49 protein-coding genes (2 of these 49 only partly in view) are annotated in these 57,108 nt (G+C 67.2%); 30 read left to right on the plus strand and 19 right to left on the minus strand.

Annotation, left to right across the window (positions count from 1 at the left end):
• Positions 1 to 883, minus strand: the 5' portion of a protein-coding gene (locus tag A9973_RS26655; RefSeq protein WP_183016621.1) for a DHA2 family efflux MFS transporter permease subunit. It extends 572 nt beyond the left edge of the window; 883 of the gene's 1,455 nt are visible here — the first part of the coding sequence; the start codon lies at positions 881 to 883; its stop codon lies beyond the left edge, outside the window.
• Between the two features lie 98 nt (positions 884 to 981).
• On the opposite strand from A9973_RS26655, the gene A9973_RS26660 reads away from it, so the two are divergent.
• From A9973_RS26660 to A9973_RS26675, 4 genes are all read left to right on the plus strand, one after another.
• A complete protein-coding gene (locus A9973_RS26660) occupies positions 982 to 1,170 on the plus strand; it encodes a DUF3460 family protein (RefSeq protein WP_183016622.1) in 189 nt (62 codons plus the stop codon).
• A gap of 16 nt (positions 1,171 to 1,186) precedes the next feature.
• Positions 1,187 to 2,077, plus strand: coding sequence for a ScpA family protein (locus tag A9973_RS26665; RefSeq protein ID WP_183016623.1), 891 nt, complete (start codon positions 1,187 to 1,189; stop codon positions 2,075 to 2,077).
• A gap of 36 nt (positions 2,078 to 2,113) precedes the next feature.
• Complete coding sequence (gene panC, locus A9973_RS26670) at positions 2,114 to 2,968, plus strand: pantoate--beta-alanine ligase (protein ID WP_183016624.1); 855 nt, start codon at positions 2,114 to 2,116, stop codon at positions 2,966 to 2,968.
• A gap of 125 nt (positions 2,969 to 3,093) precedes the next feature.
• Positions 3,094 to 3,477, plus strand: coding sequence for a response regulator transcription factor (locus A9973_RS26675; RefSeq protein ID WP_183016625.1), 384 nt, complete (start codon positions 3,094 to 3,096; stop codon positions 3,475 to 3,477).
• Between the two features lie 250 nt (positions 3,478 to 3,727).
• Here the strand turns inward: A9973_RS26675 and A9973_RS26680 are convergent, their stop codons facing one another.
• On the minus strand, positions 3,728 to 4,492 hold the full coding sequence (locus A9973_RS26680) for a copper resistance protein NlpE N-terminal domain-containing protein (RefSeq protein WP_183016626.1): 765 nt from the start codon (positions 4,490 to 4,492) through the stop codon (positions 3,728 to 3,730).
• Between the two features lie 193 nt (positions 4,493 to 4,685).
• Between A9973_RS26680 and A9973_RS26685 the strand changes: the two genes are divergently transcribed.
• From A9973_RS26685 to A9973_RS26720, 8 genes are all read left to right on the plus strand, one after another.
• Positions 4,686 to 5,543 (plus strand): A24 family peptidase, encoded by an 858-nt coding sequence (locus tag A9973_RS26685; RefSeq protein ID WP_183016627.1) that lies wholly within the window; start codon positions 4,686 to 4,688, stop codon positions 5,541 to 5,543.
• A gap of 10 nt (positions 5,544 to 5,553) precedes the next feature.
• Positions 5,554 to 6,180, plus strand: coding sequence for a dephospho-CoA kinase (gene coaE, locus A9973_RS26690; protein WP_183016628.1), 627 nt, complete (start codon positions 5,554 to 5,556; stop codon positions 6,178 to 6,180).
• A gap of 71 nt (positions 6,181 to 6,251) precedes the next feature.
• Positions 6,252 to 7,004, plus strand: a complete 753-nt coding sequence (zapD, locus tag A9973_RS26695; RefSeq protein WP_370539539.1) for a cell division protein ZapD — start codon at positions 6,252 to 6,254, stop codon at positions 7,002 to 7,004.
• 133 nt (positions 7,005 to 7,137) lie between these two features.
• Positions 7,138 to 8,415, plus strand: coding sequence for an MdtA/MuxA family multidrug efflux RND transporter periplasmic adaptor subunit (locus tag A9973_RS26700; protein WP_183016630.1), 1,278 nt, complete (start codon positions 7,138 to 7,140; stop codon positions 8,413 to 8,415).
• A 12-nt stretch (positions 8,416 to 8,427) separates the two neighbouring features.
• The gene (locus A9973_RS26705) at positions 8,428 to 11,526 is read left to right on the plus strand and encodes an MdtB/MuxB family multidrug efflux RND transporter permease subunit (protein ID WP_183016631.1); all 3,099 of its coding nucleotides are present in this window, start codon (positions 8,428 to 8,430) and stop codon (positions 11,524 to 11,526) included.
• Positions 11,523 to 14,636 carry a multidrug efflux RND transporter permease subunit gene (locus tag A9973_RS26710; RefSeq protein ID WP_183016632.1) on the plus strand — a complete coding sequence of 1,038 codons (3,114 nt, stop codon included), beginning with the start codon at positions 11,523 to 11,525 and terminating at the stop codon, positions 14,634 to 14,636. The genes A9973_RS26705 and A9973_RS26710 overlap by 4 nt, the downstream gene beginning before the upstream one ends.
• A complete protein-coding gene (locus A9973_RS26715; RefSeq protein ID WP_183016633.1) occupies positions 14,633 to 16,093 on the plus strand; it encodes an efflux transporter outer membrane subunit in 1,461 nt (486 codons plus the stop codon). The genes A9973_RS26710 and A9973_RS26715 overlap by 4 nt, the downstream gene beginning before the upstream one ends.
• Before the next feature lie 153 nt (positions 16,094 to 16,246).
• Positions 16,247 to 17,251, plus strand: a complete 1,005-nt coding sequence (locus A9973_RS26720; protein ID WP_220805661.1) for a tripartite tricarboxylate transporter substrate binding protein — start codon at positions 16,247 to 16,249, stop codon at positions 17,249 to 17,251.
• Between the two features lie 26 nt (positions 17,252 to 17,277).
• On the opposite strand, the gene A9973_RS26725 is transcribed toward A9973_RS26720, so the two are convergent.
• The 10 genes from A9973_RS26725 to A9973_RS26770 form a co-directional block, all read right to left on the minus strand.
• The gene (locus A9973_RS26725) at positions 17,278 to 18,528 is read right to left on the minus strand and encodes a D-amino acid dehydrogenase (protein WP_183016634.1); all 1,251 of its coding nucleotides are present in this window, start codon (positions 18,526 to 18,528) and stop codon (positions 17,278 to 17,280) included.
• 84 nt (positions 18,529 to 18,612) lie between these two features.
• A complete protein-coding gene (locus A9973_RS26730; protein ID WP_183016635.1) occupies positions 18,613 to 20,112 on the minus strand; it encodes an amidohydrolase family protein in 1,500 nt (499 codons plus the stop codon).
• A gap of 13 nt (positions 20,113 to 20,125) precedes the next feature.
• Positions 20,126 to 20,788: a TetR/AcrR family transcriptional regulator gene (locus A9973_RS26735; protein WP_183016636.1), complete on the minus strand. Its 663-nt coding sequence runs from the start codon at positions 20,786 to 20,788 to the stop codon at positions 20,126 to 20,128.
• Between the two features lie 4 nt (positions 20,789 to 20,792).
• Complete coding sequence (locus tag A9973_RS26740) at positions 20,793 to 21,704, minus strand: hypothetical protein (RefSeq protein WP_183016637.1); 912 nt, start codon at positions 21,702 to 21,704, stop codon at positions 20,793 to 20,795.
• A gap of 28 nt (positions 21,705 to 21,732) precedes the next feature.
• Positions 21,733 to 22,632: a carbohydrate ABC transporter permease gene (locus A9973_RS26745; protein ID WP_183016638.1), complete on the minus strand. Its 900-nt coding sequence runs from the start codon at positions 22,630 to 22,632 to the stop codon at positions 21,733 to 21,735.
• Complete coding sequence (locus A9973_RS26750; protein WP_183016639.1) at positions 22,622 to 23,566, minus strand: carbohydrate ABC transporter permease; 945 nt, start codon at positions 23,564 to 23,566, stop codon at positions 22,622 to 22,624. The genes A9973_RS26745 and A9973_RS26750 overlap by 11 nt, the downstream gene beginning before the upstream one ends.
• Entirely contained in the window at positions 23,563 to 24,684 is a 1,122-nt protein-coding gene (locus A9973_RS26755; RefSeq protein ID WP_183016640.1) for an ABC transporter ATP-binding protein, read from the minus strand. Before A9973_RS26755 ends, A9973_RS26750 begins: the two co-directional genes overlap by 4 nt.
• Position 24,685: 1 nt before the next feature.
• Positions 24,686 to 26,107, minus strand: a complete 1,422-nt coding sequence (locus A9973_RS26760; protein WP_183016641.1) for an ABC transporter substrate-binding protein — start codon at positions 26,105 to 26,107, stop codon at positions 24,686 to 24,688.
• Positions 26,108 to 26,342: 235 nt separating this feature from the next.
• Complete coding sequence (locus A9973_RS26765) at positions 26,343 to 27,761, minus strand: amidase (protein WP_183016642.1); 1,419 nt, start codon at positions 27,759 to 27,761, stop codon at positions 26,343 to 26,345.
• 65 nt (positions 27,762 to 27,826) lie between these two features.
• On the minus strand, positions 27,827 to 29,059 hold the full coding sequence (locus A9973_RS26770; protein WP_183016643.1) for an amino acid ABC transporter substrate-binding protein: 1,233 nt from the start codon (positions 29,057 to 29,059) through the stop codon (positions 27,827 to 27,829).
• 161 nt (positions 29,060 to 29,220) lie between these two features.
• On the opposite strand from A9973_RS26770, the gene A9973_RS26775 reads away from it, so the two are divergent.
• The 5 genes from A9973_RS26775 to A9973_RS26795 all read left to right on the plus strand — a co-directional run bounded on the left by A9973_RS26775 (position 29,221) and on the right by A9973_RS26795 (position 33,561).
• Positions 29,221 to 30,117, plus strand: coding sequence for a LysR family transcriptional regulator (locus A9973_RS26775; RefSeq protein WP_183016704.1), 897 nt, complete (start codon positions 29,221 to 29,223; stop codon positions 30,115 to 30,117).
• A gap of 89 nt (positions 30,118 to 30,206) precedes the next feature.
• Positions 30,207 to 31,199, plus strand: coding sequence for a branched-chain amino acid ABC transporter permease (locus tag A9973_RS26780; RefSeq protein WP_183016644.1), 993 nt, complete (start codon positions 30,207 to 30,209; stop codon positions 31,197 to 31,199).
• Positions 31,200 to 31,208: 9 nt separating this feature from the next.
• Positions 31,209 to 32,090: a branched-chain amino acid ABC transporter permease gene (locus A9973_RS26785; RefSeq protein WP_183016645.1), complete on the plus strand. Its 882-nt coding sequence runs from the start codon at positions 31,209 to 31,211 to the stop codon at positions 32,088 to 32,090.
• Positions 32,091 to 32,111: 21 nt separating this feature from the next.
• Positions 32,112 to 32,819, plus strand: a complete 708-nt coding sequence (locus tag A9973_RS26790) for an ABC transporter ATP-binding protein (RefSeq protein ID WP_183016646.1) — start codon at positions 32,112 to 32,114, stop codon at positions 32,817 to 32,819.
• Position 32,820: 1 nt separating this feature from the next.
• Positions 32,821 to 33,561: an ABC transporter ATP-binding protein gene (locus tag A9973_RS26795; RefSeq protein ID WP_183016647.1), complete on the plus strand. Its 741-nt coding sequence runs from the start codon at positions 32,821 to 32,823 to the stop codon at positions 33,559 to 33,561.
• Positions 33,562 to 33,606: 45 nt separating this feature from the next.
• On the opposite strand, the gene A9973_RS26800 is transcribed toward A9973_RS26795, so the two are convergent.
• The 6 genes from A9973_RS26800 to A9973_RS26825 all read right to left on the minus strand — a co-directional run bounded on the left by A9973_RS26800 (position 33,607) and on the right by A9973_RS26825 (position 39,295).
• Positions 33,607 to 34,569 carry a Nudix family hydrolase gene (locus A9973_RS26800; RefSeq protein ID WP_183016648.1) on the minus strand — a complete coding sequence of 321 codons (963 nt, stop codon included), beginning with the start codon at positions 34,567 to 34,569 and terminating at the stop codon, positions 33,607 to 33,609.
• Positions 34,562 to 35,428: an ATP-binding protein gene (locus tag A9973_RS26805; protein ID WP_183016649.1), complete on the minus strand. Its 867-nt coding sequence runs from the start codon at positions 35,426 to 35,428 to the stop codon at positions 34,562 to 34,564. The genes A9973_RS26800 and A9973_RS26805 overlap by 8 nt, the downstream gene beginning before the upstream one ends.
• A gap of 6 nt (positions 35,429 to 35,434) precedes the next feature.
• Positions 35,435 to 36,661 (minus strand): bifunctional glutamate N-acetyltransferase/amino-acid acetyltransferase ArgJ, encoded by a 1,227-nt coding sequence (gene argJ / locus A9973_RS26810; RefSeq protein WP_183016650.1) that lies wholly within the window; start codon positions 36,659 to 36,661, stop codon positions 35,435 to 35,437.
• Between the two features lie 110 nt (positions 36,662 to 36,771).
• Entirely contained in the window at positions 36,772 to 37,812 is a 1,041-nt protein-coding gene (locus A9973_RS26815; RefSeq protein ID WP_183016651.1) for a hypothetical protein, read from the minus strand.
• Positions 37,813 to 37,887: 75 nt separating this feature from the next.
• Entirely contained in the window at positions 37,888 to 38,382 is a 495-nt protein-coding gene (locus tag A9973_RS26820) for a MarR family winged helix-turn-helix transcriptional regulator (RefSeq protein ID WP_183016652.1), read from the minus strand.
• A complete protein-coding gene (locus tag A9973_RS26825; protein WP_183016653.1) occupies positions 38,375 to 39,295 on the minus strand; it encodes an alpha/beta hydrolase in 921 nt (306 codons plus the stop codon). The genes A9973_RS26820 and A9973_RS26825 overlap by 8 nt, the downstream gene beginning before the upstream one ends.
• Before the next feature lie 304 nt (positions 39,296 to 39,599).
• Between A9973_RS26825 and A9973_RS26830 the strand changes: the two genes are divergently transcribed.
• The 10 genes from A9973_RS26830 to A9973_RS26875 all read left to right on the plus strand — a co-directional run bounded on the left by A9973_RS26830 (position 39,600) and on the right by A9973_RS26875 (position 50,954).
• Entirely contained in the window at positions 39,600 to 40,763 is a 1,164-nt protein-coding gene (locus A9973_RS26830; protein ID WP_183016654.1) for an ABC transporter substrate-binding protein, read from the plus strand.
• Positions 40,764 to 40,981: 218 nt separating this feature from the next.
• Complete coding sequence (locus A9973_RS26835; protein WP_105560344.1) at positions 40,982 to 41,902, plus strand: branched-chain amino acid ABC transporter permease; 921 nt, start codon at positions 40,982 to 40,984, stop codon at positions 41,900 to 41,902.
• A 2-nt stretch (positions 41,903 to 41,904) separates the two neighbouring features.
• Entirely contained in the window at positions 41,905 to 42,867 is a 963-nt protein-coding gene (locus A9973_RS26840) for a branched-chain amino acid ABC transporter permease (protein WP_183016655.1), read from the plus strand.
• Positions 42,864 to 43,640 carry an ABC transporter ATP-binding protein gene (locus A9973_RS26845; RefSeq protein WP_183016656.1) on the plus strand — a complete coding sequence of 259 codons (777 nt, stop codon included), beginning with the start codon at positions 42,864 to 42,866 and terminating at the stop codon, positions 43,638 to 43,640. The genes A9973_RS26840 and A9973_RS26845 overlap by 4 nt, the downstream gene beginning before the upstream one ends.
• Positions 43,640 to 44,344, plus strand: coding sequence for an ABC transporter ATP-binding protein (locus A9973_RS26850; protein ID WP_183016705.1), 705 nt, complete (start codon positions 43,640 to 43,642; stop codon positions 44,342 to 44,344). The genes A9973_RS26845 and A9973_RS26850 overlap by 1 nt, the downstream gene beginning before the upstream one ends.
• Before the next feature lie 230 nt (positions 44,345 to 44,574).
• Positions 44,575 to 46,563: a biofilm regulation protein phosphatase SiaA gene (siaA, locus tag A9973_RS26855; protein ID WP_220805662.1), complete on the plus strand. Its 1,989-nt coding sequence runs from the start codon at positions 44,575 to 44,577 to the stop codon at positions 46,561 to 46,563.
• A 23-nt stretch (positions 46,564 to 46,586) separates the two neighbouring features.
• Positions 46,587 to 47,126, plus strand: coding sequence for a biofilm regulation protein kinase SiaB (siaB, locus tag A9973_RS26860; RefSeq protein WP_183016657.1), 540 nt, complete (start codon positions 46,587 to 46,589; stop codon positions 47,124 to 47,126).
• A 40-nt stretch (positions 47,127 to 47,166) separates the two neighbouring features.
• The gene (gene siaC / locus A9973_RS26865; RefSeq protein ID WP_183016658.1) at positions 47,167 to 47,544 is read left to right on the plus strand and encodes a biofilm regulation phosphoprotein SiaC; all 378 of its coding nucleotides are present in this window, start codon (positions 47,167 to 47,169) and stop codon (positions 47,542 to 47,544) included.
• A complete protein-coding gene (gene siaD / locus A9973_RS26870; RefSeq protein WP_183016659.1) occupies positions 47,541 to 48,338 on the plus strand; it encodes a biofilm regulation diguanylate cyclase SiaD in 798 nt (265 codons plus the stop codon). The genes siaC and siaD overlap by 4 nt, the downstream gene beginning before the upstream one ends.
• Before the next feature lie 39 nt (positions 48,339 to 48,377).
• Entirely contained in the window at positions 48,378 to 50,954 is a 2,577-nt protein-coding gene (locus A9973_RS26875; RefSeq protein ID WP_183016660.1) for an EAL domain-containing protein, read from the plus strand.
• 446 nt (positions 50,955 to 51,400) lie between these two features.
• On the opposite strand, the gene A9973_RS26880 is transcribed toward A9973_RS26875, so the two are convergent.
• A complete protein-coding gene (locus A9973_RS26880; protein ID WP_183016661.1) occupies positions 51,401 to 52,651 on the minus strand; it encodes an IS256 family transposase in 1,251 nt (416 codons plus the stop codon).
• Between the two features lie 787 nt (positions 52,652 to 53,438).
• Between A9973_RS26880 and A9973_RS26885 the strand changes: the two genes are divergently transcribed.
• The 3 genes in view from A9973_RS26885 to A9973_RS26895 are tightly spaced (at most 43 nt apart) and all read left to right on the plus strand, a layout consistent with a single transcriptional unit that may run on beyond the window.
• The gene (locus A9973_RS26885; protein ID WP_183016662.1) at positions 53,439 to 55,790 is read left to right on the plus strand and encodes a bifunctional salicylyl-CoA 5-hydroxylase/oxidoreductase; all 2,352 of its coding nucleotides are present in this window, start codon (positions 53,439 to 53,441) and stop codon (positions 55,788 to 55,790) included.
• On the plus strand, positions 55,787 to 56,578 hold the full coding sequence (locus A9973_RS26890) for an SDR family NAD(P)-dependent oxidoreductase (protein ID WP_183016663.1): 792 nt from the start codon (positions 55,787 to 55,789) through the stop codon (positions 56,576 to 56,578). The genes A9973_RS26885 and A9973_RS26890 overlap by 4 nt, the downstream gene beginning before the upstream one ends.
• A 43-nt stretch (positions 56,579 to 56,621) precedes the next feature.
• Positions 56,622 to 57,108: the 5' portion of an enoyl-CoA hydratase family protein gene (locus tag A9973_RS26895; RefSeq protein WP_183016664.1), read on the plus strand. The gene runs 371 nt beyond the window's last position; 487 of the gene's 858 nt are visible here — the first part of the coding sequence; its start codon is at positions 56,622 to 56,624; the stop codon falls past the right edge of the window.

Here is a 57,108-nt window from a genome sequence, read left to right on the forward strand (position 1 = left end):
CGCCCACGGCGAACCGGCACAGGTTGCCGCCTAAGGTGGAAATGGCGAACGTGGGGATGCGCATCAGCGACAGGTCGATGATGGGGTGTTCGACGCGCCGGGCGTGCCAGGCGTACAGCAGGCCGCAGGCGGCGCCCACGGCGATCATGCCCAGCAGCATCGGCAGCGGCATGACGTCGCGGCCGATGGCCTCGAAGCCGCTGACCAGCGCGGCCAGGCAGACGGCGCTGAGCAGAAAGCCCAGCCAGTCCAGGCGCGGCGCCGTCTCTTCCTTGATTTCGGCCACATAGCGCAGCACCAGCGCGATCCCGAGGATGCCGATCGGGATGTTGATCAGGAAAATCCAGTGCCAGGACATGTAGGTGACCATGAAGCCGCCCAGCGGCGGGCCGATCACCGGCCCCAGCAGCGCGGGGATGGACAGGAAGGACATGGCCTTCAGCAAGTCCTGCTTGGGCACGGTGCGCAGCAGAATGATCCGGCCCACCGGCACCATCATCGCGCCCGCCATCCCCTGGATGATCCGGGCGACGACCAACTGGGGCAGGTCCTGCGAGAGTGCGCAGGCGACGGAACTGAGGGTGAACAGGCCGATGGCGGCCACGAACACCCGCCGGGCGCCGTAGCGGTCGGCCGCCCAGCCGCTGACGGGCACGAAGACGGCCACGGACAACAGGTAGGACGTGATGGCCACGTTCAGCCGTACGGGCGTGGATCCCAGGGCGCGGGCCATGGCCGGCAGGGCGGTGGCCACGACGGTGGCGTCCAGCATCTGCATGAACAGGGCACAGCCCACGATGAAGGGGATCATGCGCGCCGCCCGCAGCGCGTCCGGGGTGGAGGGCGGAGCGGGGTTGGCTGCTGCTGCGGATTCTGCTGACATGGCGGGAGGGGGCGTTGGGTGCCTGACGATTGTAACGCCGGGGGTTCGCCCGGCGTGAAGTAAACTCCGGGGATCCGAAACCCACTGAAATTGGTGTCATGGCGACCAACTACGAATCCGAGATCACCCTTTTCCTGAAAGACTTCAAGCAGTCGCACCCTGGCACCGAAGAACGCCAGCGCGAAGGCCGCTCGCGTCTTTGGGATAAACCGCAGGACTCGGAACTGCTGGAAGGCTTCCGCGCGGCCCGCGTGCCGCAAAAACCCTACGTGTATTCGGCAGACTGATCCCGTTGCGGCAGACATGTCCCAAAACCCTTCCGTCCCGGGCGAGGCACTGGCCAAGCTAGTGGCGCCTTCCGTGGACAGCACGCCCGATACCGTCGATAGCGTCGCGTTCGCGCGCCTGTACGGCGAGCCGCTGTTCCAGATGCCGACGGACCTGTACATTCCGCCGGACGCGCTGGAAGTGTTCCTGGAGGCGTTTGAAGGGCCGCTGGACCTGCTGCTGTACCTGATCCGCAAGCAGAACTTCAATGTGCTGGACATCCCGATGGCGGATGTCACGCGGCAGTACCTGTCGTATGTGGACCAGATCCGCATCACCAATCTGGAGCTGGCCGCCGAATATCTGTTGATGGCGGCCATGCTGATCGAGATCAAGTCGCGCATGCTGCTGCCGGTCAGGAAGACCGACACCGGCGAAGAGCCCGAAGATCCGCGCGCCGAACTGGTCCGCCGCCTGCTCGAGTACGAACAGATGAAGCTGGCCGCCCAGAAGCTGGACAAGCTGCCGCAGCTGGGCCGCGACTTCGTCAGCAGCCAGGCCGTGGCCGACCTCAGCGTCGAACGCATGATGCCCGAAGTCAGCGTGGACGACCTGCGCCAGGCGTGGGCCGACATCATGAAGCGGGCCAAGCTGAATCAGCATCACCACATCACGCGCGAACAGCTGTCCGTGCGCGATCACATGACGCACATCCTGCGGCGCCTGAACGATGTGCGCTTCATGGAATTCGGCGACCTCTTCATGGAGCGCGTCCGCGAAGGCGCGCCCGCGGCGGTGGTCGTCGTGCATTTCATCGCCATGCTGGAGCTGGCCCGCGAATCCCTGCTGGAGATCACGCAGGCGGAGCCCTATGCTCCCATTTACGTGCGTCTGGCTTACACCAGCGTGGCGGCGGTCGCGGCCTGATCCTGACCGGGCTGCCCCCAACCCCGGAGAGTCCCCTTGAAAGTCGTACATACCATCCAGGAACTGCGCGATCACCTGCGCGGCCAGAATCGCGTGTCGTTCGTGCCCACGATGGGCAACCTGCACGAAGGCCACCTGTCCCTGATGAAGCTGGCGCGCCAGCACGGCGACCCCGTGGTGGCCAGCATCTTCGTGAACCGCCTGCAATTCGGCCCCAATGAAGACTTCGACCAGTATCCGCGCACCTTGGCGGCCGACATCGAAAAGCTGGAGCAGGCGCGCGACGTCTACGTGCTGTTCGCGCCGAACGAGCGCGAGATGTATCCCGAACCGCAGAACTACCGCGTGCAGCCGCCCGACGACCTGGGCGACATCCTGGAAGGCGAGTTCCGGCCCGGCTTCTTCGAGGGCGTCAGCACGGTTGTCCTGAAACTGCTCTCCTGCGTGCAGCCGCGCGTGGCCGTGTTCGGCAAGAAGGACTATCAGCAGCTGATGGTGGTGCGCAACATGTGCCGCCAGTTCCAGTTGCCGGTGGACGTGCTGGCGCACGAGACGGTGCGCGCCGATGACGGCCTGGCGCTGTCGTCGCGCAACCGCTACCTGACCGACGGCGAACGCGCCGAGGCGCCGGCGCTGTATGCCGAACTGCAACGCATCGGCCAGCGGCTGGCCCAGGGCGAGCGCGACGCGCTGGCGCTGGAGCGCGATGCCGCCGACCGCCTTTCCCAGCGCGGCTGGAAGGTGGACTACGTGGCCCTGCGCCGCCAGCAAGACCTGAAGCGCCCCGAGGCCGCCGACCTGGTGGCGGGCGTTCCCGTGGTGGTGCTGGCCGCGGCCAAGCTGGGCGCCACCCGCTTGATCGACAATCTGGAACTGGCCTACAAGGCCTGAGTTTTCCACACAGGCAGGGGCGCGCGGATACGCGCCGCCCCGACCCCTGACAGATTTGCCAGCTTTCGCCGCCTTCGGTGGCCGGGCAGACTTGATGTAATCCTACATTGCAAAAAGAGTCGCCCATGCAAGCTCCCCGTCCCGATCTAGAAGCGGTGCTTTCGGCGCTGACGCCCCGCGAACGGCAGATCGTCGGCTATGTGGCGGCGGGCCGCCCCAACAAGGTCATCGCCATTGACCTGGGCATTTCGCTGCGCACGGCCGAGGCCCATCGCGCCCGCATTTTCGCAAAGCTCGACGCCCGCAATGCCATGCAGTTGGCCTGCCAGCTATGCGCCCACGGGCGCGCGGGGGCGTCGCCCATCCTGAATGCCGCGGCCGCCTACGACGAACCGCTTGCCCGCGCCGGCCCGGCATCGGTGTCCCGCCATGTGCTGCACGCCCCGGCGCCACCGGCGTACGGGCCATGTCCGGACGGAAAGCCGCCTGGGCCGGAGCCTGATTCTTGAGCCTGATACTTGAGCCTGATTCTTGAACCTGATTCTTGAACCTGATTCTTGAACCTGATTCTTGAGCGCGATGTTCTTGATGCGCCTTGATCGCGGCGTCCTGTCACGGAATCCCGCACTGACGCCCTGCCATGGCAAACCGGCCCTGGCGAACGGAGTGTTCGCCAGGGCCGGCAGGGCATTACGTAGGTTTGATGGCTTGAGGCTGGCCTGGACTGACCCAGCAGCAAGCCCTAAACCATCATGGCCATCAGGGGCACTGGAGCGCCGGGGATTTGGCCAGCTCGTCAATCGGATCCAGATCCGGCTGGCGAGTCAGGTTGTAATTCAGGTTGGGCGTCTGGCCGGCGATGGAGCGCACGCGCAGCACGTTGTTGGCGGCCACCAGGAATTCCACCCGGGCATTGCCCTTGCCATCCAGCAGGATGACGCGCGGCGGGCGCTCGTCGGTGGCGTCCCAGCAGCCCTGTTCCGTTACGGCGGGGCCCTTTTTGGGGTCGTCTTCCAGGTACGCCGTGCGGCTGCGCCAGCGGCCGTTGGGCGCCAGGGTCAGCGTCACGCGCTGCGCCGTGCATTGCATGGCGGGCGAAAAGCAGGGCAGGGTGCCCATGTAGGTTTGCGGTTGCGGCACCAGGCTGTGCGCGGCGGCATTGGGCGTTGCCGGCGCAGGCGCGGGGGCCGACGATTGCGCAGACGCGTCGGCGCCTGCCGGCACGGCCTGGCCGTCTTCGGTGGTCTGGCCGGCAGGTATCCCTTGCGAGGCTTGGTTCTGCGGCTTGCGGGCGTCGGGCTTCAGGGCGATCTGCACTTGCGACGGGGCGCGGATGACGCTGCGGTAGCCGGCGCCCGAACCCTGGTATTGGGCGTCGGTCACGGTGCTTTCGACCGGGGGATCGTAATAGCCTTCGGTTTTCTGCTGCGCGCAACCTGCGGCGCCAAGTGCTGTACCGGCCAGCAGCAGCCCCATGACGCTGAGTTTGCGGGATCGGGTAACGATGTCGACGCGGGCGGTCATGGCAGCTTATCCGTGAATTGAGTCTGTCTCCGATTTTACGCACTTATGCGAAGATTCGATACGTTCCCTTAGCCACTCTTGGGTGTTGTCTGCACTTTATGAACAAATTACGACACGGCCGTCGTCGGGCCGTCCGCCTTTCGGTCATTCGCGATGCAAGGGACGCGGGCTATCGCGCGCGTCCGACCGGCGCATGAGCGGCGCCCACCACGCCTTCGGCATCCCGTTGGGCGCGTTCATCGGACTGGCGGCGGTGGCGGGCCTGTTCATCGGCAGCTGGCTGACCGTGCTGACCTACCGGCTGCCGCGCATGATGGAACGCGAATGGCAGGCGCAATGCCTGGACGCCGTGGGCAAGGCGCGGCCGGCCGGCACCGAAGGCTTGCTGCGCCCCGCGTCGCATTGCCCCGCGTGCCACGCGCCCGTGACCGGCTGGCGCCGGCTGCCCGTGCTGGGCTGGCTGCTGCTGCGCGGCCGTTGCGGCGCCTGCGATGCCGCGATCGGGTGGCGCTATCCCGCCATCGAAATCCTGACCTGTGCGCTGTTTGCCGCTTGCGCATGGCGCTACGGCGCGACACCCGTCGCGTTGTTTGCGATGGGCTTGTCGGCCATGCTGGTGGCGTTGGCCTGGATCGACTTCGAATCCACCTTGTTGCCCGATGCATTGACCCAGCCGCTGGTGTGGGCAGGGCTGCTGGTCAATCTGGCCGGCGCGTTCACCACCTTGCCGCTGGCGGTGGTGGGCGCGGTGGCCGGCTACGTTTTCCTGTGGGTTATCTTTCATGTGTTCCGCCTGCTGACCGGGCGCGAAGGCATGGGGTATGGCGACTTCAAGCTGCTGGCGGCGCTGGGTGCGTGGTTCGGCGTCGAATCGCTGCCCATGGTGTTGCTGGCGGCGTCGCTGGTGGGCGTGCTGATCGGCGGCTTGCTTACGATGTCGGGCCGCGCCGGCCGCGGGCAGCCGTTGCCCTTCGGCCCCTATCTGGCCCTGGCCGGCATCGTGATGCTGCTGTTGGGCGGCGAGCAGGGCTTATGGCAGTTCATGCGCTAGGCAAGAAAGGATGGGCATCATGTTCAAGATCGGTCTGACGGGCGGCATCGGTTCGGGAAAATCCCGCGTGGCCGACATGCTCGGCGAATGGGGCGCGACGCTGGTCGACACCGATGAAATCGCGCGCGCGCTGACGGCGCCGGACGGGGCGGCCATGCCCGCCATCGAACACGAATTCGGACCGCAGGCGCTGACGCCGGACGGTGCCTTGAACCGCGAATGGATGCGCGAACGCGCGTTCTCGGATCCGCAGGCGCGGCTGCGGCTGGAGGCCGTGCTGCATCCCGCCATCACGGAAGAAACCCGGCGCCAGGCGGACGCCGCGACCGGGCTGTACCTGGTCTTTGTGGTGCCTCTTCTGGTGGAGTCGCTGCCGCGTTGGCGCACGCGCGTGGATCGTATCTGCGTGGTGGACTGCGACCCCGAAACGCAGGTGGCGCGCGTGCAGTCGCGCAGCGGGCTGACGGAGCCCGCCATCAGGCGTATTATGGCGGCACAGGCTGCGCGGGCAAGCCGGCTCGAGGTTGCGGACGACGTCATCGTGAATGACGGCGCGACATCACCAGAGCAATTGCGCGCGCAGGCGAAGACCCTGCATGACCGCTGGCTGACGCTGGCGACCACAACGGGCCGGTGAGCGGAAAGCTTGGCCGGCACCCCTGAACCCCTCGGCCAACTGGCCGATCACTGATGGGCCTGTCGAAAAGCGTGATTGTTTACGAATATCCCTTCAATGAGCGCATCCGCGCTTACCTGCGATTGGAATACCTGTTCGACAGGTTGTTCTTCTTTGTTCGCGAGGGGGATTCACGCCAGCATCAGGTCGCCGTCACTTCCCTTTTCGATCTGCTCGACGCGTGCGAACGCACCGACGTGAAAGGCGCCGTGCTGCAAGATCTTGAGCGCCAGCGCATGGCGCTGGTGGGCTTGCGCGATCACCCCGGGGTGGCGCAAGACGCGCTGGAAGCGATGCTGCGCGAACTGGAAAAAGTGGCCAGTGCGCTGGCCGCGCCCGGCAAGACCGGCCAGTCGCTACGCGAAAACGAATGGTTGACCAGCCTGCGCGGCCGGTTGTCCGTGCCAGGCAGCGCGACGCAAGTGGACATGCCTTCCTATTTCGCCTGGCAGAACAAGCCCGAGGCTGCCCGCTGCGCGGACTTGCAGGCCTGGGTGTCGCCCTTCCTGCCGTTGTACGACGGCTTGACGCTGGCCCTGCGCCTGCTGCGCGAGTCCGGCCGCAAGACCGATATCGTGGCCGAACAGGGCGCCTACCAGCAGATGCTGGGCGGCAAGCAGTTCCAGTTGCTGCGTGTCTGGCTGGACCCGGATCAGGGCGTGTTTCCCGAGATCAGCGCCAATAAGTACATGATCTGGATACGTTTTTCCACGCAAGACGGCGAATTCAAGCCGCAGCAGGTCGCCCGCGACGTCGCCTTTCAGATGACCCTGTGCAGTTCGTAGGAACCGCGTCCGGCACGTCAGTTTTTGAGACCGATTCTTGTTGCGGCCAGTTTCAACTGTGGCACGCAATAGTAGAAAAGGCGACCGACTAGTAGACAATACGGCTTTCTCCGTCAGTGCCGGAACCGTTTCCATGTCCGATAGTCGTCCTGTTTCCCCGCCTTCCCGCTGGACCCGCCGCCGCATCATCGGATGGGCGGTGCTGTTGCTTGCCGTGGCGGGCATCGCCTGGCTGCTGCTGCGGCCATCGGCCAAACAGGGCGCGGCCGGCGGACCCGGTGGACGGGCGGGCGGCGGGCGGCCCCCCATGGCCGCGATGGCCAATCTGGCCGTGCCGGTGCGCGTGGCCACCGCCGCCACGCAGGATATCGATATCTACTTGAAGTCCCTGGGTACCGTCACGGCCTACAACACGGTTACCGTGCGCAGCCGCGTCAGCGGCGAACTGGTGGACGTGGCGTTCCAGGAAGGCCAGCGCGTGAAGGCGGGCGACCTGCTGGCGCAAGTGGACCCGCGGGCTTTCCAGGTGGCCCTGGACCAGGCACGCGGCACGCAGATGCAGAATCTGGCCCAGCTGGAGAACGCGCGGCGCGACCTGCAGCGTTATCAGGCCCTGTTCAAGCAGGATTCCATTGCCAAGCAGCAGGTCGACACCCAGGCTGCGCTGGTGCGCCAGTACGAGGGCACGGTCAAGAGCGATCAGGCAAACGTGGACAACGCCAAACTGCAACTGGACTACGCCCGCATCACGGCGCCCATCAGCGGCCGGCTGGGGCTGCGCCAGGTCGACCGCGGCAACCTGGTGTCCAGCGCCGACGCCAGCGGACTGGTGGTGATCACCCAGACCCAGCCGATTTCGGTCGTGTTCACGCTGCCCGAGACCCAGTTGCCCGAAGTGCGCGGCGAAATTGCCGCCGGCAAGACGCTGGCGGTCGACGCCTATGACCGCGCCGATACCCGCCGCATCGCCACCGGCGTGCTGGAGACGCTGGACAACCAGATCGACGTCACCACCGGCACCCTGAAGCTGAAAGCCAAATTCGACAACGCGGACGACGCGCTGTTTCCGAACCAGTTCGTCAACGTGCGCCTGCATGTGCTGACGCGCAAGGACGTGACCGCCATCCCCACTGCCGCGATCCAGCAAGGGTCGGCCGGCGCGTTCGTGTTCCTGGTGCAGCCGGACAACACCGTCCTGGTGCGCCAGGTGAAGCTGGGCGCCATCAACAACGGCATGGTGGCCGTGAACGAAGGCCTGCAGCCCGGCGACCGTGTCGTCACCGAGGGCACCGACCGCTTGCGCGCCGGCGCCAAGGTGGAAGTGGTGGGCGGCGCGGAAGTGATTCCCGCCACCCGCGACAAGACGCTTGGGGCGGGGGCGCCTGCCGGCACCACGCCCGCGTCGAAATAAGCCGAGGCCATCGTGAGCCCGTCGCGCCTGTTCATCCTGCGCCCCGTCGCCACCACGCTGGCGATGGTGGCGATCCTGATCGCCGGATTCATCGCCTATCGGATGCTGCCGGTGTCGGCGCTGCCCGAGGTGGACTACCCGACGATCCAGGTGGTGACGCTTTACCCCGGGGCCAGCCCCGATGTCATGACCTCGCTGGTCACGTCGCCGCTGGAACGCCAATTCGGGCAGATGCCGGGCTTGAACCAGATGTCGTCCACCAGTTCGGGCGGCGCGTCGGTCATCACGATGCAGTTCAACCTGACGCTGCCGCTGGACGTGGCCGAGCAGCAGGTGCAGGCGGCGATCAACGCCGCATCGAACCTGCTGCCCAGCGACCTGCCGGTGCCGCCGACCTACAACAAGGTGAACCCGGCCGACGCGGCCGTGCTGACGCTGGCGATCACGTCGCCCACCATGCCCTTGCCGCAAGTGCGCGACCTGGTGGATACGCGAGTCGCGCAGAAGCTGTCGCAGATTCCGGGCGTGGGCCTTGTCAGTGTGGCGGGCGGCCAGCGGCCGGCGGTGCGGGTGCAGGTCAATCCGCAGGCGCTGGCGGCCAACGGCCTGGCCCTGTCCGACCTGCGCACGGCGATCGTGGGCGCCAACGTCAATCAGCCCAAAGGCAACCTGGACGGGCCGCTGCGTTCGACCACGATCAACGCCAACGACCAGTTGAAGTCGCCCACCGACTACAACGACCTGATCATCGCCTATAAGAACAACGCGCCGCTGCGGCTGTCCGACGTGGCGCGCGCGGTCGAAGGCGCCGAAGACACGCGCCAGGCCGCGTGGGCCGGCGACAAGCCCGCCATCCTGTTGAACATCCAGCGCCAGCCCGGCGCCAACGTCATCGACGTGGTCAACCGGATCCAGACGCTGCTGCCGCAATTGCGGGCGGCCTTGCCCGCCACGCTGGACGTGAGCGTGGTGTCGGACCGCACGCAGACCATCCGCGATTCGGTGGACGACGTGAAGTTCGAGATGCTGCTGGCGGTGGGGCTGGTGGTCATGGTGACCTTCGTCTTCCTGCGCAGCCTGACGGCCACGCTGATCCCCAGCGTCGTGGTGCCGCTGTCCCTGGTGGGCACCTTCGGCATCATGTATCTGGCCGGGTTCTCCATCAACAACCTGACGCTGATGGCGCTGACGATCGCCACCGGTTTCGTGGTGGACGACGCCATCGTCATGATCGAGAACATCGCTCGCCATATCGAAGAGGGCGAAAAGCCCTTGCAGGCGGCGTTGAAGGGCGCATCCCAGATCGGCTTCACGCTGATTTCGCTGACTTTTTCGCTGATCGCCGTGCTGATTCCGCTGCTTTTCATGACGGAAGTCGTGGGCCGGCTGTTCCGGGAATTCGCGATCACGCTGGCGGTGTCCATCCTGATTTCGCTGGTCGTGTCGCTGACGCTGACGCCGATGATGTGCGCGCGCCTCTTGCGCGCTGAATCGGAACAGAAGCATGGCCGTTTCCATACGGCCACCGGCAACTTCATCGACCGCGTCATCGCCGGCTACGACCGCATGTTGCAAGTGGTGCTGCGCCACCAGCCGCTGACGCTGCTGGTGGCGCTGGGCACGTTCGCGCTGACGGTGGTGCTGTACATGGTGGTGCCCAAGGGCTTCTTCCCGCAGCAGGACACCGGCCTGATCCAGGCCATCACCCAGGCGCCGCAATCCATCTCGTTCCCCGCGATGGCCGAGCGCCAGCAGGCAGCGGCAAAACTGGTGCTGGAAGATCCCGACGTGCAGGCCGTGTCCTCGTTCATCGGGGTGGACGGCAGCAACGCCACGCTAAGCGCCGGGCGCATGCAGATCGCGCTGAAACCCCAGGCCGAACGCAACGGCGACCTGCGCACGGTGATGGCGCGCCTGCAGGAATCCCTGGGCAAGCAGGACGGGCTGACCGTCTACATGCAGCCGGTGCAGGACCTGACCATCGAAGACCGGGTCAGCCGCACGCAATACCAGATGACGCTGTCCAATCCCGACCTGAAGGTGCTGAGCGAATGGACGCCCAAGCTGGTGGACCGCCTGCGCCAGGTGCCGGGGTTAAAGGACGTGACCGACGATCTGCAGGACGACGGCTTGCAGACCTGGGTCGAGATCGACCGCGATGCGGCGTCGCGGCTGGGCATCACCGCCGCCGTGATCGACGAGGCGCTGTATGACGCTTTCGGCCAGCGGCTGATCTCCACCATCTTCACCCAGTCCAACCAGTACCGCGTGGTACTGGAAGTGCAGCCGCAGTTCCAGATGAACCCGTCCGCGCTGGGGCAGATCCACGTGCCCACCTCGACGGGCGCGCAGGTGCCGCTGTCGTCGGTGGCGCACATCTCCGAAGGCCGGACCGTGCTGGCCGTGAACCGGCTGGACCAGTTCCCGATGGTGACGGTGTCGTTCAACCTGGCGCCGGGCGCATCGTTGTCCAGCGCGGTCGAGGCCATCACCGCGGCCGAGGCCGAGATCAGCATGCCGGCTGGCGTGGAGACGCGCTTCCAGGGCGCGGCGCTGGCGTTCCAGAATTCGCTGACCAGCACGTTGTGGCTGATCCTGGCCGCGGTGGTCACGATGTACATCGTGCTGGGCGTGCTGTACGAAAGCTACATCCATCCCATCACGATCCTGTCCACGTTGCCGTCGGCGGGCGTGGGGGCGTTGCTGGCGTTGCTGATCAGCGGCACCGAACTCGACATGATCGGCATCATCGGAATCATCCTCTTGATCGGCATCGTGAAAAAGAACGCCATCATGATGATCGACTTCGCGCTGGACGCCGAACGCAAGCGGGGCCTGACGCCGCGCGCCGCCATCCACGAGGCCGCGCTGCTGCGCTTCCGCCCCATCCTGATGACGACGCTGGCCGCGCTGTTCGGCGCCTTGCCGCTGATGCTGTCCACCGGCACGGGCGCTGAACTGCGCCAGCCGCTGGGCCTGGTGATGGTGGGCGGGCTGCTGCTGAGCCAGGTGCTGACGCTGTTCACGACCCCGGTCATCTACCTGATGTTCGACCGCATGTCGCGCCGCTGGCGTGGCGTGCGTGAACCGGCGGCCGGGGACGCGTCATGATCCTGTCGGCGCCCTTCATCGTCCGGCCGGTGGCGACCACGCTGCTGAGCCTGGCGGTCGTGCTGGCGGGCTTGCTGTCGTTCTTCCTGCTGCCGGTGGCGCCTTTGCCGCAGGTGGATATCCCGACGATCTCGGTGTCGGCCAGCCTGCCCGGCGCCAGCCCCGAGACCATGGCCTCCAGCGTGGCGACGCCGCTTGAGCGGTCGCTGGGCAGCATCGCCGGCGTGACCGAGATGACGTCCAGCAGTTCGCAGGGCTCTACCCGCGTCACGTTGCAGTTCGATTTGTCGCGCGACATCAACGGCGCCGCGCGCGACGTGCAGGCCGCCATCAATGCCGCGCGTTCGCTGTTGCCCAGCGGGCTGCGCAGCAACCCCACGTATCACAAGTCCAACCCGTCGGACGCGCCCATCATGACGCTGGCGCTGACCTCCGACACGCTCAGCCAGGGCCAGCTGTACGACATCGCCTCGACCATCGTGGCGCAGAAGCTGGCGCAGGTGGACGGCGTGGGCGAAGTCACCGTGGGCGGCAGTTCCCTGCCGGCGGTGCGCGTCACCGTGCTGCCGGGCGCGCTGGCCAACCGCGGCGTGTCGCTGGACCAGCTGCGCGCCACGCTGGCCAATGCCAACGCCAACCGCCCCAAGGGCGTGCTGGAGAACGACCGCTACCACTGGCAGATCATGGTCAGCGACCAGCTCAGCCGCGCCGAACAATACCGGCCGTTGATCGTCGCGTGGAAAGACGGCGCGCCGGTGCGCGTGTCGGACGTGGCCAAGGTCGAGGACTCCGTCGAAGACCTGTACCAGACGGGATTCTTCAACGAACGCAAGGCCATCCTGATGATCGTGCGCCGGCAGGCCGACGCCAACATCATCGAGGCCGTGGACGCCGTGCGCGCCCAACTGCCGGTGCTGCAGGCGCTGATGCCGGCGGACGTGAGCATGACGGTGGCGCAGGACCGCACGCCCAGCATCCGGGCATCCCTGCACGAGGCCGAGCTGACCTTGATCATCGCGGTGGGCCTGGTGGTGCTGGTGGTGCTGCTGTTCCTGCGGCGCTGGCGGGCGGCCATCATTCCCAGCGTGGCCGTGCCGGTGTCGCTGATCGGCACGTTCTGCATCATGTACCTGTGCGGCTTCACGCTGAACACGATCTCGCTGATGGCGCTGATCGTGGCCACCGGCTTCGTGGTGGACGACGCCATCGTCGTGCTCGAGAACATCATGCGGCACGTCGAGAACGGCATGTCGCCGATGCGGGCCGCGCTGCGCGGGTCGCGCGAAGTGGGCTTCACGGTGTTGTCGATGAGCTTGTCGCTGGTGGCCGTCTTCATCCCCATCCTGCTGATGGGCGGGGTGGTCGGGCGCCTGTTCCGAGAATTCGCCGTGACGCTGTCGGCCGCCATCATGGTGTCGCTCGTCGTGTCGCTGACGCTGACGCCGATGATGTGCGCGCGCTTGCTGCGCCACGAACCGAAAGAGCAGAAGCCGCCGGGATGGCTGGCGCGCGGGTCCGAACGGGCCTTCGAGTCCATGCTGGACGGCTACCGCCGCAGCCTGCGCTGGGCGCTGGCGCATGGCCGGCTGATGATGCTGGTCCTGGCGGTCGCGGTGGGCTTGAACATCTATCTGTACACCGCGGTGCCAAAGGGCTTTTTCCCGCAACAGGACACCGGGCAGCTGCTGGGTTTTTTCCGCGTGGACCAGGGCACCTCGTTCCAGGCGACGCTGCCCAAGCTGGACGCGCTGCGCAAGGTGGTGCTGGCGGACCCGGCGGTGCAGAGCATGACCGGTTACGCGGGCGGCCGCGGCGGCAGCAACAGCAGCTTCATGCAGATCCAGTTGAAACCGCTGGGCGAACGCGACGTGTCGGCCGACGTGGTCATCAACCGGCTGCGCGGCAAGCTGCAGAACATGCCGGGCGCGCGCATGTTCCTCGTGTCGCAGCAGGACATCCGGATCGGCGGACGCCAAAGCCAGGGTTCGTACGACTACACGCTGATGTCGGGCGACCTGCAATTGCTGCGCACCTGGATGCCCAAGGTGCAGCAGGCGATGGCGAAGATCCCCGAGATCACGGACGTGGATACCGATGTGGAGGACAAGGGCCGCCAGATCAACCTGGTGATCGACCGCGAGGCCGCCACGCGCCTGGGCGTCAGCATGTCCACGATTTCGACGGTGCTGAACAATTCGTTCAGCCAGCGCCAGGTGTCGGTGATGTATGGCCCGCTGAACCAGTACCACGTCGTGCTGGGCCTGGAACCGAAGTTCGCCGAAGACATCGAATCGCTCAAGCAGGTCGAGGTGATCACGTCGGCCGGCACGCGGGTGCCGCTCTTGACCTTCGCGCGGCTGGAGAACGCCAACGCGCCGCTCAGCGTGCAGCATCAGGGGCTGTTCGTGGCGGACACCGTATCGTTCAGCCTGGCGCCCGGCGTGTCGCTGGGGCAGGCCACGGCGGCCATCGATGCGGCGGTGGCCCGCATCGGCTTGCCGTCCGACCAGATCCAGGCGGGCTTCCAGGGCACGGCGGCGGCGTTGCAGCAGACGCTGGCGCAGCAGCCCTGGCTGATCCTGGCCGCGCTGGTCACGATGTATATCGTGCTGGGCATCCTGTATGAGAGCTTCGTGCATCCGCTGACGATCCTGTCGACGCTGCCGTCGGCGGGCCTGGGCGCGCTGCTGGCGTTGCTGCTGCTGCGCTACGACTTCACGCTGATCGCGCTGATCGGCGTGTTCCTCCTGATCGGCATCGTGAAGAAGAACGCCATCATGATGGTGGACTTTGCGCTGGACGCCGAGCGCAACCAGGGCATGGCCCCGCGCGACGCGATCTTCCAGGCCTGCCTGACGCGGTTCCGCCCGATCATGATGACGACGATGGCCGCCATCTTCGGCGCGCTGCCGTTGGTGATCGCCACGGGCGCCGGGGTCGAGATGCGCCAGCCGCTAGGTATTACCATCGTGGGCGGCCTGGTGCTAAGCCAGATCCTCACGCTGTACACCACGCCCGTGGTCTATCTTTATCTGGACCGCTTCCGTCTGTGGGCTGCGCGCGGGCGCGGTCCCCGGAACGAAGCTCCTGCTTCCATAGAACAAATATGATCCGCATCAAGCCGCTTTCGAACGCCTTCCTTCCGCGCAGCGCGGTCACGCTGGCGCTTTGCGCGCTGTTGGGCGCCTGCGCAGTCGGCCCCGACTACCAGCGCCCCGAATTGGATGTGGGCGCGTCTTACAAGGAAGGCCAGGGCCAGGATCAGGTCGAAGGCTGGAAGCCCGCCGAACCGCGCGACATCGCGGACCGCGGCGAGTGGTGGCGGGTATACGACGACGCGACGCTGAACGGGCTGGTCGATCGCCTGAACACGTCGAACCAGACGATTGCGCAGGCCGAGGCCAACTACCGGCAGGCGCTTGGCCTGGTGCGCGCGGCGCGCGCCGGGTTCTACCCGACGGTGGGCGCGGGCGCGGGCATGTCGCGCGCGGGCAGCGGCAACGGCACGAACGGCTCGTCGTCTTCGTCGTCGGGCAGCAACGTGTCGAACCAGTATTCGGTGACCGGCAGCATCAGCTGGGAACTGGACGTGTGGGGACGCGTGCGCCGCAGCACCGAATCGTCCGAAGCCAGCGCGGCCGCCAGCCTGGCCGACCTGGCCGCCACGCGGCTGAGCGCGCAGGCGGCGCTGGTGCAGACCTATCTGCAATTGCGCGTGCTGGACGAGCAGAAGCGCTTGCTGGAGGCCACCGTGGCGGCCTACGAGAAATCGCTGCAGCTGACGCAGAACCGCTATGAAGTCGGCGTCGCGGGCCAGGCCGACGTGGCCGTGGCGCGCACGCAGGTGGAAAGCACGCGCGCCCAATCGATCGATCTGGACTGGCAGCGGGGCCAGTACGAGCACGCGATCGCCGTGCTGATGGGGCAGGCCCCGTCCAAGTTCGGACTGACGCCCGCGGTGTTCACGCTGCAGTTGCCGCAGATTCCGGTGGGCTTGCCGTCCGAGCTGCTGGAGCGCCGTCCCGACATCGCCGCGGCCGAACGCCGCGCCGCCGCCGCCAACGCGCAGATCGGCGTGGCGCAGGCCGCGTGGTTCCCGTCGTTGACGCTGTCCGCCGACGGGGGGTTCCGCAACGGCCAGTTCGCCGACCTGCTGACCGCGCCGGCGCGCTTCTGGTCCCTGGGGCCGGCGCTGGCGCTGACGATCTTCGACGGCGGCGCGCGCGCGGCGCAGGTCGAACAGGCTCGTGCGGCCTACGACTCGCAGGCCGCGGCGTATCGCCAGGCCGCGCTGGTGGGCCTGCGCGAAGTCGAGGACTACCTGATTCAACTTCGCGTGATGGAGAACGAACAGGTGGTGCAGCGCCGGGCGCTGGAATCGGCGCGCGAATCGCTGCGCCTGATCCAGAACCAGTACAGGGCCGGCCTGGTGGACTACCTGAGCGTGGCCGTCGTGGACGCCACCGCGCTCAACAGCGAGCGCAACGCGCTGAGCCTGCTGGGCACGCGCCTGGTTGCCAGCGTGAACCTGATCGTGGCCCTGGGCGGCGGTTGGGACGGCTCCTAGGGATAACGCCTAATCCTCCTCCCTTTCGTTGACAAGATTTCGGCGCCGGTTCTTAATGCGACAAAAGTGACCATGCGGTCACGTTCGTCGCGCAGTACCGACACCGAATTCCGTTTGATCCATCGAACACGCGTCACGCGAAGGGGAAAGAGGATGGGCTGGTCAACTCATTGGCGGACGGCCGCCAGGGCAGGGCGCTGGACAGGCGTGGCGGCGGCCGCCACGCTGGCACTGAGCGCGGCGGCATCCGCGCAGCAATGGCCGGCGCGGCCCATTACGCTGATCGTGCCGTTCCCGCCGGGCGGCACCACCGACCTCTTCGCGCGCACCATCGCCCAGCACATGCGGCCGGCGCTGGGCGAATCCATCGTGGTCGAGAACAAGCCGGGCGCGGCGGGCAACCTGGGCGTGGCCGCGGCCGCGCGCGCGCAGCCGGACGGCTACACCATCGTGCTGGGCTCGGTCGGCACGCAGACCGTCAACCAGTTCCTGTACGGCAATATCGGATTCGACCCGGCCACCGACCTGGTGCCGCTGGGCATGATCGCGTCCACGCCCAACGTCATGGCGGTGGCGGCCGGATCGCCCTGGCGCAATCTGGACGATGTGATGAAGGCGGTGAAGAAGGACCCGGGTAAATATTCGTATGCGTCGCCGGGCATCGGTTCGTCGGTGCATCTGACGGGCGCGTACTTCGAATCGCTGGCCGGATTGCAGATGCTGCACGTGCCGTTCAAGGGGTCCTCGGCCGCGATACCCGCCGTGATCGGCGGCCAGGTCGACATCCTGATGGACAACCTGCCCAGCTCCATGGCGGCGCTGAAGCCGGGCGGCCGCTTGCGCGGCATCGCGGTGACGTCGGCCGAACGCAGCCCGGCCGCGCCCGATCTGCCCACGATGGCCGAAGCCGGCCTGCCCGGTTTCGAAGTCACGGCGTGGTCCGGCCTGTACGCGCCGCGCGGCACGCCCGCGCCGGTGGTCGACAAGCTGATCGCGGCCATGAAGCAGGCGTTGCAATCGCCCGAGCTGCAGCAGTCGCTGGCGCAAGGCGGGGCGACGCCGGGCAACGTCTTCGGCGCCGATCTGGCCGCGTTTGAAGTCAAGGAACGCGGCAAATGGGGCGCGCTGATCAAGAGCCGCGGCATCAAGGCGGACTGAGCGCCAGGACGCCGCCCGCCTTCGTCTTACCCTAGGGCGAAGGCGGCCGCGTCCACGGCGGGTTTGCGGCCCTGCATCAAGTCCGTCAACATCCGCGCGCTGCCGGCGGCCAGCGTAAAGCCCAGGCCGCCGTGGCCGGTGTTCAACCATAGATTGCGGTAGGGCGTGGCGCCGATCAGCGGCTTGCCGTCGGGCCGCGCAGGCCGCAGGCCGGCCCAAGGCTGCGGCGGGCCGGCGGGATTCAGGTCAGGGAAAAACTGCGCCACGTCGCGCTCCAGGCTGCGCACGCGCTGCGGATCGACGCCGCCGCCGCGCGTGCCGATGTCGACCATGCCCGCCACTCGCAGCCGGCTGCCGAGCCGCGCATAGACCACCTTGCGCCGGATGTCGCTGATGCTGGCGTTGGGCGCGACGCTGTCGGGCGTCAGCGCATACGTCAGGCTGTACCCCTTTAGCGGGTAGATCCGCAGATTCAGCCCCAATGGCCGCGCCAGCGGTTGCGCGCCCATGCCGCTGGCCAGCACGTAGTGGTCGGCCTCCAATTCCCCTGCGGCGGTGGATACGCCGACGACGCGTCCGTGTTCCGCGCGTAGCGCGTCCACCCGCGTATTGAAATGGAAACGCACCGGGTCCGGCGCGGCGCGCAGGATGCGTTCGAGTTCGGTGCACAGCCGCTGGCAGTCGCCCGCGTCTTCGGTGGGGGTGTAGATCGCGCCCTTGATGCTGGCGCCGATGCCGGCCAGCGCGGGCTCCATGTCCAGGCAGGCGCGGGTGTCCATCACGCGCTGTTCGCAGCCCAGGTCCGCCTGGTACTCGCGCTGCGCCAGCGCGTGCGCATAGGCGGCGGCGTCCTGGTAGACCAGCAGCTTGCCCGACGACGAGAAATCGAAATCGGGGTTTTCCTGGCGGACCAGGTCGTGCACGCAGAGGCGGCTGTACAGGCCCAGCGATAGCAATTCGCGGGTGGTGGAGCGGCTTTTTGCGCGTGTGCAGGCGCGCAGGAAGGCAAGGCTCCAGCGCCATTGGTCGGGATCCAGGCGGGGCCGGAAGCGCAGCGGCGCGTCCTGCGCCAGCAGCCACAAGGGCAGCTTGGGCAAGACGGCGGGGTCGGCCAGCGGCGCGACGAAGCTATAGCTCAGTTGCGCGCCGTTGGCCATGCTGGTGGCCTGGCCGGGGCCCGAGTCCGCGTCGACGACGGTGACGCGATGGCCCGCGCGGTGCAGGAAGTACGCGGTGGTCATGCCGACCACGCCCGCGCCGATGACGACGATGTGCATGATGCTCCAAGGAGGGCGCCGCGGTTGCGGGCGCGGTGTTCAGGGGCGCGCGCCCGCGCAGGCGGGTGCACGGCGGCTGGGGTGTCAGGCCGCCCAGGCCGGCGTTTCGAATCCGGGCGCCGCGCGGTCGTCGCCGCGCAGCAGTCGGCCGGGCCGGGCGCCGGTGGCGGCGCCGTCTTCCTCGACCAGTTGCCCGTTGACCAGCACCGCCTGGATGCCGGCGGACGGCAGCGTGGGTTCGGCGAAGCTGGCCAGGTCGGCGACGGTGGCCGCGTCGAAGACCACCACGTCGGCATAACAGCCCGCGCGCAGGACACCCCGGTCTTTCAGGCCGAACTGCGCGGCCGTCAGGCTGGTCATGCGGCGCACGGCCTCTTCCAGCCCCAGCACCCGCATTTCCCGCACATAGCGGGCCAGCACGCGTGAGAACGCGCCCCACAGTCGGGGATGGGGGCGCTGGTCGTGCGGCAAACCGTCCGACCCGATCATGACGCTGCCGTGGCCGATGACGCGCTTCACGTCGGCCTCGTCCATCGAGAAATAGATCGCGCCGCCGGGCGACAGCTCTTCGGCCAGGCGGGTGGGGTCGCGGCCTTCGCGCGCGGCCAGTTCGCGCAGGTCCACGCCCTGGATCTCGGGCCGCGTCTGCGACCAGGTGACGATGATCTTCTCGCCGGCGGCGACGCGGCGCGGCTCCAGGATGGTGGAGGACGCCGAGTAGGGGTACACGTCCATGCCCAGCGGCTGCTCGGCGCGCATGCGGTCGTACAGCGCCAGCGTTTCGGCGGTGCGGCCGTGGTTGTGCTTGCCGGTGACCTTGTGGTGCGACAGGATGGCCGGCACGTCGGCTGCCCGGCCGATCAAGAACGCTTCCTCCATTGCGTCACAGACGTGGTCGGCCTCGTCGCGCAAGTGCGTGGTGTACAGGCCGCGCCAGGCGGACAGCGGTTCGGCCACGCCGATCACTTCTTCGGTGCTGGCGTGCATGGCGGTCGGGTAATACAGGCCCGTGGACAGGCCCGCCGCGCCGGCGGCCAGGGCTTGGTCCAGCGCATGCCGCATCGCCGCGATCTCTTTCTTGTCGGCCGGGCGGTCAAGCCGGTCCATGGCCGATACGCGCAGGCTGGAATGGCCCACCAGCGCCAGGCTGTTGACCGCGGCGGGCGCGGCGTCCAGCGCGTCGGCGTAATCCTGCATGCGGGCGTAGAGCTCGCCCGTGTGCTTGGCCAGCAGGTTCAGGGGCGGCGGCACCACGTCGCCCGGCGCACGCACGGGCGCCAGGCTGATGCCGCAGTTGCCGGTGACGACGGTGGTGATGCCCTGGCTGACCTTGGGGCGCATCAGGGGGGTGCCCAGCAGCGCGCGGTCGTCGTGGGTGTGGCAATCGATGAAGCCCGGCGACACCACCTTGCCCGTCGCGTCGATGCGCCGCGATGCCCGCCACGACGCGCCGTCGCCGATGGCGGCGATGCGTTCGCCGCGGATCGCGATGTCGGCGCGGCGGGCGGGGCCGTCCAGGCCGTCGGCGACGAGGCCGCCGGTGATGAGGATGTCGTAGTCGTGCGGGTCGGGTTGCGCGGGCATGAGGGCGAAGGGCTCAGGTTTCCGGATCGGCCGCCGGCGGTTTGCCGCGGCGCGCCTCCAGGTGGGCAAGGGATTCGGTATTCAGGGCATCGGGGAAGCCATGGGCCACCAGGTGCCCCAGCGCGCCGCTGATCCGCTCCCAGCCTTCCGGCGTGCGCAGCGGCACGCCGAGGAAGTGGGATTCGGTCTTGGCGCGCAGCATCAGGTACAGCACGCCGGCCAGCATCACGCTGACCATCGCGGGCATGTCGGCGTCGGGGGCCAGGCCGTCGATGCGGTCGATGAAGCCGCGCGCGGCGCGTTCGCGCCGTTCGGCCAGCGGCGCCGACACTTCGTTGCGTTCGATCAGTTCCCAGCGCCGGACTTCGCGGAGCGTTTCGTTGCCGGCCAGCGCGTCGATCTGCGCGCGCAGCATGGACAGCACGAGCTCGCCCGGCGTGCGCTGGCTGGATTCGCCGGCGCCCAGCAGCCCGGGGTTGCGGGTCCAGAAGTCCTGTTCCTGCATCCAGGCCAGCATCAGGCCGGGCATGCCGTCGAAATAGCGGTAGATGAGTTCCTTGCTGACCCCGGCGCGTTTGGCGATGGCGTTGATGCCGACGCCGCCCATTCCGGTTTCCAGGATCTGGGCTTCCAGCGCTTGCAGGATCTGCCTTTCGGTATTCTCGCGTCGCGACATAGGCCTATTCCTTCATGATGATGAGGGAGCGGGCGGGGTCCGGCACGCCGTACACCCGGCCGTCGGCCATGTCGGCGGTGAGTTCGCTGACGGTGTGGCCGATATGCCTGCCATCTTGCCAGACTTCGCTGCCCAGGTAGACCGCGCTGGCGCGGCGCGGGCCTGGCGGCAGCGACGGGTCGGCCTGTTCGATGGCCAGGATGCGCCCTTGCGCATCCACCCGCACGCGGTCGCGGGCCGCGGCGGAGATCGGGACCGGGGCGTTGAGGGCCAGGGCGCGATAGGGCGCGGATTCACCGGTCAAGGCATACCAGGCCAGGTCCGCCATCGCGTCGGCCAGCGGCGCGCAGGGGTGGATGGAGTTATGCAGCACGGCGACGCGGCACAGGCCGTTGTCGCGATGAGCGTGCCCCTGGTCGGGGCGGCGGGCGACGCGCCGCGTATTGCCCCAGGCGAGTTCGCCCGCGGCCGACAGCGCGATCAGGCCGGCGTCGATTTCCGGATGCGCCTGAAGCGTCTGGCCGATGGCGTCGGCGGGCGCTGCGCCTGCGGCCATGCGGCGCAGCGCGGCCTGGTTCAGCGCGACGCCGTCGGCGCCCGGCCGGTTAGGCAGCCGGTGTCCGGTCACCAGCCCCACGCCGTCGGCGCCGGGCAGGAACTGCACGAGCGGCTCCGGACGGTCCGGGCCGCTTTCTATCAAGGCCGCGCGGCGCGCCTGCAACCAGTCCGGCGGAAGGTCCAGGGCGGTGATGCCGCCGCGCTGGCAAGACGCATGCCGCACGCGGCCGGCATCGTCCATGACGGCGAACACCACGAAGCCGCCGATGGCGCCGTGGCCCATCAGCTCGGCGGCCAGCGCCGCCGTGCGCACTGCCGCGCCCGCTTGGGGGCCGGATGCCGCGACGCCGATCGTCATGCGAGGCTCCTCTTGGCGTTCACCGGCGCTAGTCCGTATTGCTCGTCACGGGATCGACGATGTTCAAGTTGGTGATGAAGCGCTGGAACAGCATGGCCAGCGCCAGCGGAGGCAGGGCGGCGAGCATGCTGGCCGCGGCGAACAGCCCCAGGTCGGCGCGGAACCCCGGCATCAGCGGCGACAGGCCCAGCAGCGAGGCCGACAAGGTCTGCGCGGACGTGCCGCCTGTCAGCACGATGGCGAACAACAGGTCGTTCCAGCCCACCAGGAACGCGATGATGAAAGCCGCGGCGATGCCTGGCAGCGCCATGGGCAGCGTCACGTGGCGCAGCATCTGCCAGCGCGTGCAGCCGTCCATGCGCGCGGCCCGCTCGATCTCGACGGGCAGCGACGCGAAGTAGCCCATCAGCACCCAGGACAGCAGCGGGATCACGGCGGTCAGGTACACGATCCACAGGCCGAACAGGCTGCCGGCCAGGCCGATGGCGGCGAAGAACACGTAGTACGGGATCAGCAGCGCGATGGGCGGCAAGGTGCGGGACGCCAGCAGCACATACAGCAGCGGGCCCTTGAACGGGAACTCGAACCGGCCCAGCACGTAGCCCGCCAGTGTCGCGATGGCCGTGCCCACGGCGGCCGCGGGCAGCGCCACCAGCGCGCTGTTCACGAAGCCCGTCATGATGGCCTTGGTCTGCCCGCCGAAGATCGAATCCGACGTGGACAAGCCCAGCACGCGCAGGTAGTTGTCGAAGGTGAATTCGCCCGCGTTGTGCGCCACCCCCATGATGATGGCCGATTCGTCCATGAAGGACGCTTTCAGCGTCCAGTAAAGCGGGAACAGGCACCAGAACGCGACGAGCGCTACGCCGGCGCCCACGAGCCAGGGGCGCCAGCCTTCGCCGGTGACCTTCGCGGCATCACTTCGCATGGGCGTCTCCTTGAGGGCGCTTCTTGCGGATCAGCATGAAGTAGGCGGTGGCCAGCAGCAGCGACAGCACCGTCAAAAGAAAGGCGGCGGCCGACGCCAGGCCGTACTTCGAGAACTCGAAGTTGTAGCGGAAGATCAGCAGCGGCAGGATCTGCGTGGACGTGCCGGGCCCGCCGCGCGTCAGCGAGAACAGCAGGTCGAACTGGCGCACCGCCTCCACGGTCATCACGACCAGCACGATCAGCGTCGTGTGCTTCAGGTGTGGCAGCGTGATGTGGCGAAAGCGCGAGAGCGGGCCCGCGCCGTCCACGCGCGCGGCCCGGTACAGGTCGCGCGGGATGGTCTGCAGCGCAGCCAGGTAGAAGAAGCTGCCCAGCGGCGCGATATGCCACACGAACGCAAGCGCCACCCAGAACAGCGCCCAGTCGCTGGCCAGCCAGACCGTGGCGGCGTTGGCCAGCCCCAGCGGCGCCAGCAATCCTGTCAGCGCGCCGAAGCTCGGGTTGAGCAGGAACGAGAACACGGTGGCGGTCACTACCTGGGACATGGCCCAGGGCAAGAGCGCCAGCCCGCGCACCAGGCCGCGCAGCGGCATCTCTTCGTTCAGCACCAGCGCGATCGCGAGCGCCGCGGCGAACGAGCCCGCCACGCACATCGCGACAAAGCCCAGGCTGCGCCAGATGGCGTCGATGACGGACGGGTCGGACAGCACTTCGCCGTACAGGTCCATGCCGACGAACTCTTCGGTGCGCAGGATGGCGTTGGTGTCGTGCAGGCTGAGCCAGAACGAATAGCCCAGCGGCACGCCGATGATCAGCGTATTCAGCGCGTATACCGCCACGATCACGGTCAGCGCGAAGCTCAGGTCTGACATCTCGCGGCCGCCCGGGCGCGCCGGTGCGGGCCGGGCGGGCGACAGGCTGGCGGCGCTCATGACCGGGGCTCCTCGCCGCCGTGCACGCGCAGGCCCTGGGCGTCGAACAGGTACAGGCGCGCGGCGGGCAGGGCCAGCGCGATGGGCGCGCCCACTTCATAGCGGCGTTCGGGCGGCAAGCGGGCGCGCAGGCGCGGGCCGTCCTCGGCGCCCACCGCCACATCCACGAACTGGTCGGGGCCCACCGGCTCGACCGCCCAGACGCTGCCTTCCAGCAGCAGGCCGTCGCCCGCCAGCGGCGCCGGCGCCATGGCTTCAGGGCGGATGCCCAGCGTGGCCTGGCTGCCGTCGGGCAAGGCGAGCGCGGCGCGGTGCAGGGCGGGCGGCAGCGCATGGCGTCCGCCGGCGGCATGCAGCACGGGCACGCCGTCGTGCGCATGCAGCGTGCCGCGCAGGAAGTTCATGCCCGGGTTGCCGATGAAGTCGGCCACTTCCATATTGGCGGGCCGGCGGTAGATGGTGTCGGGGTCGGCGAACTGCAGCAGGTTGCCGCCCGACATCACCGCGATGCGGTCGGCCAGCGTCATCGCTTCGACCTGGTCGTGCGTGACGTAGATGAACGTCGCCTGCAGCGTGCGGTGCAGCCGTTTCAGCTCCACCCGCATGTCCGTGCGCAGCTTGGCGTCCAGGCTGGACAGCGGCTCGTCGAACAGGAACAGGTCGGGGTTGCGCACTACCGCGCGGCCGATGGCCACGCGCTGGCGCTGCCCGCCCGACAACTGGTAGGGCTTGCGGTCCAGCATCGATTCCACGCGCAGCAGGCTGGCGGCGCGGTCCACCCGCGCGCGCACCTCGGCCGCCGGCATCTTCTGCATGCGCAGCGGAAAGCCGATATTCTCGCGCACGGTCATGTGCGGATACAGCGCGATGCTCTGAAACACCATGGCCACGTTGCGCCGGTGCGGCGGCACCTGGTCCACGCGCCGGTCGGCGATGCGGATCTCGCCGCCCGTGGGCGTGTCCAGGCCGGCGATCATGTTCAGCGTGGTGGTCTTGCCGCAGCCGGACGGCCCCAGCAGCACCACGAATTCACCATCGCGGATGTCCAGGTCCAGCGAGCGCACGGCCTGGAAGTGGGTATAGGCTTTCTGGATGCCTTGCAGGGATACGCTGGCCATATCAGCTCCGCTTCAGGATCTTGGCGTACTTCTTGTAGAGCGCGTCCCAGCGGGCGCGCAGCTCGGTGGCCACTTGAGACGGCGTCTTGGTGCCTTTGATCAGCATGTCCTGGGCGATCATCTCGTGCATGCCGGTATCCCATTCCTGATACCAGGGGGCTTTCAGGATATGGGCGGCGACGGCTTTCTCGCGGCCCTGGAAGAGCCACTGGTAGACCTGCTCTGCTTGAGGCGGGTACATCCATTTCATGATGGCCGCCTTGCTGTCGGCATCGCGGTAGAGCTCGGGGAACGGCACCTCCAGATTGGCCTTGGCGATCCAGTTCTTGTGCGTGGTCAGCTGGCCGGCCTTGTCGCGGTAGCCGAAGTACTTCACCAGTTCCCACAGCGCGGCCTGCTCGGCGTCGGTGCGCTTGCGGGTCGACATGCAGAGCAAGGCGTGGCCGACCAGCACGGTGTCATGGGTGGCGCCGGGAACGACGGGGTTGTAGCTGGAATACTCGGCGATCCGGCTCTTGGCCGGGTCGTTGTAGTTGAAGCTGTAGTAGTCGATGTTCAGGTGGAAGGCGTGCTGGCCTTTCATCCACGAACTGGACGTCTCGGTGCCCGACCACGTCAGCACGGCGCGCTGCACCAGTTCGTCGTCCCACCAGCGCTTCCAGTCCGTCAGCACTTTGACAAGCGGGGTGTCGCCGCCGAAGGTCGCGCGCAATTCGCCGTCGACGAAGCGTTCGCCCTCGGCGAAGCATTGCGCGATCAGGGCCCAGGGCAAGCCGGTCCAGGCGTTGTACCAGGGCATCAGCATCGGATGCTCGGCCAAGCCCTTCTTCTTGATCTCGCGCGCCTGCTTCTCCACCGTGGCCCAGTCTTGCGGATAGTCGGCCGCGTTGGCGGTGCCGCCGAAACCGGCTTCGCCCAGCATCTTCTCGTTGCGGAACAGCGCGAACGGGCCGCCGTTGTAGTAAGTCAGGCCCAGGTAGCGCCCGTCGGTCGCGCGCGCATCGTCGACGATGCCGGGGAACATCTGCTTCTGGATGTCGGCCAGTCCAGGCATGTCGTCGATCGCCCGGATCCAGCCCGCCGCGTACCACCGCGACGCCTGGCCGCGCTGCGCGTAGAACATGTCCAGGGGCGCCTTGGCGGCCAGCTGGGTTTCCAGCACCGCGGCGTAGTCGCCGGGGATGGGCGACAGGTTCACCGGCACGCCGCTTTCCTGCGTGAAGCGCGCCGCGCCCTGCTGCACGATTTCGCTGCCCCAGGGCCAGAAGGCGAAGGTCAGCGGCGAGGGCGCCTGGGCCAGGGCCCGCAGGGGCCATCCGCCGGCCGCCAGACCGGCCGCGCCGGCCAGGCCCGCGGCGCCGCGCAAGAGGAAATCGCGGCGGGCGGGGCCGGCCTGGCCTTCAAAGGGGGGACGCTTGAGCATGCTGGACTTCCTTGCGGTGGAGACGGCGACAAAGAGAGGGTGCAGCGAAGACGGGGGCGATTCGTGTGGCGTACGCCTGATGTGACCATGTGGTCACATCAGGCGTAAAAGATAGGACTTCAGGGGGATCGGCATCAAGGGGGGAGTTTCCCTAGGGAGCGGGAATGGCGGCGGGGAACGAGAGCGCGGCGCGCGCCGGCGGCGCGGGCCGCCGGCGTTCCTTGCGCAGAGCGGGTTACAGTCCGACCGCTTTCAGATCGGGGTGGCGGCGATGCCAGTCGGTCGCGGCCTGGAAGGCCATGCCGATCTTGCCCAGGGTGCCCTCGGCGTTGGGCTTGCCCAGCAATTGCACGCCCAGGGGCAGGCCGCCGGCGGTGAAGCCCGCGGGCAGGGCCAGGCCCGACGCGTTGACGTAGTTGCCGGCGCGGGTGAAGGCGGCCAGCGGCGTGGCCGCTTCGTCGACCTCGTCCAGCAGGCGCGCGCCAAAGGGCGCGCAGGGGGTCAGCACGGCGTCGATGTCGCGCATCCAGTCCAACCAGGCCAGACGCGCTTCTGCGTGCGCCTGCAGGGCCGCGATGTAGTCGGCGGCGGACACGCCCTTGCCGGACAGCACGCGGGCGCGCACATATTGGCCGATGGGTTGCGCGGGGTCTTCGATGTAGGCGCGGTGCATGGCGTAGGCCTCGGCGGCGATGATCTGGCCATTGCGCAGCATCATCTCGCGGAAGTCGAAGGGGAAGGGCGTTTCGGCCACTTCCGCGCCCAGGTCGATCAACACGCGGCGCGCGTCGTCCAGCGCGGACAGCGCGTCGGCATCGGCGGCGATCGGGTGCTGCGACGGCGGCATCAGCGCGATGCGCACGCCACGCAGCGGTTGCGGGCCGGCGGCGGGTTCGCGGTACTGGAAGGGAGGCAGGCCCTGCGTCAGCGGGTCTTGCGTATCGGGGCCGGCCATCAGGGCGGTCAGCAGCATCGCGTCGCGCGTGTCGCGGGTCAGCGGACCGATGGAGTCCAGCGTGGTCGACAACGCCACCGCGCCATGCAGGCTCACCAATCCGCGCGTGGTCTTCAAGCCCGTGATGCCGTTCAGCGCGGCGGGTATCCGCACCGAGCCGCCCGTGTCCGACCCAAGCGCGGCGGGCGCCAGGCCGGCCGCGACGGCCACGCCCGACCCGCTGGACGAGCCGCCGGGAATGCGCGGCGCTTGCAGGTCCCACGGGTTGCGCGGCGTGCCCATGACGGGGTTCGTGCCCCAGCCGCCAAAGGCGAATTCGACCATGTGGGTCTTGCCCAGCATCACCATGCCGGCGTCCAGCAGGCGCGTGACGGCGGTTGCCGTGACGCTGCTGCGGCGGTTGCGCCAGGCCTCGGAGCCCGCGGTGGTGACCTGGCCTTCGATCTCGCACAGGTCCTTGGCGGCCACCGGCACCCCGTCCAGCGGGCTGAGCAGGCCGTAGCCCGCGCGGCGGCGGGCATCGGCGGCCTCGGCCAGACGCAGCGCGCCGGTTTCGTCCACGCTGACATAGGCGCCCAGCGTCGGGTTGGCCTGGGCGATGCGGTCCAGGAAGTGCTGCGTCAATTCCACCGAACTGTAGCGGCCTTGGGCCAGGCCGTCCGCCAGTTCGCCGAGCGTGGCAAATGCAATTTCAGACATGTTTTCCTCAGGTTGGTAAGCCGGCCCCGCGCAGGGACGCGCGCGGCCGGCCGTGCTGCGCGCGTCTAGCGTTTGGTCCAGTCAGGAGCGGGGTAGACGGGCTTTGCCGTCGCCACGTCCGCCGGCCATACGGGCACCATGCCCTTGCCCGGTTGCAGCTGCACCACCGGGAAGGGCATCAGCAGCTGCTTGCCCGTGTCGTCGATGGCGTAGGGGCCGGCCATGACCGTCAGCTTGCCGGACAGATCCAGAGATGCCTGCTTGAGCGCCGCGGCGTCCGTCGTGCCCGCCTTCTTCACGATCTCTTCCGTGATCGCGCCGGCGCCGTAGGCCAGCGCCGTCTGGAAGTCGGGCGGGAACTCGGCCTTGGGGAAGCGCTTGTCGTAGGCCGCCGCGAACTGTTCGCGGCTCAGGCCGGCGTTGACGTTCCAGTTGATGGCGGGGTGGTAGTTGGTATGGCTGTAGATGTAGTTGGCGTCCGCGCCGATCGCCTGGAACTGCGGCGTGGACGCATACACCATGAAGACGTACGGGAAGTTGATGTCCAGCTGCTTCATCTGGCGCGTCATGCTGATCAGGTCGCCCTCGTAGGAGGTCGGCACCAGCGCTTCGGCGCCCGCCGCGCGGGCCTTCTGCAGGATCGTGCTGAAGTCCTTCTGCCCCTTCGGGTATTTCTCGAACATCACGACCTGCATGCCGTGCTTCGTGGCCTGCTCGCGGCCGCCTTCGGCCAGCCCCGCCGGGAACGGCTCGTCCGAGTACAGCAGCGCCACCTTCTTCACGCCCTGGTTGGCGGCCAGCTCCATGTTGGCGCGCAGCATGGCGGACACGGGCATCTGCGTGCCCGACACCATGTTCTTGAAACCCTGCTTGTACAGGTCGTCGCTGGCCGCCGACCAGACCATCATGTACTTGCCCAGCCGTTCGGTGACGGTGGCGGCCGCGGCCGTCAACGTGGAGCCGAACGGCGCAAACACCAGATCCACTTTTTCATCGACAATCAGGCGTTCGTAGACACGCGTGACCATCTGCTTGTCGCTGCGGTCGTCCAGCTTGACCAGTTCGACGGGGTATTTCTTGCCCTTGACCTCGATGCCGCCGCGGCGGTTGACGTCTTCGACCCACAGTTCCACGCCCCGCACGCCGGACTGCGAGGCCAGGGCGAAGCTGCCGGTGGAAGACACCGTCATGCCCACCCGGATCTTGTCCGAGGGTTGGGCGGCGCCGGTGGCGGGGGTCAGGGCGGCAATGGCCATGGCCAACGCCGGTAAACGGAACAACCAGGATGTCGCGAACATGGGATGTCTCCAATCGTTATAGATTTTGGGGGCCTCGCCCCGCCGCGAAGCAGGGACGCAGAACCTGGTATTGGGCAATAATTGCCCAATACGCGATAAAGCGTATAACAAATAGGCATGGAGCGCACGCCTTGAATAAACTGAATTACCGGCAGACCGAAATGCTGTGGGCCATCGTCATGGCGGGGTCGATCAGCGGGGCGGCCCGGCTGTTGAATATTTCGCAGCCGGCGGTCAGCCGGATGCTGGCCCAGACCGAGAAGAGCATGGGCGTGACCCTGTTCGAGCGGGTCCGCGGGCGGTTGCGGCCGACGCCCCAGGTGCATAGCCTGTTCGAAGAGATCGAGAAGACCCAGCGCATGATGCAGCGGGTCAACGACCTGGCGGATGCGCTGTCCGAGCACGGCACCGGGGTGCTGCGCCTGGCCTCCATTCCCAGCCTGGCCCAGTTCCTGGTGCCGCGCGCCGTGGCCCGCTTCCAGCAGCGGCATCCGGAGCTGCTGCTGAGGCTGAATACGTCTGTCCTGCCCAGCCTGATATCCGACGTGCTGCAGGGCGAAGCCGAGCTGGGCCTGGTGGTGATGCAGGCGGATCACCCGTTCCTGACCTCCCAGCCCCTGCATGTGGGCCGCATGGTCGCGGCCATCCCCAAGAGCCATCCGCTGGCGGAGCGGGCGTCCGTCAGTCTGGCCGACCTTTCCCCGCATCCGCACATCGTGGTCGGCACCCGCATGCCCTTCGGCATGCTGGTGCTGGGGGCGTTCGAGCAGGCCGGGCTGCCATGCCGCATGTGCGCCGACGTGCCCTGGAGCCAGCTGGCGTGCGCGCTGGTCAATGCCGGGGTCGGGATCGCCATCGTGGATGAGTTCACGGTCATGCAGAACACGATGCCGGACGTCGTGATCGTGCCGCTGCAAGAGCGCATCCCCCTGAATATCTCGGCGGTCTATGCCAGCAACCGCGAGCCGTCGCAGATCGCGATGCGGTTCATCGATGAGCTGCGCGGCGTGCTGGCGGAGGCGTTTCCTGCGCCGGATAAGATGCCTGATAAGGGTTAATCCTTAACTTGCAGTTATGGTTTGAGTTGTTCATAATCGCCTCCAAATAGAGCGGCCATCCAACCCGAGACGGCCCGGAGGAAGACATCATGAGCAGCAGTCCCGCCCTGGCGGCGGGCGCGGCTTCGCATCGCGCGCAGGATCTGCGCGCCGTGCGGTTGCGCACCCGCATCGCAGTGACCCTCTTCGCCGCGCTCGCCGCCGGCCTTGCCGTGATCCCGATGGCGACCTCGAACATCTCGTTCGCGTTCTACCTGATGTTGTGGATCACCATGGCCAGCGCCATGAACATCTGCGTCGGGTTCACGGGCTATCTGCCGTTCGGCTACGTGGTGTTCTACGGCGTGGGTTCCTACGCCACGGGCATCTGCTACAAGATCATGGGCTGGCCCATCCTGCCGTCGCTGCTGGCCGCGGGCGGCGTGGGCGTGGCGATCGCGCTGTTGCTGGCGCCCACTCTGCGCCTGCGCGGCGTGTATTTCGGCATCGTGAGCCTGGCGCTCGCCACCATCGTCAAGCTGGTCATCTCCGACCTGCCCCAGTCGTTCACGGGCGGCAGCATGGGCATCATCCTGTCCAGCGCCAACAACCCCACGCACAGCTACTACGCCATGCTGCTGGTCATGGGCGCCACGCTGGCCACCGTCACCTGGCTGTCGGTGTCGCGGCTGGGCCGCGCGTTGAAGGCCATCCGCGACGACGACGGCGCGGCCGCCTGCGTGGGGATCCACGTGCCCAACACCCGCCTGAAGGCCTGGCTGCTGGCCGCCCTGTTCCCCGCGCTGGCCGGCGGCATCGAGGCCTGGTACACGAACGTCGTCGACCCCGAGTACGCCTTTAACGTGCTGATCACCGCGAAGAGCATCATCTACGCGATGGCGGGCGGCTTCGGCACCATCCTCGGCCCGGTGGTCGGAACGCTGGCGCTGCTGGGCATCGACCACATGATCTGGCAGAAATTCCCGGTAATGAACCTGTTGCTGCTGGGCCTCATCATCGTCCTGCTGATGCTGTTCCTGCCGCGGGGCATCGTCGGCAGCCTGCTCAAACGCAAGCCGCAACTGCGCCGCTACATCGCCTGAGGACCCGCCATGACCGGACTGCTTATCCAAGGCCTGATCAACGGCCTGATCCTCGGCGCCATCTATGGCCTGATCGGCGTGGGCCTGAACGTCGTCTTCGGCGTGCTGCGGGTCGTGAACTTCGCGCATGGCGAATTCCTGGTGCTGGGCGCGTATTTCGCGTTCTACCTGATGGAGTACGCGGGCATCAACCCGCTCGCGGCGCTGCCGCTGGCGTTCGCGGTCTTCTTCCTGGCCGGCTACCTGCTGTACTTCGTCCTGATTCCGCGGCTGTCCAAGGCGGACGACCCCGAGATCAGCTCACTGCTGCTGATGTTCGGCGTATCCATCATGCTGGGGGCGCTGATGCTGCTGGCGTTCGACGCCGACGCGCGCTCGCTGCCCTACGAGATCGAACCCGTCTTCCTCAAGTTCGGCCCGGTGCTGATCCCCACGGTGCGGCTGCTGGCGCTCGTCATCGCGCTGGCGATCATCGCCGCGTTGACGGTGTTCCTGTACCGCACGCAGCTGGGCCGCGCGCTGCGCGCCATCATCATGAACCGCGACGCGGTCCGCATCGTGGGCATCAACGCGGAACGGCTGTCCGCCGTGGCGTTCGGCCTGGGCGTGGGCCTGGCCGCCGCCAGCGGCGTGCTGGTCGCCATGGTGTTCCCGGCGTTCTCGCCGTTCATGGGCAACGACTACACGCTGATCGGCTTCATCGTCATCGTGCTGGGCGGCCTCGGCCATCCGGTGGGGGCGCTGGTCGGGGCGCTGCTGTTCGGCGTGACGGAGCAGGTGTCGGTGGTGTTCTTCAGCCCGTCGATTGCCACCATCTGCGGTTTCGCGCTGATGGTCGCCACGATCTTCATCCGGCCCAGCGGCTTGTTCGGCCGCCAGGCATTGCGCTGACCGCCCCAGGGAGACGGACGCATGTTGAAAGTCACGAATCTCAAGAAGCGCTTCGGCGGCCTGGTGGCGCTGCAGGGCGTGGACCTGGAGGTGCCAAAGGGGTCGATCCTGGGCATCATCGGCATGAACGGGTCGGGCAAGACCACGATGCTCAACTGCATCAACGGCATCTATACGCCCGACGAAGGCCGCATCGAACTGGACGGCCACGAGATCGGCGGGCGCCAGATCCACGAAGTGGCCCGTCTGGGCGTGGGGCGCACTTTCCAGGTGCCGCGCATCTTCCGCCACCTTACCTTGCTGGACAACCTGGACGTGGCGCAGCAGCAGGCGGGCCGCAGCGCGGACGAACGCTATGCGCAGTCCGAGTACTGGCTGCACAAGGTGGAGCTGCATCGCCTGCGCCACAACTACGCCGAAGAGCTGTCGGGCGGCCAGCAGAAGCTGGTGGAGCTGGCGCGCATCATGGTCGCGCGGCCCAAGGTCGTGCTGCTGGACGAACCGTTCGCGGGGGTCAACCCCGCGCTGGCGCAGCTGCTGATCTCGGTGATCCGCGAACTGCCTACCGAGCACGATTGCTCGGTGGTGCTGGTGTCGCACGACCTGACCTCCATCTATCAGCTGTCCCACCACATCATCGTCATGAACGAAGGCGCCATCCTGAGCCAGGGCGACGCCGATCACGTGCGCGCCGACCCGCGGGTGGTCGAAGCCTATCTGGGAGCCTGACATGAGCACCGCGATCCTCGCGCTGGAAGACGTGACCGTGGCCTATCACGGCGACATCACGATCCTGAACCGCATCAACGTAGAGGCGCGTGCAGGCAAGGTCACTGGCGTGATCGGCCCCAACGGCGCGGGGAAGTCCACGGTGCTGAAGACGCTCTTCGGCTTCCTGCCGCCGCGCACCGGACGCATCACGCTGCGCGGCAAGGACATCAGCGCGCAACCCTCGCATGAGCGTGCCAACCATGGCGTGGCGTTCGTGCCGCAGCATCGCAGCCTGTTCGGCGACCTGACCGTGCACGACAATCTGCTGCTGGGGTGCTGGCCGTTCCGCCGCGACAAGGCACGGGTGCGCCAGCGCATCGACTCCGTCTACGATCGCTTTCCGATCCTGGCGGACAAGCGCAACGACCCCGTGTCCAGCATGAGCGGCGGGCAGCAGCGCTTTGTGGAATTCGGCCGCGCCTTGCTCATCGAGCCGTCGGTGATCCTGCTGGACGAGCCCACGGCGATGCTGGCGCCCAAGATCTCCAAGGAGATCTACGCGCTGATCCGGGGCTTTGCCGACGAAGGCATGACGGTGGTGCTGGTCGACCAGAACGTGCGCCGCTGCGCCGAGGTGTCGGACTACATGTACATCCTGGAACTCGGGCGCAATAAGGCGGAAGGCGCGCGCGAGGCGTTCGAGGAAGGCGGCGGCCTGCGCGAGATGGTCGCGTCATGGATGGATTACAAGATCGACTGAGGGACCCCGTGGATCCCGCCGGGGCGCACCCCGGCGGGGCCGGCGTCAGAGAACGCCGCGTATCCCGGCGATGCCGTGCGCGCCATGGCGCAGCGCCTGCGATACGGTCTGGGTGGATTGCCCGCCCAGCGCGAAGACCGGAATGCCGGCGTCGCGGTTGCCTTCGACGAAGCCGTCCCAGCCCAGCGTTTGCGCGCCGGGATGGCTGGGCGTATCCAGCACGGGGCCCAGCACCGCGAAGTCGGCGCCGATGTCGCGGGCATGCACGACCTGGGCGTTGTCGTGCGCGGACACGCCGACCAGCGCGTGCTTCGGCAGTTCCGGGCGGGCGGTCAGCCGCGCCGCGTCCGCCGTGCGCAGATGCACGCCGTCGGCTTCCTTCCACCATGCGGCCGGGTGCGCGCTGTTGACCAGCACGCGGGCGCCGGCCGCGCGGCAGCGCTTGAGCACCTGTTGCAGCACTTCGTGCAGCGAACTTGCCCCCGCGCCGTCGGGCCACTGCGGTTCGCGCAGCTGCACAAGCTTCACGCCGCGCGCCAGCGCCGCGTCCAGGCGACCCAGGAACGCGGCCACGCCCGCGCGCGAACCGATCGAGCTGATGCCGTAGGTCGTGGGCAGCTGCAGCCAGCGCAGCGGGGGCAGGGTGGCGGGCAGCAGGTCGCCGACCGAGGCCGCATCGGCCGGGTCGACCCATTCCAGGCGCTGGTTCTCCAGGCCCTGCGGCTCGCCTTCCCAGCCGGTGACGTGGCAGAACGCCAGCCGGACCGTGGTGTGCGGGTAGACGTGCACGTAGGTGACCCACTGGCGCGACTGCGTGACGCGGATGCCGATCTCTTCCTGCAATTCGCGGGCCAGCGCCTGCAGTACGGTTTCGCCCGGCTCCAGTTTGCCGCCCGGCAGCTCCCACCAGCCCGACCACGGCTTGCCCTCGGGCCGCTGGCCCAGCAGCAGCTTGCCGTCGGGGCGCAGGATCAGACCGGCGGCGACGTCGACGATCTTCTCAGACATGGCGGGCCGCCCAATCGCGCGCGAACTGGTAGGCCACCCGGCCCGAACGCGAGCCGCGTTCGATCGTCCATTGCAGCGCTTCGGTGCGGGAAGGCTCGATGTGCGCCTCCGGGCAGCCAAGCTCGCGCAGCCAGTGGTAGACGATGTCCAGGTAATCGTCCTGCTTGAAGGGGTAGAACGACAGCCACAGGCCGAAACGCTCGGACAGGGAGATCTTTTCTTCGACCGTCTCGCCCGGATGGATCTCGCCATCGGGCTGATGCTTGGCCTGCAGGTTCTCGCTCATGTATTCCGGCATCAGGTGGCGCCGGTTGGACGTGGCGTAGATCAGCACGTTGTCGCCCGAGGCCGACACCGAGCCGTCCAGCACGGACTTCAGCGCCTTGTAGCCGGGTTCGCCTTCCTCGAACGAGAGGTCGTCGCAGAACACGATGAAGCGTTCGGGGCGCGAGGCGACCAGCTCGACGATGTCGGCCAGGTCGCCCAGGTCGGACTTGTCCACTTCGATCAGGCGCAGCCCGCGGTCGCCGTAGGCGGCCAGCATGGCTTTGACCAGCGAGCTCTTGCCGGTGCCGCGGGCGCCGGTCATCAGCACGTTGTTGGCCGGCTTGTCCTCCAGGAACTGGACGGTGTTGCGGTCGATGGTGGCCTTCTGGCGCTCGATGTGCTGAAGGTCCTGCATGTCGATGCGGGCGACGTGGCGCACCGCGTCCAGCCAGCCGCGCGACCCGCGCTTGCGCCAGCGGAAGGCGTGCGCGGTCCAGTCGATGTCGGGGGGCGCCGGAGGCAGGAAGGCCTCAAGCTGCGCCAGCACGCGCTCGGCGCGCTGGATAAGGGTGGTGAATTCGCTTGCGCTCATGGCGGATCACGAACGGTAGTCGGCGTTGATGGTCACGTACTCGTGCGAGAAGTCGCAGGTGTAGACGGTGTCGGCGACCTGGCCGCGGCCCAGCGCGATGCGCACCGAGATCTCGGCCTGCTTCATCACGCGCTGGCCGTCGGCTTCCTGGTAGTCGGGATTGCGGCCGCCGTTCTTGGCCACCAGCACGTCGTCCAGCCACAGGCGGATGTTGGACACGTCCAGGTCGTCGATGCCGGCGTAGCCGATCGCGGCCAGGATGCGGCCCAGGTTGGGGTCCGACGCGAAGAAGGCGGTCTTGACCAGCGGCGAATGCGCCACCGCGTAGGCGACCTTCAGCGCCTCTTCCGTGGTGCCGGCCTCTTCGACGCGGATCGTCATGAACTTGGTGGCGCCTTCGGCGTCGCGCACGATCTTCGTGGCCAGCTCCAGCGCGGCGGCGGTCAAGGCAGCGCGCACGGCGGCGTAGGCGGCGTCGGACTCGCTATTGACGTTCACGCCCGACTTGCCGGTGGCGGCGATGATGAAGGAGTCGTTGGTGGAGGTGTCGCCGTCGACCGTGATGCGGTTGAACGAGGCGTCGGCGATCTCGACGGCCAGGCGGCGCAGCAGCGGCTGGGCGATGCCGGCGTCGGTGGCCAGGAAGCTGAGCATCGTGGCCATGTTGGGGCGGATCATGCCCGCGCCCTTGCTGATGCCGGTGAAGGTGACGGTCTTGCCGTCGATCTGCACCTTGGCCGACGAGATCTTCGGCAGCGTGTCGGTCGTCATGATGCCGTGGGCGGCGCTGGACCAGTGGTCGGCGGCCAGGTCGGCGATGGCGCCCGGCAGGCCGGCGACCAGGCGGTCCAGCGGCAGCGGTTCCAGGATGACGCCGGTGGAGAACGGCAGGATCTGCGCGGCCGGCACGCCCAGCAGCTTGCCCAGCGCGGCGCAGGTGTCGTTGGCTTTCTTCAGGCCTTCTTCGCCGGTGCCCGCGTTGGCGTTGCCGGTGTTGATGACCAGCGCGCTGATCGCGCCGCCGGCGGCCAGGTGGGCCTGGCAGACCTGCACGGGGGCGGCGCAGAAGCGGTTGCGCGTGAACACGCCGGCGACGCTCGTGCCCTCGGCCAGGCGGAAGACCGTCAGGTCGCGCCGGTTGGCTTTGCGGATGCCGGCCTCGGTGACGCCGATTTCAATGCCGGCAACAGGAAAAATTTCGGACTCGGAGGGGATCTGCAAATTAACGGCCATGACTTCGTCTCTTGAATGGGCAGGACGGAATCGCCGCCAGGCAAGGCGGCGCGCGGGGGAAAGCTTCGTATTATCCCACCGGTTTGCGGCAGGCGTTTGTCAGGCGCCGGTCAGGGGGCCATCCGCATGGCGGCCACGTCCAGCACCCCGGCGTCGCGGTTGCTGAGCACGCTGCGCACGGTGCCGTCCGGGGCCTGCAGCACCGACTGGCCGGCCGCGACGTCCTCAAAGCCGCTGCGGCGCGCCGAGCGGCCGCGCGACGGCGAAAACAGCAGGTCGCCCGGCTGGGCGCCGGGCAGGCGCGGGTTCGCGGCCAGCACGCGGGTGCCTGGCGGATACGTCATGGCGCCCAGCACGGTCTCGCGCGCCAGCAGGCCTTCGAAATCCAGGATGCGGCGGCCGCCGTCAAGGCGCATGTCCACTTTCAGCAGCGGCATCTGGCGCAGGGTCAGGGCCTCGCTGCCTTCGGTGCGCAGCAGCCAGCGCGCCGTGGACGCGGCCGCATCCGGCAGCGTGCCGCGCGCGGCCTCGTCGACCTTCAGCCAGGCGCCTGGCGGCACGGGCTGCTGGTCCAGCGTGTTGCCGATGGCCAGGTGGCAACTGGCGAAACGGGGCTGGCCGCCCAGCACCGCGAATTCGATCCGGTGGCCGTGCGCGCACAGCCAGCCTTCCTGCGCCTGGTCACGGGTGATTTCGGCCGACAGGGTCTCGGGCTGCCTGGACGTGGCGGCATAGCGGAACAGCTGCGTTGCGGCCACCCCCTGGACGGGTGCGGGCAGGGTGTCGGGGAAGACGGCGCGGTCGAACGAGGCCAGTTCGCCTGGGCGGGTCAGGCTGAGCACGGTGCCCGCCGGCATGTCCACGCCGGCCAGCCGGGTGGCGTGGGCCAGCGTCGTCTTGCGGCCGGCGTCGGCCTGGGCGTCGCGCTGGGCCGAAAACCACAGGCTGAACTGCTGGTAGGGGAAGATGGCGCCGACCAGCGCCAGGAAGGCCATCAGCACGGTGCCGGCGCGCCGGTGGCCGCCCAGCCAGAGCCGGGCGCTGCGTGTGGTGGCCAGGACAGCCAGCCAGGTCAGCAACGTGGCCAGGCAGGCCAGCGAGGCCGCCATCAGCACATAGAAATTACCGCCAGGAAGGGATACCGGAATCATGGCGGCAATTATGCGCCAAACTGATGCGCCAAACCGGGCGCGGATGCGCGCGCCCGCGGCCCGGGATGGTGCGCGTTAGCCCTTGGCGGATTCGGAGCGGGTGGCCACCACTTGCAGCTTGAGTTCGCCCAGGGCCTGGAACAGCGCGTTGCGGGTGGATTCGGGCAGGTCGCCGAACATGGCCTTGACCCAGGACTCGTGGGCGCGCGCCATCCGGGCGAAGGTCTTCTTGCCCTGCGGCGTCAGCTTGATCAGCGAGCTGCGGCGGTCGGATTCCACCTTGGTGCGCACGACCAGGCCTTCCTTTTCCAGCTGGTCGGTGATGCCGGTGATATTGCCGTTGGTGACCATCATGTGCCGCGACAGGTCGCCCATCTTCATGCCCTTGGGCGCGCGCTGCAATTGCGCCATCAGGTCGAAGCGGGGCAGCGTCGTGTCGAACTCGTTGCGCAGGCGGCTGCGGATCTCGCCTTCGATGAGGTTGGCGCAGGTCAGCATCCGCAGCCACAGGCGAAGCGCGTGGTGGTCGTCGGGCGCGGCGCGGGATTCCAGGTCGGGAGCGTCAGTCATGGCTAGGGAGGATACCGGGAATGCGTGGGGAAGCGGGCGCCAGACCCATCTGCTCGAAGATGGCGCGGGTCAGCGGGCTGGAGGGATCGTTGAGCGTCAGCACGATGTCGTAATGATTGGTGCCGGGCATCGGCACATAGTGTCCGGGGAAGCCGCGTGCTTGCCAGGCGGCCAGATAGTCGTCGCTTTGGCGCTTGAACTCGTCGGTTTCGGTTTCGCCGTAGCTGACCACCAGCGGGCAGCCCGCGGGTGGCAAGTGCAGGGCGGGGCTGTTGCGGATGGCGTCGGCCTCGCTCATGCGCATCCACTCGTTGACATGGGTGTGCACCAGCGGGCGCAGGTCGAACAGGCCGGACAGCGGCGCCGCGCCCCGGATCACGTCGTGGGGCACTTCGTAGCTGGCGTGCCAGCCGCCGGCCAGCAGCGCGCCCACCAGGTGCCCGCCGGCGGAACTGCCGCAGACGTGGATGCGCCGGGCGTCGCCGCCGTAGCCGGCGATGTGGCGGTGGATCCAGGCCAGCGCGCGCCGGTTCTGGTCCACGATGCGGTCCAGCGTCACGGCGGGGGCCAGCGAATAGTTCACCGACACGACCACCGCGCCCGCTTCCGTGAAGGCGGGCGCCATGCCGCTGGATTCGTCCTTGGACAACAGGCGCCAATAGCCGCCGTGGATGAACACGAACACGGGTGCGCCGGCGGCGCTCAAGGTGTTCGGCGCGGCGCGGTAGATGTCCAGCCGTTCGTCGGGATGATCGCCGAACGGCACGTCCAGGACGCAGTCCAGCGACTGGCGCGCCGTAGCGCTGTCTTCGGCGTATTTCTTGAGTATCGGCTGGATGTCGGGTACTGTCGCGCGAGCGTTGTACTGGACGTCCAGGCCTGCGCGGTCATAGTGGCGGTAGAGGGTGACCATGGCGGTAGATTGTCGGAAAACCGGTTAGTAAAAACCCTTTGGTAACCCTTTGGTAATGGGTCTTGGTAATAACCCTTTGGTAAAAACCCTAGTCTTGTTTTGAAGAATACTTTAAACCTAAACTATGAACCGCGCCAGTTTTCCCGATGCTGCACAACGGGATCCTGACGCAGCAAGCAAACACTTTGCAAGCGCCAGTTTGACGGCGGCGCAATGGCGCCGGCAGGCCGGGCACAGAAGTCATTCGAATCGCACCCTCTATAAGAACACCCTCTGCGCGGGCTCGCGCACGGAGCACACCAACATGCGTTTGATCACTTCCCTTATCGCCGTCGCCGCGCTGGTGCCGGCCGTGGCCATGGCGGATGCCGTCAAGGTCGGCATCGCCAACGATATCTCCGGTCCGTTCTCGGCGCTGGGCGCCGAAGCCCGCGACGGCTTCAACCTGGCCATCAAGCAGCTGGGCAGCAAGCTGGGCGGACAGCCCGCCGAATTCGTGCAGACCGACATGGGCGGCAACCCCGACCAGGCCCGCCAGCTGGTCACGCGCTACATCCAGCGCGACAAGATCGATTTCTTCACCGGCCCCATCGGCTCGAACGTGGCGCTGGCCGTCGGCCCGGCCCTGTTCGCGGCCAAGGTGCCCTACCTGTCGAACAATCCCGGCCCCAGCCAGTTCGCCGGCGCCCAGTGCAACAACTACTGGTTCGGCACGTCTTACCAGAACGACGCCTTCCATGAGGCGGCCGGCAAGGTCGCGGCGGACCGCGGCTTCAAGAAGATGTTCATCATGGCGCCGGACTACCCGGCCGGCAAGGATGCGCTGACCGGCTTCAAGCGCGGCTACAAGGCCGCGCCGGGCGAGGAGGTCTACACCAAGCTGGGCCAGATCGACTACGCCGCCGAAATCGCGCAGATCCGCGCCGCCAAGCCGGACGCCGTCTACATCTTCCTGCCGGGCGGCATGGGCATCAACTTCGTCAAGCAGTTCGTGTCGGCCGGCCTGTCGCAAAGCGTCAAAGTGATCGGCCCGGGCTTCTCGGCCGACGAAGACGTGATCCAGGCCGTGGGCGAACCCATGCTGGGCATGTACAACACGGCGCAGTGGGCGCACGACCTGGACGTGCCGCAGAACAAGATCTTCGTGGACGCCTTCCGCAAGGAATACAACGGCCGCTACCCGTCCGTGTACGCCGCCCAGGCCTATGACGTCATCATGGCCATGGACGCCGCGGTCAAGCAGGCCGGCGGCAAGGCTTCGGACCGCGACGCCGTCATCCGCGCCCTGGAAAAGGCCGACTACCCGTCGGTGCGCGGCAGCTTCACCTACGGCAAGAACCACTACCCCATCCAGTCCTACTACCTGCGCGTCGTCGACAAGGACGGCAGCGGCCGCATCACCAACAAGCTGGTGGGCAAGGTGTTCGACAAGTACCAGGACGTCTACGTCGGCGATTGCAAGCTATAGGAAGGACCCACCCCCGACGCGCTGCGCGCTTCCCCCTCAAGGGGGGCCCGCCTGAGGGGGCGTCGCTGCGGACCGGCGAAGCCGGCTCCGCGCGACCCCACTTGGGCGGGGACGTTCCGCGGGCTGCGCAGGATGGGCTGCGTAGGGCATAACCAGGCGGTTTCGGTGATTTGGCCGCGAGCAAAGCCATGGGCGATTTGCGGCAGGGGGAAGTATTCATGACGTTTACGCTGATCGTCGAGCAATTGCTGAACGGTCTCCAGTTTGGGTTGATGTTGTTTTTGATCGCGGCCGGGCTGACCCTGGTGTTCGGCATCATGGACATCATGAATCTGGCTCACGGCTCACTCTACATGGCCGGCGCCTATGTCGCCGCCGAAACGATGCAGCGCACCGGTTCATTCACCGCCGCCGTCCTGGTGGCGGCCGTCGCGACCGGCCTGGTCGGCGTGGCGCTGGAACTGACGCTGATCCGCCGCCTGGCGTTGCGCGACCACCTGGCCCAGGTGCTGGGCACCTATGCCGTCATCCTGATCGCCAACGACCTCGTCAAGATGATCTGGGGCCCGGCGCCCGTCATGCTCAACATGCCGGCCGTGCTGTCCGGCCCGGTGCGCCTCTTGCCCGACCTGCTGTATCCCGCCTACCGCCTGATGATCATCGTGTTCGGCGTGGCCGCCGCCGCGGGCCTGTACTGGTTCGTCACGCGCACCCGCGCCGGCGTGCTGGTGCGGGCCGGCGCGTCCAACCGCCAGATGGCCACGCTGATGGGCGTGCGCGTGCCGCTGCTGTTCTTGGGTGTCTTCGTGCTGGGCGCCATGCTGGCCGCAGTGGCCGGCGCCTTGCTCGGGCCGATCACGTCGGTGCAGGTGGGCATGGGCGAAGAGATCCTGATCCTGGTTCTGGTGTGCATCGTGATCGGCGGAATCGGTTCGATCCGCGGCGCCTTCGTGGGCGCCTTGCTGGTCGGCATGGTGGATACGGCGGGGCGGGCGTTCCTGCCGATGCTGCTGCGCCAGGTCTTTTCTCCGGCCGTGGCCTCCAGCGTCGGACCGACGCTGGCCGCCATTGCCATCTACGTTTTGATGGCGGCTGTGCTGGTGTTCCGGCCCTCCGGCCTGTTTCCGGCGCGGGGTTGACGATGAGAAGCATTTTCTGGACCGTGGCCCTTCTGGCGGCGCTGGCAGTGTTTCCGCTGGTGGCGCCGGCGCTTGGCCTGGACTTCTATATTTCATTCGTGCGGCGCGTGCTGATCTATGCGCTGGCCGCGACCAGCCTGAACCTTATCCTGGGATACGGCGGCATGGTGGCGCTGGGGCATGCGGCGTTCTTCGGCGCGGGCGCCTACGCGGTCGGCATCCTGGCGATGTCGGGCGTCACGTCGGCGCTGGTCGTCTGGCCGGTGGCCATGCTGCTGGCGGGCGTGCTGGCCTGCATTACGGGGGCGATCTCGCTGCGCACCCGGGGCGTGTACTTCATCATGATCACGCTGGCGTTCGCGCAGATGCTGTTCTACATCTTCATCTCGCTGCGCCAGTACGGCGGCGAAGACGGGTTGAACCTGCCCGGCTATTCCACGCTGCCGGGCATCGACCTGTCCCATGACGTCAGCTTCTATTACCTGGTGCTGGTGCTGTTCGCGCTTGTCATGTGGGGATTCAGCCGCGTGGTGTCTTCGCGTTTCGGCACGGCCTTGCAGGGCATCCGCGAGAACGAGTCGCGCATGGAGTCCATGGGCTACCCCGTCTACCGCATCAAGCTGGCGGCTTTCACCCTGAGCGGCGCCGCGGCCGGCCTGGCCGGCGCGCTGCTGGCCAACCACAATCTGTTCATCTCGCCCAGCCTGATGCACTGGACGCAGTCGGCCAACCTGCTGATCATGGTGCTGGTGGGCGGTATCGGCCTGCGCTGGGGCGGCGTCGCTGGCGCGGTGGTGATGCTGACACTGGAAGAAGTGCTGCGCCTGTGGACCGAATACTGGCACCTGCCCCTGGGCGTGCTGCTGCTGTGCGTGGTGTTCGGCGCGCCGCGCGGCCTGGTCGGCCTGTTCGGCCCGTTGTTCAGCGGACGCGCCGCGCCCCAATCCGGCAAGGTGGGATCATGAATCCGTCTATCAACGCCACGGTGCCTGCGCTGCAGGCTTCCGGGCTGGTCCGCCGCTTCGGCGCGCTGGTCGCCACCGACAACGTGTCGCTGACCTTGAACCCGGGCGAAATCCATGCCTTGATCGGCCCCAACGGCGCCGGCAAGTCCACGCTGATCCACCTGCTGTCCGGCACGCTGGCGGCGGATGCCGGCACGCTGACGGTGGGCGGGCGCGACGTTACCGGCATGAACGCGCACCAGCGCGTGTCGGCCGGGCTGTCGCGGTCCTATCAGATCACCAACATCTTCAAGCAGTCCAGCGTGCTGGACAACCTGGTGCTGGCGGTGCAGGCCCACGCGGGCAGCAGCTTCCGGTTCTGGAAGCCGCGCGCCGCCGAATCCGCACTGTATGAACAGGCGCGCGAGCTGGCCCGGGAATGCGCCATCGACGCCGCGTTGCTGGACCGGCCGGCCGGCACCCTGCCGCACGGCGAGCAGCGCAAGGTGGAATTCGCGCTGGCGCTGGCTGCCCGGCCCAGCGTGCTGCTGCTGGACGAGCCGATGGCCGGCATGGGCCCGGACGAGACCGTCCGCCTGACCGAACTGATCGAAACCCTGCGGGGGCGGGCCGCCATGCTGCTGGTCGAACACGATATGCAGGCAGTGTTCCGCCTGGCCGACCGCCTGTCGGTGCTGGTGTATGGCCGGGTCATCGCGACCGGCACCCCCGACGAGATCCGCGCCAACCCGGAAGTGCGGCAAGCCTATCTGGGCGACGAGGAGACCGCGTGATGCTCACCATCGAATCCGCCCAGAGCGGCTACGGCGCCAGCCAGGTGCTGTTCGGCGTAGACCTGCAGATCGGCGCCGGGCAGGTCGTGACCTTGCTGGGCCGCAACGGCATGGGCAAGACCACGCTGCTGCGCACCCTGTTCGGCCAACTGCCGCTGCGCGGCGGCAAGATCCATTTTGCGGGGCAGGACATCAGCGGCTGGAGCCCGGACCGCATCGCCCGCGTGGGCGTGGCGATTGTTCCGGAAGGGCGCCAGTGCTTTCCCAACCTGACGGTGCGCGAGCACCTGACGGCCTTCGTCGCCGCGCGCAATCCCGATATCGGCGACCCTTGGACGCCCGAACGCGTGTTCGACCTGTTTCCCAGGCTGGCCGAACGCGCCCGCAATATGGGCAACCAGCTTTCGGGCGGTGAGCAGCAGATGCTGGCCATCGGCCGGGCGCTGGTCACCAACCCCCGGCTGCTGATCCTGGACGAGGCCACCGAAGGCCTGGCGCCCAAGATCCGCGAAGAAATCTGGAATTGCCTGGCGCGCCTGCGCCAAGCGGGGCAGACCATCCTCGTCATCGATAAATATGTCGAAAGGTTGCTGAGCCTGGCCGATCAGCATGTGATCCTGGAACGCGGCAAAGTCGTGTGGACGGGCGACTCGCGCGCGCTGGACACCGACCGCGGACTGTGGGAGCGCTATCTGGGCGTGTAGCAATAAAGCCGCAACAGTGTGGGATGTTCGCGTAAAAAATACGATATAAAACGCAATAAACTCGCAAATACATTGCTGGGTTGAAACTTAAGGTGTCCAGGGCGCATCCAGACGTTTGCGCCTGTTTCAATTGCCCCCGCTGTTCTCTACACTTAGCGCGCCTGGCCCCTCTCGTGCCTATTGGGCGGGTACGTACGTCACGTCTTATCAAGCTGTCAGGAAGACTTCGCATGGCGAAATGGGGTTTGCGCAAAAAATCATTGATGGCGCTGCTGTTGGCATGCGTGATCGCGTTGGCGTCCGCCGCCGTCATCGGATGGATGGTGCTGGATGGAGTAAGAGACCACTTCGGGCGCGCTTTCGCCGATAACTTCACGCAACTCAACCGGCAACGCATCCTGGCCCCGGTGTCGCGCGAACTGGCCTTGTCGCTGCGCCTGGCCGACAGCGAAGTCACCCGTCGCTGGCTGCGCAATGAAAGCGATCCGGCCGCTCGCGAGCTCTTCTTCCGCGAAGCCGACGGCTACCGCCGCGATCTGCTGGGCCGCGCCTACTTCATCGCCAGCGCCGCAAGCGGCCACTATTACTTCAACGACGACAAGCCGCTGTCCGAAGCGCCGCGCTACACGCTGAGCCCCGGCGCGGCGGACGACGGCTGGTTCTACGCCACGCTGAAGTCGCCGGCCAAGTACAACATCAACGTCAACCCCGACCTGAAACTCCAGACCACCAAGGTGTGGATCAACGTGCAGGTGCGCGACGGCGACAAGGTGGTGGCCCTGACCGGCGCCGGCCTGGACGTGGGCGGCTTCCTGCGCGATTTCGTCAACAGCGGCCAGCCCGGCGTCACCCCCATCATCGTCGACGAGGAAGGCGCCATCCAGGCGCACATGGACGCCACGCTGATCGCCTACAACTCGGGCGCGGGCGGCGGCGCCGACGGCCGGGGCAGGGTGTTCAACCTGCTGGACGACGGACCGGGCCGGGACGAACTGCGGTCCGCCATGCATGCGGCCCAGGCCGATCCGCAGTCGGTGCAATCCGCCTGGGTGAAGCTGGACGGCACGCGCCAGCTGGTGTCCGTGGCCTATATGCCCGAACTGCATTGGCATGTGCTGACGGCCGTCGACCTGAGCGCTGCCCGCGTGCTGGACACCGGCTGGTTGTGGCCGGCCGCGATTGGCCTGGCGGTGCTGTTCGCCGCCATGCTGCTGGGTTTCGGCTACGCCATCGAACGGCTGATGCTGCGTCCGCTGCGCCGCTTGCAGCAATCGGCCCGCGCCATCGCGGACGGCAGCTACGACGTGCGCCTGCCCCCGGGCGGGCAGGACGAGATCGGCGACTTGAGCCGCGCCTTCGGCGTCATGGCCGACAAGGTCCGCCAGCACACGGCCGAACTGGAAAGCAAGGTGCGCGAACGCACCTCCGAGCTGGAAGACGCCAACCGCGCCATGGCCGCTGCGCACAAGAAGATCGGCGACTCCATCGACTACGCCAGCCTGATCCAGCGCGCCATCCTGCCGGACCGCCAGCTGACGCAGTCCCTGGGCGCGCACCACTTCGTGCTGTGGAAGCCGCGCGACGTGGTCGGCGGCGACTTCTATGTCTTCCGTTCGGACGGCGCCAACTGCCTGCTGGGCATCATGGACTGCGCGGGCCACGGCGTGCCGGGCGCATTGATGACGATGCTGGCGCGCGCCGCCATCGATCTGGCGATCACCGAGGTCGGCCCCGGAGATCCGGCGGGCATCCTGACCCGCACCGACATCGCCATCCGCGCCATGCTTGCGGACGCGCAACTGCCCCGCGCGCTGGCCACCAATACCGATGCGGGCCTGGTATATATTGACCGCCAGACCGGACGGCTGCGTTATGCCGGCGCCAAGATCAGCCTGTACGCCAGCGATGGCGAGACCTTGCGCGAGATCCCCGGCGGCAGGCGCGCATTGGGCGACAAGCGCACCGGGGTCTACGAGAATATCGATCTGCAGATGGAACCGGGCTGGACCTATTACCTGGCGACCGACGGGTTCCTGGACCAGGCCGGCGGCGAGCACGGCTTCGGGTTCGGCAACACGCGTTTCGCGGGAATGCTCAAGAGACACGCGCGCCAGCCGTTAACTGAACAGGCCGCCGCTTTTACGCAAGCGCTGGCCGAATACCAGGGTGGTCGTCCCCAGCGTGACGACATCACCCTGCTGTCTTTCCGTTTCGAATAAACGTTATCAGGGCGGTAAACGCGATGAATGCCTCCGATCTCTACGCGCTGGGTGAACGGTTCAATCAGGACCGTACCCTGCTGTGCTTCAACGGGCCGATCTCCCGCAGCCTGATCGAGGAAATCGGCAACGCGCTCAAGAATTACCTGAACGCGGAACATGCGCGGCCCGCCGAAGCGATGGACGTGTTCTCGGTGTACATCGAGATGATCCAGAACATCCGCCAGTACGCCGCCGCCCGCGGCGACGCCGAGGCCTCGGCCACCGTCGTGATCGGCCGCCGCGACGAAAGCCGCTATGCGGTGTCGGTGGGCAATCTCGTCAAGTCCGACGACGGCCACGCGCTGGTCGCGCGGATCCAGGAGCTGGCCGCGCTGGACAAGGCCGCGCTGAAGGCCGAATACAAGGCCCAGCTGCACAAGCCCCGCGTCCAGGGCGTGGCGTCGGGCGCGGGGCTGGGGCTGATCGACATCGCGCGTCGCGCCGGCGCGCCGCTGGAAGCCAGCCTGACGCCCGCCGCGGAGGAAGGACAGGCGTTCTTCAGCCTGAGCGTCGTGATCTGAGGGCTCCGCGCGCATTCAAGAATTACTTTCGGAGTATTTGATGAAAGATCTGAACATTCCCGGGACGCAGTCCACGCCCGCCATCACCGCCGACGCCACCGCCGGCGTGCTGGCGATGCGCGGCGACTCCTACCCCGAGAATTCCTTTGAATTGTTCGGCCCGGTGATCGAGTGGGTCGAGGCGTACCTGCTGGGCACGACCGCCCCGCTGAGCCTGGAACTGGAATTGCTGTACCTGAACACCAGCAGCATCAAATCCGTCATGGACATCTTCGACGTGATCGAAGCCGCCCATGGCAAAGGCCGCCAGGTCAGCGTGACCTGGTTCTACGACAAGCGCAATGAACGCGTCGGCGAACTGGCCGAGGAATTCAAGGAAGACTGCACCTTTCCGTTCTCGGTGGTTGGCCGCGAATGAAACCGGGCGCCGCCGAACTGGATCGACGCATCACCGAGTTGCTGGCGGACCCGGCCTATGACGGTCATCCCTTGCGCGAAGCGCTTGAGGCGCTTTGGCAGCACACGGCTGAGCAGATGGCCCGCATCGAGCGCGTGACCCAGTTGTCGGACGCCTATCAATCCATGGCGCACGAGCGCGAACTGGGCCTGTGCGATCAATTCGACCGGCAACTGCGCCGGCTGACGCGCATTGCGCGTATTTCCGACCACTATCAGAACATGATGCGCGACCTGAACGCCGCGCTGGAAGAAACATCCAGCCGCGATCCGCTCACCAGCCTGCTGAACCGGCGCGCCCTGATGGAAATGATCAAGCAGGAAGTCGAGCGTGCCTCGCGCAGCGGCGAGAGCTTCGTCGTCGCCATGCTGGACGTGGACCACTTCAAGGCGGTCAATGACCGCTACGGGCACGAGACAGGGGACCGCGCGCTGGTCGAACTGGCCGGCGTGATGGGCGAAAGCCTGCGCGAATACGACTTGTGCGGGCGTTGGGGCGGCGAGGAATTCCTGGTGCTGCTGCCCAACACGCAGCCTGACGCCGCCCAGAGCGTCATGGACCGGCTGGTCGGCGCGGTGCGCGGGCTGGCGGTTGCCGCGGGCGAAGACGTACTGAGGTTGACGGTCAGTATCGGCATGGCGCATCACCAGTTGGGAGAGACCTTCTCGGAAACGCTCAGTCGTGCGGACCAGGCGCTGTACCTGGCCAAGCAGGACGGACGAGATCGCGTCGCGCTTGGGTTTCCGAAGCGCTGAATGAAGCCGGAACAGCTGTATTCCGGTATGGAGCCCCTTATGCTTGATACTCATGTAAGCGTTTCGAGCGCGGGCCCCCAGGGCGCCGCGTGGCATGTGGGCAATTACCTGGCGTCGATGGATCGGGCGCTGCTGCTGTTCGATTTCGATGCAAGCGGCTCGCTGTTGAACGCCAACGCCAATTTCCTGGCCGCCGTGGGGTACACCCCGGAAGAGGCCCCGACGCTGCGCCACGACATGCTGTGCGACAGCATGGACGAAGGCAAGGGCATCGCCAGCGGAGAACGGATCTGGACCCGGCTTGTCCGGGGCGAACATTTCTCGGGCACCTGCCGCTACCGCAAGAAGGACGGCGGCTCGCTGTGGATCGAAGCTACTTACCTGCCGTTGACGGACGATGGCGGCGACGTCGCGCGCATCTCGGTCATCTCGCGCAAATCCATCGCCGACGCCGAGCGCCAGGAAGAGATCCGCCTGCTGCTGCTGGGCATCAATGAAACCGGCAACGCCGTCGCGGTGTCAGGCAGCGACGGCCGCATCGTCTATGTGAACGACGGCTTCCAGCGCATGCTGGGCTTCGGGCGCGGCGACGCCCTGCACCAGGAGCTGGGCGAACTGCTGGCCGGCGGCCGGCCCGACGGCGGCACCCGCGAAGAGCTGGACCGCCGCGTCGCCTGCCGCGAGGGCTTCCACAAGGATGTGCTGGTCTATGACCGCTGCGGCAAGCCGCTGTGGGTGTCGGTCATGGCCAACTCGGTTTTCGACGACCGCGGAACGCTCGTCAACATCGTGGACGTGCTGACCGACATCACCCCCACCAAAGTGCACGAGGTCCTGCAGCGCCGCGTGTTGCAGGCGATGGTGAACGAGGCCTCGGTGGTCGAGGTCATGAACATGGTCTGCCGCGAGGTCGAGCGCCTGGCGCCCGAAGTGGCCGCTACCGTGCTGCGCGTGGACGACACCGGCCACCTGCGGCCGCTGGCGGCCCCGAGCATGCCGGCCGCCTACAGCGACGCGCTGGACGGCGTGAAGATCGGCCCGCAATCGGGCGCCTGCGGCACTTCGGCATTCCTGGGCCGTCCGGTCATCGTGCCCGACATCGCCACCGATCCCCTGTGGGACGATTACCGCCACCTGCCGCTGCCGGACGACATCAAGGCGTGCTGGTCGTCGCCCATCAAATCCAGCGACGGGCGGGTGATCGGCACCTTCGGGTTCTATTTCCGAGAACGCCGCCTGCCCGACGATTTTCATCATCGGCTGGTCGATGTCTGCGTGTACTTGTGCGCCCTGGCGCTGGAGCGCGAGGAAGCCCGCGCCCGCATCCGCCAGCTGGCGTTCTACGACGAACTGACCGGCCTGCCGAACCGCAACCTGCTGCTGGCGCAAGCCGAGCAGGCGATTGCGCGCGCCGAGCCGGAACGCAAGCGCGTGGCCGTGCTGTTCCTGGACCTGGACCGCTTCAAGCAGGTCAACGACACCCTGGGCCATCCCATCGGCGACGCCTTGCTGCGCGACGTGGCCCAGCGCCTGCGCCTCCTGGCGAGGGCGTCGGACATCGTCGGCCGGCTGTCCGGCGACGAGTTCGTGATGATGATGCCGGACTTCGAACACGGCCGCCTGACCGCCGCCGCCGAACATATCCTGGTGGCGCTGGCCCAGCCGTTTTCGGTGGGTGGCATCACGCTGAACCCGTCGGTCAGCATCGGCATCAGCGTGTTCCCGGAGAACGGGCGCGACATGGATACGCTGCTGCGCCACGCCGACATGGCGATGTACCAGGCCAAGACGGCGGGCCGCAACCGCATTTCGTTCTTCAGCGCCGAAATGAACCGCCAGGCGCAAGAACGCCTGGCCCTGGAAGCCGCCTTGCGAGACGCGCTGGAAGCCAAGGCGCTGCGCCTGCATTACCAGCCGCAGGTCGGCCTGAAGAACGGCAGCCTGTACGGGGTCGAGGCGCTGGCCCGCTGGCGCCACCCGACGCTGGGCGATATCTCGCCCGTGCGTTTCGTGCCGTTGGCCGAAGAATGCGGCCTGATCGGCGACCTGGGCGACTGGGCGCTGCGCGAAGCCTGCTCGCAGCTGTCGATCTGGCGCAACAACGGATTGAAAGTGCCGTCGGTGTCGGTGAACTTGTCAGCCACGAATTTCCACAACCTGAACCTGCCCCGGATGATCGCGGCCACGCTGGCCGAATTTGGCTTGGCGCCCGCCGACCTGATGCTGGAAATCACCGAAGGCGTGGTCCTGGACGCCACCGCCGGCACGCTGCGGACGATCGCCGAGTTGCATCGCCTTGGGGTGCGCTTGTCGATGGACGACTTCGGAACGGGGTATTCCAGCCTGGGCCACTTGCGGCGTTTGATCGTCGACGAGCTGAAGCTGGACCGAAGCTTCGTCCAGGGGTTGGAGAGCGACGACGCGGCGCGCGCGCTGACCAGCGCGGTGATCCGGATCGGCGAGAGCCTGAGTCTGCCGGTCGTGGCCGAAGGGGTGGAGAACGAGGAACAGCGGCGGTTCTTGATCGAGCAGGGGTGTGCCGCGGGACAGGGGTTTCTGTTTTCGCCGCCGTTGCCGGCTAAGGAACTGGAGGAGTGGCTTCGGGGGCGGGTTTGAAGGTGGGGTTTTTGGTGTCGGGAGTTTGAGTTCTTAAGACGCCCGTCGGGTCGGTGGCCGGTGGGGAGGGCAGTGTGCTTAGGGTTCTCGCCCCGGGTTTTGAGTGGTGGAGGATCTTGCGGGGCCCGCTCCCGGCCGGCCGCGCGGGCGGCCTTTGGGAGCTTACGCATCGTCTTGCGTCGTTGCGCGATTCGCTTCGCGTGTGGGTTGCGGTGCCTAAACATCATCGCCAGAAAACTCCTGCGCATCGCCTTCGGCGTATGGAAATCGCGCAAACCCTTCGACGTCAATCGCTTTATCGCCAACCAGGCTTGCGCCAAACCATAGAATCTACGATTGACGATCCATGCGTGGTTGGAGGCCAGTTCGCGAGGGAGTGTCAGTTTTTTTGTGTTTAAGGCACTCAGTGCCTGATCCCGTGGAGGATCAGGCGTGTTGATGCTATCTCAGCGATACGGGTCAGTGAAGCGTTCAGCGTAAATGATGGCGAACTGGTTCATGGCGGCCTTCCAGTCATGCGTGGCGCTGCCCCAGCCGTCAGTGACGTTGCGCAGGACCAGCCACAGCAGCTTGGTGGCGGCCTCATCGCTGGGGAAGTGCCCTCGCGTTTTCACCGCCCGGCGCAACTGCGCGTTGATGCTCTCGATGGCGTTGGTGGTGTAAATCACCTTGCGGATCGCCGGCGGGAACATAAAGAACGGGATCACCCGATCCCAGGCCCGGCGCCATGCTTCTGCGATCGGCGCGTAACGCTGACCCCACGGGCCTTGCTCGAACGCCGATAGCGCAGCCAACGCAGCCTCCACAGTCGCCGCCGTGTAGATCGGCTTCAAGGCCGCTGCCACCGTCCGGCGTTCCTTCCAGCTGGCGTAGTCCAGGCTCGAGCGGATCAGGTGCACGATGCAGGTCTGCAGCGTCGTGGCCGGGAACACCGCGTTCAGCGACTGCTCCATGCCCTTCAAGCCATCGGTGACGGCGATCAGGATGTCCTGCGTGCCTCGGGTCTTCAGTTCGTTGAACACCTTCATCCAGAACTTGGCCCCCTCGGTCTGTTCGATCCACAGGCCCAGGATGTCGCGCGTGCCGTCGGGTAAAACCCCCAGCGCGAGGTACACCGCCTTATTACGCACGACGCCATCCTCGCGGATCTTGACCCGCAGGGCGTCGAAGAACACCACCGGATACATCATCTCCAAGGGACGCGTCTGCCAGGCGGTGACCTCGTCCATGACCGCGTCGGTCACCGAGCTGATGAACTCCGGCGAGACCTCGGTGCCGTACTGCTCGACCAAGAACCCCTGGATCTCGCGCACCGTCATGCCCCGGGCGTACATCGCGATGATCTTGTCATCAAACCCGGTAAAGCGGCGCTCGTGCTTGGGGATCAGGATCGGGGCGAAGCTGCCGTCACGGTCCCGCGGGATCTCCACCCGCAGCGGACCGTCATCGGTCAGCACCGTCTTGCGGCTCTTGCCGTTGCGCTGATTGGTGGCTTCCTCGGGGCGATCTCCTCCCGAGGGATACCCCAGATGGTGCCCTAGCTCGGCGCCCAGCGCCCGCTCGATCAGCGCCTTCTTGAACGCCATCGACAGGTCCTGCACCGCCTCGGCGGTCATCGGACCCTTAACGAACTGGTCAACCAGACCCGCCGGGATCGACGGTAATTCCCTCAGGGGAAGCTTTTTCCTTGTGGCCATACATGTGCTCCTTGAGCGGTATGTTAGGCCTCAAACACAAAATTTATGACACTCCCGTTCGCGATTGACGATCAATTCGTCAGAGGAACGACATCGCTGGATTCCATCACCGGCCTCCCTTTTAGACGGGTGGCGCGCGCATGGGTCTGGCCAAGCAAGCAACTATCTGCCGCGCGCGACCCGTCGCTCCACCTCCCCAAAATGACTGCGGGGCCCAATAGAAAGCCACTCACCACCAGCGCGCAAGCGACCATCGCTCCGACGCATCACCGATACGTATGCAGAATGCGGCCGCCCGCGCGGCCGCATGAGGCGGGCCCCGAAAATCTCGTGAGTAAACAGCGCTCTAGCAGCGCATCGAACCAAGACGGCGCAGCTCGTCGCCGGGGTCGGGTGGGTGGCGCGCAACCTTGATGCGCCCGGGGGAATCTGAAGGCAGCGGCCGTAGGCCGCAACGAAGATGACGACGGGGACGTCCGGAGCGAACGCTCCGGACCGCAATCGTGGGCGCGCGCCACCCACCCGACCCCGGCGGCGAGCGTCCCACGACTATCCAACGCAACCCTCCAAAGCCCCAAAACACGACCAACGAGACCCCAACCCCAACAAGCACCCCAGCCTCCCCAATCCTGTCCCCATTTCCCCAAAAGAACTAATAGATTTCCCCCATTTGCGATCGCCCCGCTTCAGGTATATATTTCAAGCCTAAACTATCCAGACCTAAATATCCGCGGCGCCCCGCTCCCGATAAACGAGCGACTGTCGCGTACCTCGGAGCGTTACGGCAATGAAAATAGTCTGCATCGGCGGCGGCCCCGCCGGCCTGTATTTCGGTCTGCTGATGAAATTGCAGAACCCCGAGAACGAGATCACCGTCATCGAACGCAACCGGCCGTACGACACGTTCGGCTGGGGCGTGGTGTTTTCGGACGCCACCATGCAGAACCTGCGCGAAGCAGACCCCGTTTCCGCCCAGACCATCGGTGACGCCTTCAACCACTGGGACGACATCGACATCCACTTCAAAGGCCGCAGCATCCGCAGCAGCGGCCATGGATTCATCGGCATCGGCCGCAAGAAGTTGTTGAACATTTTGCAGGCGCGCTGCGAAGACGTCGGCGTCAAACTGGTGTTCGAGAATTTCGTCCAGGATGACCAGGCCATCGCCCGCGAATACGACGCCGACCTCGTCATCGCCTCCGACGGCATCAACAGCCAGATCCGCACCCGCTACGCCGACACCTTCCACCCCGACATCGACCAGCGCCGCTGCCGCTTTGTCTGGCTCGGCACCAAGAAAGTGTTCGACGCCTTCACCTTCGCCTTCGTACAGACCGAGCATGGCTGGTTCCAGGCCCACGCCTACCGGTACGAAGACGGCATGTCCACCTTCATCGTCGAGACGCCCGAGGAAACCTGGCAGGCTGCCGGCATCGAGCAGATGAGCCAGGAAGAAGGCATCGCCTATTGCGAAAAGCTGTTCGCGCCCTGGCTCGACGGCAATGCGCTGATCAGCAACGCCTCGCACCTGCGCGGCTCGGCCATCTGGATCCGTTTCCCGCGCGTCATCTGCAACACCTGGGTCCACTGGAACACGCTGGAAACCGCTCGCGGCCAGCGCCGAGTGCCTGTCGTGCTGATGGGCGACGCCGCCCATACCGCCCACTTCTCCATCGGCTCCGGCACCAAACTGGCGCTTGAGGACTCCATCGAACTGGCGCGCTGCCTGAGCGGCGCGGAAGGCAGCGTGGAGCACGGCTTGAAGCACTATGAAGAAGTGCGCAGCGTGGAAGTGCTGAAGATCCAGAACGCCGCCCGCAACTCCACCGAATGGTTCGAAAACGTCGAACGCTACGCGGAACTGGAACCCGAGCAATTCGCGTATTCGCTGCTGACCCGTTCGCAGCGCATCTCGCACGAGAACCTGCGCCTGCGCGATCCGGCCTGGCTCGAAGGCTTCGAACGCTGGATCGCCGAACGCGCCGGTGCGCCGGCGGCCTCCGGCAAGCGCCCGGCCATTCCGATGCTGACGCCTTACCAAGTGCGCGGCGTGCGGCTGAAGAACCGCATCCTGGTGTCGCCGATGGCCATGTATTCCTGCGCGGACGGCGTGCCGGGCGACTTCCATCTGGTCCACCTGGGCGCGCGCGCCATGGGCGGGGCCGGGCTGGTCATGGTTGAAATGACCTGCGTATCGCCCGACGGCCGCATCACTCCGGGCTGCCCGGGCTTGTGGAACGACGCGCAGACGCAGGCCTTTGCCCGCATCGTGAGCTTCGTGCACGGCAACAGCGACGCCCGCATCGGCGTGCAGCTGGGCCATGCCGGCCGCAAGGGTTCCACGCAGCTCGGCTGGCAGAAGATCGACTATCCGCTGGCCGAAGGCAACTGGCCGTTGTTGTCGGCCTCCGCCTTGCCCTACATCGATGGCGTGTCGCAGGCGCCGCGCGCCATGACGCGCGCCGACATGGATCAGGTGCGCGACAACTTCGTCGCCGCCGCCCGCCGCGCCGCGGAAGCCGGTTTCGACTGGCTGGAACTGCACTGCGCCCACGGCTACCTGCTGTCCAGCTTCATCTCGCCGCTGACCAACCACCGTGAAGACGAATACGGCGGCAGCCTTGAGAACCGCCTGCGCTTTCCGCTGGAAGTGTTCCACGCCGTGCGCGCCGTCTGGCCGGAAGACAAGCCCATGTCGGTGCGGATTTCCGCCAGCGACTGGGTCGAGGGCGGCATCACCGCCGACGACGCGGTCGAGATCGCGCGCCACTTCAAGGCCGCCGGCGCCGACATGATCGATTGCTCGTCGGGCCAGGTCAGCAAGGAAGAAAAGCCGGTCTACGGCCGCATGTTCCAGACGCCGTTCGCCGACCGCGTGCGCAACGAAGCCGGCATCCCCACCATCGCCGTGGGCGCCATCTTCGAAGCCGACCACGCCAACGGCATCATCGCCTCGGGCCGCGCCGACCTGTGCGCCCTGGCGCGTCCCCATCTGGCCGACGCCTCCTGGACGCTGCGCGAAGCGGCGCGGGTGGGCTACACCGACGTGGCGTGGCCCAGCCAGTACTTCGCCGGCAAGCGCCAGCTGGAAACCAACTTCGAACGCGCCGCCGCAATGGCGCACCTGGACATCAAATGACGACGACTCCGCAACCCCTCGGCGGACGCCACGCGCTGGTGACGGGCGGCGCCCGCGGCATCGGCCTGGCCAGCGCGCGCGCGCTGCTGGCGCGCGGGGCGCGCGTTACGCTGCTGGGCCGCGACGGCGCGTCGCTGGACGCGGCCGCCGACACCTTGGCCAGCCTGGGCCAGGTGCAGACCGTCAGCGCGGACATCGCCGACGAAGCCTCGGTGCGCGCGGCGTTCGCGCAGGCCGAAACGGAGTTCGGCCCGGTGCTGGTGCTGGTGAACAATGCCGGCCAGGCCGTGAGCCAGCGTTTCGACCGCACCGACGCCGCGCTGTGGCAGCAGATGATCGCCGTCAACCTGACCGGCACCTTCTACTGCATCCAGGCCGCGTTGCCCGGCATGCTGCAAGCGAAGTGGGGCCGCGTGATCAACGTGGCCAGCACGGCGGGCCTGATCGGCTACGGCTACGTCAGCGCCTATTGCGCCGCCAAGCACGGCGTGATCGGCCTGACCCGGTCGCTGGCGCTGGAGACCGCGCAGAAGGGCGTCACCGTGAATGCGGTGTGCCCCGGTTACACCGAAACCGACATCGTGCGCGGCGCGGTCGCGAACATCGTGGACAAGACCGGCATGACGCCGGAAGCCGCCCGGGCCAAGCTGGCCGAGCGCAACCCGCAGGGCCGCCTGGTGCAGCCCGAGGAAGTGGCCGAGACGGTGGCCTGGCTGGCGTTGCCGGCCTCGGCCTCGATCAACGGCCAGGCGATCGCCGTGGACGGCGGCGAAGTGATGACCGGCTGAGGCCGGCGCATCCCATCAACCCAGGATTACGAACGGAGACACCATGAGCACCCAGTCCGAAGAGCACACCATGAAGCACCACAAGCGTCCGCTGGCCGGTTATCAGGCCAGGACGTTCCTGTGGCAGGTGTCGGCCGACGGCAAGATCGGAACCGTCACGCTGAACCGTCCGGAACGCAAGAACCCGTTGACGTTCGATTCCTACGCCGAATTGCGCGACCTGTTCCGTTCACTGGTGTATGCCACCGACGTCAAGGTCGTGGTCGTGACGGGCGCGGGCGGCAACTTCTGCTCGGGCGGCGATGTGCACGAGATCATCGGCCCGCTGACCAGAATGACCATGCCGGAACTGCTGGACTTCACCCGCATGACGGGCGACCTGGTCAAGGCCATGCGCGCCTGCCCGCAGCCCATCGTGGCCGCGGTGGACGGCGTTTGCGCCGGCGCGGGCGCGATGGTGGCGCTGGCCGCCGACATGCGCCTGGGCACCCCGGCCGCGCGTACGGCGTTCCTGTTCACGCGGGTGGGCC

This window comes from Achromobacter sp. UMC46 (genome assembly GCF_014170335.1).
GTDB lineage: Bacteria > Pseudomonadota > Gammaproteobacteria > Burkholderiales > Burkholderiaceae_B > Achromobacter.

Excerpts from the sequence above, each read along its gene's own strand:
- argJ (WP_183016650.1), bottom strand. The coding sequence starts at position 36,661 with ATGGCCGTTAATTTGCAGATCCCCTCCGAGTCCGAAATTTTTCCTGTT.
- A9973_RS26685 (WP_183016627.1), top strand. The coding sequence starts at position 4,686 with ATGAGCGGCGCCCACCACGCCTTCGGCATCCCGTTGGGCGCGTTCATC.
- A9973_RS26805 (WP_183016649.1), bottom strand. The coding sequence starts at position 35,428 with ATGAGCGCAAGCGAATTCACCACCCTTATCCAGCGCGCCGAGCGCGTG.
- A9973_RS26795 (WP_183016647.1), top strand. The coding sequence starts at position 32,821 with ATGAGCACCGCGATCCTCGCGCTGGAAGACGTGACCGTGGCCTATCAC.
- siaB (WP_183016657.1), top strand. The coding sequence starts at position 46,587 with ATGAATGCCTCCGATCTCTACGCGCTGGGTGAACGGTTCAATCAGGAC.
- siaA (WP_220805662.1), top strand. The coding sequence starts at position 44,575 with ATGGCGAAATGGGGTTTGCGCAAAAAATCATTGATGGCGCTGCTGTTG.
- A9973_RS26730 (WP_183016635.1), bottom strand. The coding sequence starts at position 20,112 with ATGCCCGCGCAACCCGACCCGCACGACTACGACATCCTCATCACCGGC.
- A9973_RS26875 (WP_183016660.1), top strand. The coding sequence starts at position 48,378 with ATGCTTGATACTCATGTAAGCGTTTCGAGCGCGGGCCCCCAGGGCGCC.
- A9973_RS26835 (WP_105560344.1), top strand. The coding sequence starts at position 40,982 with ATGACGTTTACGCTGATCGTCGAGCAATTGCTGAACGGTCTCCAGTTT.
- A9973_RS26675 (WP_183016625.1), top strand. The coding sequence starts at position 3,094 with ATGCAAGCTCCCCGTCCCGATCTAGAAGCGGTGCTTTCGGCGCTGACG.
- A9973_RS26710 (WP_183016632.1), top strand. The coding sequence starts at position 11,523 with ATGATCCTGTCGGCGCCCTTCATCGTCCGGCCGGTGGCGACCACGCTG.
- A9973_RS26880 (WP_183016661.1), bottom strand. The coding sequence starts at position 52,651 with ATGGCCACAAGGAAAAAGCTTCCCCTGAGGGAATTACCGTCGATCCCG.
- A9973_RS26820 (WP_183016652.1), bottom strand. The coding sequence starts at position 38,382 with ATGACTGACGCTCCCGACCTGGAATCCCGCGCCGCGCCCGACGACCAC.
- A9973_RS26750 (WP_183016639.1), bottom strand. The coding sequence starts at position 23,566 with ATGAGCGCCGCCAGCCTGTCGCCCGCCCGGCCCGCACCGGCGCGCCCG.
- A9973_RS26680 (WP_183016626.1), bottom strand. The coding sequence starts at position 4,492 with ATGACCGCCCGCGTCGACATCGTTACCCGATCCCGCAAACTCAGCGTC.
- A9973_RS26715 (WP_183016633.1), top strand. The coding sequence starts at position 14,633 with ATGATCCGCATCAAGCCGCTTTCGAACGCCTTCCTTCCGCGCAGCGCG.
- A9973_RS26830 (WP_183016654.1), top strand. The coding sequence starts at position 39,600 with ATGCGTTTGATCACTTCCCTTATCGCCGTCGCCGCGCTGGTGCCGGCC.
- A9973_RS26775 (WP_183016704.1), top strand. The coding sequence starts at position 29,221 with ATGCTGTGGGCCATCGTCATGGCGGGGTCGATCAGCGGGGCGGCCCGG.
- A9973_RS26725 (WP_183016634.1), bottom strand. The coding sequence starts at position 18,528 with ATGCACATCGTCGTCATCGGCGCGGGCGTGGTCGGCATGACCACCGCG.
- A9973_RS26660 (WP_183016622.1), top strand. The coding sequence starts at position 982 with ATGGCGACCAACTACGAATCCGAGATCACCCTTTTCCTGAAAGACTTC.
- A9973_RS26815 (WP_183016651.1), bottom strand. The coding sequence starts at position 37,812 with ATGATTCCGGTATCCCTTCCTGGCGGTAATTTCTATGTGCTGATGGCG.
- A9973_RS26765 (WP_183016642.1), bottom strand. The coding sequence starts at position 27,761 with ATGTCTGAAATTGCATTTGCCACGCTCGGCGAACTGGCGGACGGCCTG.
- A9973_RS26825 (WP_183016653.1), bottom strand. The coding sequence starts at position 39,295 with ATGGTCACCCTCTACCGCCACTATGACCGCGCAGGCCTGGACGTCCAG.
- A9973_RS26720 (WP_220805661.1), top strand. The coding sequence starts at position 16,247 with ATGGGCTGGTCAACTCATTGGCGGACGGCCGCCAGGGCAGGGCGCTGG.
- A9973_RS26780 (WP_183016644.1), top strand. The coding sequence starts at position 30,207 with ATGAGCAGCAGTCCCGCCCTGGCGGCGGGCGCGGCTTCGCATCGCGCG.
- A9973_RS26740 (WP_183016637.1), bottom strand. The coding sequence starts at position 21,704 with ATGACGATCGGCGTCGCGGCATCCGGCCCCCAAGCGGGCGCGGCAGTG.
- A9973_RS26745 (WP_183016638.1), bottom strand. The coding sequence starts at position 22,632 with ATGCGAAGTGATGCCGCGAAGGTCACCGGCGAAGGCTGGCGCCCCTGG.
- A9973_RS26850 (WP_183016705.1), top strand. The coding sequence starts at position 43,640 with ATGCTCACCATCGAATCCGCCCAGAGCGGCTACGGCGCCAGCCAGGTG.
- A9973_RS26890 (WP_183016663.1), top strand. The coding sequence starts at position 55,787 with ATGACGACGACTCCGCAACCCCTCGGCGGACGCCACGCGCTGGTGACG.
- A9973_RS26755 (WP_183016640.1), bottom strand. The coding sequence starts at position 24,684 with ATGGCCAGCGTATCCCTGCAAGGCATCCAGAAAGCCTATACCCACTTC.
- A9973_RS26885 (WP_183016662.1), top strand. The coding sequence starts at position 53,439 with ATGAAAATAGTCTGCATCGGCGGCGGCCCCGCCGGCCTGTATTTCGGT.
- A9973_RS26800 (WP_183016648.1), bottom strand. The coding sequence starts at position 34,569 with ATGTCTGAGAAGATCGTCGACGTCGCCGCCGGTCTGATCCTGCGCCCC.
- siaD (WP_183016659.1), top strand. The coding sequence starts at position 47,541 with ATGAAACCGGGCGCCGCCGAACTGGATCGACGCATCACCGAGTTGCTG.
- A9973_RS26840 (WP_183016655.1), top strand. The coding sequence starts at position 41,905 with ATGAGAAGCATTTTCTGGACCGTGGCCCTTCTGGCGGCGCTGGCAGTG.
- A9973_RS26845 (WP_183016656.1), top strand. The coding sequence starts at position 42,864 with ATGAATCCGTCTATCAACGCCACGGTGCCTGCGCTGCAGGCTTCCGGG.
- A9973_RS26665 (WP_183016623.1), top strand. The coding sequence starts at position 1,187 with ATGTCCCAAAACCCTTCCGTCCCGGGCGAGGCACTGGCCAAGCTAGTG.
- coaE (WP_183016628.1), top strand. The coding sequence starts at position 5,554 with ATGGGCATCATGTTCAAGATCGGTCTGACGGGCGGCATCGGTTCGGGA.
- A9973_RS26700 (WP_183016630.1), top strand. The coding sequence starts at position 7,138 with ATGTCCGATAGTCGTCCTGTTTCCCCGCCTTCCCGCTGGACCCGCCGC.
- A9973_RS26760 (WP_183016641.1), bottom strand. The coding sequence starts at position 26,107 with ATGCTCAAGCGTCCCCCCTTTGAAGGCCAGGCCGGCCCCGCCCGCCGC.
- A9973_RS26790 (WP_183016646.1), top strand. The coding sequence starts at position 32,112 with ATGTTGAAAGTCACGAATCTCAAGAAGCGCTTCGGCGGCCTGGTGGCG.
- siaC (WP_183016658.1), top strand. The coding sequence starts at position 47,167 with ATGAAAGATCTGAACATTCCCGGGACGCAGTCCACGCCCGCCATCACC.
- A9973_RS26770 (WP_183016643.1), bottom strand. The coding sequence starts at position 29,059 with ATGTTCGCGACATCCTGGTTGTTCCGTTTACCGGCGTTGGCCATGGCC.
- A9973_RS26785 (WP_183016645.1), top strand. The coding sequence starts at position 31,209 with ATGACCGGACTGCTTATCCAAGGCCTGATCAACGGCCTGATCCTCGGC.
- A9973_RS26735 (WP_183016636.1), bottom strand. The coding sequence starts at position 20,788 with ATGTCGCGACGCGAGAATACCGAAAGGCAGATCCTGCAAGCGCTGGAA.